This window comes from Aeromonas tecta, from assembly GCF_000820185.1.
GTDB classification, from domain to species: Bacteria; Pseudomonadota; Gammaproteobacteria; order Enterobacterales; family Aeromonadaceae; genus Aeromonas; species Aeromonas tecta.
Map to the genome: position 1 here is coordinate 281,453 of NZ_CDCA01000028.1, position 56,572 is coordinate 338,024.

54 protein-coding genes and 1 tRNA gene (2 of these 55 cut by a window edge) are annotated in these 56,572 nt (G+C 60.6%); 39 read left to right on the forward strand and 16 right to left on the reverse strand.

Annotated elements, in window-relative coordinates:
* On the forward strand, positions 1–728 hold the 3' portion of the coding sequence (locus tag BN1137_RS13055; protein ID WP_050719020.1) for a LysR family transcriptional regulator. Its footprint begins 154 nt before the window's first position; the window shows 728 of its 882 coding nt (coding positions 155–882); the start codon falls outside the window, past its left edge; the stop codon is at positions 726–728.
* Between the two features lie 23 nt (positions 729–751).
* Here the strand turns inward: BN1137_RS13055 and ygfZ are convergent, their stop codons facing one another.
* A complete protein-coding gene (gene ygfZ, locus BN1137_RS13060) occupies positions 752–1,663 on the reverse strand; it encodes a tRNA-modifying protein YgfZ (protein WP_050719021.1) in 912 nt (303 codons plus the stop codon).
* 113 nt (positions 1,664–1,776) lie between these two features.
* Here ygfZ and BN1137_RS13065 point away from each other — a divergent pair, with 113 nt between their 5' ends.
* Together BN1137_RS13065 and BN1137_RS13070 are read left to right on the forward strand one after the other, a co-directional pair.
* Entirely contained in the window at positions 1,777–2,046 is a 270-nt protein-coding gene (locus BN1137_RS13065; RefSeq protein ID WP_050719022.1) for an FAD assembly factor SdhE, read from the forward strand.
* A gap of 19 nt (positions 2,047–2,065) precedes the next feature.
* The gene (locus BN1137_RS13070) at positions 2,066–2,440 is read left to right on the forward strand and encodes a protein YgfX (RefSeq protein ID WP_157433747.1); all 375 of its coding nucleotides are present in this window, start codon (positions 2,066–2,068) and stop codon (positions 2,438–2,440) included.
* Between the two features lie 70 nt (positions 2,441–2,510).
* Here BN1137_RS13070 and nadB read toward each other — a convergent pair whose 3' ends face one another.
* A complete protein-coding gene (gene nadB / locus BN1137_RS13075) occupies positions 2,511–4,118 on the reverse strand; it encodes an L-aspartate oxidase (protein ID WP_050719024.1) in 1,608 nt (535 codons plus the stop codon).
* Positions 4,119–4,299: 181 nt separating this feature from the next.
* Between nadB and rpoE the strand changes: the two genes are divergently transcribed.
* The 10 genes from rpoE (at position 4,300) to pdxJ (ending at position 13,307) form a co-directional block, all read left to right on the forward strand.
* Complete coding sequence (gene rpoE, locus BN1137_RS13080; RefSeq protein WP_050719025.1) at positions 4,300–4,881, forward strand: RNA polymerase sigma factor RpoE; 582 nt, start codon at positions 4,300–4,302, stop codon at positions 4,879–4,881.
* 23 nt (positions 4,882–4,904) lie between these two features.
* Positions 4,905–5,492, forward strand: coding sequence for an RseA family anti-sigma factor (locus BN1137_RS13085; protein WP_050719026.1), 588 nt, complete (start codon positions 4,905–4,907; stop codon positions 5,490–5,492).
* 21 nt (positions 5,493–5,513) lie between these two features.
* Positions 5,514–6,494, forward strand: a complete 981-nt coding sequence (locus tag BN1137_RS13090; protein ID WP_050719027.1) for a MucB/RseB C-terminal domain-containing protein — start codon at positions 5,514–5,516, stop codon at positions 6,492–6,494.
* A 102-nt stretch (positions 6,495–6,596) separates the two neighbouring features.
* Entirely contained in the window at positions 6,597–7,058 is a 462-nt protein-coding gene (locus BN1137_RS13095; protein ID WP_050719028.1) for a SoxR reducing system RseC family protein, read from the forward strand.
* A gap of 183 nt (positions 7,059–7,241) precedes the next feature.
* On the forward strand, positions 7,242–9,035 hold the full coding sequence (gene lepA, locus BN1137_RS13100; RefSeq protein ID WP_050719029.1) for a translation elongation factor 4: 1,794 nt from the start codon (positions 7,242–7,244) through the stop codon (positions 9,033–9,035).
* A 3-nt stretch (positions 9,036–9,038) separates the two neighbouring features.
* A complete protein-coding gene (lepB, locus tag BN1137_RS13105) occupies positions 9,039–9,962 on the forward strand; it encodes a signal peptidase I (RefSeq protein WP_050719030.1) in 924 nt (307 codons plus the stop codon).
* A complete protein-coding gene (gene rnc, locus BN1137_RS13110) occupies positions 9,963–10,634 on the forward strand; it encodes a ribonuclease III (RefSeq protein ID WP_050719031.1) in 672 nt (223 codons plus the stop codon).
* Positions 10,631–11,536, forward strand: a complete 906-nt coding sequence (gene era / locus BN1137_RS13115; RefSeq protein ID WP_050719032.1) for a GTPase Era — start codon at positions 10,631–10,633, stop codon at positions 11,534–11,536. The genes rnc and era overlap by 4 nt, the downstream gene beginning before the upstream one ends.
* A 158-nt stretch (positions 11,537–11,694) precedes the next feature.
* Positions 11,695–12,405, forward strand: a complete 711-nt coding sequence (recO, locus tag BN1137_RS13120) for a DNA repair protein RecO (RefSeq protein ID WP_050719033.1) — start codon at positions 11,695–11,697, stop codon at positions 12,403–12,405.
* Positions 12,406–12,569: 164 nt separating this feature from the next.
* The gene (gene pdxJ, locus BN1137_RS13125) at positions 12,570–13,307 is read left to right on the forward strand and encodes a pyridoxine 5'-phosphate synthase (RefSeq protein ID WP_050719034.1); all 738 of its coding nucleotides are present in this window, start codon (positions 12,570–12,572) and stop codon (positions 13,305–13,307) included.
* Between the two features lie 184 nt (positions 13,308–13,491).
* On the opposite strand, the gene BN1137_RS13130 is transcribed toward pdxJ, so the two are convergent.
* The 3 genes from BN1137_RS13130 to barA all read right to left on the reverse strand — a co-directional run bounded on the left by BN1137_RS13130 (position 13,492) and on the right by barA (position 17,788).
* Positions 13,492–14,412 (reverse strand): N-acetylmuramoyl-L-alanine amidase, encoded by a 921-nt coding sequence (locus tag BN1137_RS13130; protein WP_050719035.1) that lies wholly within the window; start codon positions 14,410–14,412, stop codon positions 13,492–13,494.
* A 41-nt stretch (positions 14,413–14,453) separates the two neighbouring features.
* On the reverse strand, positions 14,454–14,939 hold the full coding sequence (locus BN1137_RS13135; RefSeq protein ID WP_050719036.1) for a YehS family protein: 486 nt from the start codon (positions 14,937–14,939) through the stop codon (positions 14,454–14,456).
* 137 nt (positions 14,940–15,076) lie between these two features.
* Positions 15,077–17,788 carry a two-component sensor histidine kinase BarA gene (barA, locus tag BN1137_RS13140; RefSeq protein ID WP_050719037.1) on the reverse strand — a complete coding sequence of 904 codons (2,712 nt, stop codon included), beginning with the start codon at positions 17,786–17,788 and terminating at the stop codon, positions 15,077–15,079.
* Between the two features lie 155 nt (positions 17,789–17,943).
* Here barA and rlmD point away from each other — a divergent pair, with 155 nt between their 5' ends.
* From rlmD to rpoS, 14 genes are all read left to right on the forward strand, one after another.
* Positions 17,944–19,266: a 23S rRNA (uracil(1939)-C(5))-methyltransferase RlmD gene (gene rlmD / locus BN1137_RS13145; RefSeq protein ID WP_050719038.1), complete on the forward strand. Its 1,323-nt coding sequence runs from the start codon at positions 17,944–17,946 to the stop codon at positions 19,264–19,266.
* 272 nt (positions 19,267–19,538) lie between these two features.
* Positions 19,539–21,749 carry a GTP diphosphokinase gene (gene relA / locus BN1137_RS13150; protein ID WP_050719039.1) on the forward strand — a complete coding sequence of 737 codons (2,211 nt, stop codon included), beginning with the start codon at positions 19,539–19,541 and terminating at the stop codon, positions 21,747–21,749.
* A 65-nt stretch (positions 21,750–21,814) separates the two neighbouring features.
* Entirely contained in the window at positions 21,815–22,612 is a 798-nt protein-coding gene (gene mazG, locus BN1137_RS13155) for a nucleoside triphosphate pyrophosphohydrolase (RefSeq protein WP_050719040.1), read from the forward strand.
* A gap of 141 nt (positions 22,613–22,753) precedes the next feature.
* Complete coding sequence (gene pyrG / locus BN1137_RS13160) at positions 22,754–24,391, forward strand: glutamine hydrolyzing CTP synthase (protein WP_050719041.1); 1,638 nt, start codon at positions 22,754–22,756, stop codon at positions 24,389–24,391.
* Between the two features lie 89 nt (positions 24,392–24,480).
* Positions 24,481–25,779 (forward strand): phosphopyruvate hydratase, encoded by a 1,299-nt coding sequence (gene eno, locus BN1137_RS13165; protein ID WP_050719042.1) that lies wholly within the window; start codon positions 24,481–24,483, stop codon positions 25,777–25,779.
* Positions 25,780–26,015: 236 nt separating this feature from the next.
* A complete protein-coding gene (gene ftsB / locus BN1137_RS13170) occupies positions 26,016–26,333 on the forward strand; it encodes a cell division protein FtsB (RefSeq protein WP_050719043.1) in 318 nt (105 codons plus the stop codon).
* A gap of 16 nt (positions 26,334–26,349) precedes the next feature.
* Positions 26,350–27,072: a 2-C-methyl-D-erythritol 4-phosphate cytidylyltransferase gene (gene ispD / locus BN1137_RS13175; RefSeq protein WP_157433757.1), complete on the forward strand. Its 723-nt coding sequence runs from the start codon at positions 26,350–26,352 to the stop codon at positions 27,070–27,072.
* Positions 27,069–27,545 carry a 2-C-methyl-D-erythritol 2,4-cyclodiphosphate synthase gene (gene ispF / locus BN1137_RS13180; RefSeq protein ID WP_050719045.1) on the forward strand — a complete coding sequence of 159 codons (477 nt, stop codon included), beginning with the start codon at positions 27,069–27,071 and terminating at the stop codon, positions 27,543–27,545. Before ispD ends, ispF begins: the two co-directional genes overlap by 4 nt.
* Positions 27,545–28,603, forward strand: coding sequence for a tRNA pseudouridine(13) synthase TruD (truD, locus tag BN1137_RS13185; protein ID WP_050719046.1), 1,059 nt, complete (start codon positions 27,545–27,547; stop codon positions 28,601–28,603). Before ispF ends, truD begins: the two co-directional genes overlap by 1 nt.
* Complete coding sequence (gene surE, locus BN1137_RS13190; RefSeq protein WP_050719047.1) at positions 28,584–29,345, forward strand: 5'/3'-nucleotidase SurE; 762 nt, start codon at positions 28,584–28,586, stop codon at positions 29,343–29,345. Before truD ends, surE begins: the two co-directional genes overlap by 20 nt.
* A 4-nt stretch (positions 29,346–29,349) precedes the next feature.
* A complete protein-coding gene (locus BN1137_RS13195) occupies positions 29,350–29,967 on the forward strand; it encodes a protein-L-isoaspartate(D-aspartate) O-methyltransferase (RefSeq protein WP_050719048.1) in 618 nt (205 codons plus the stop codon).
* A complete protein-coding gene (locus tag BN1137_RS13200; RefSeq protein WP_050719049.1) occupies positions 29,964–30,545 on the forward strand; it encodes a YqaA family protein in 582 nt (193 codons plus the stop codon). The genes BN1137_RS13195 and BN1137_RS13200 overlap by 4 nt, the downstream gene beginning before the upstream one ends.
* 9 nt (positions 30,546–30,554) lie before the next feature.
* Complete coding sequence (locus BN1137_RS13205; protein WP_050719050.1) at positions 30,555–31,610, forward strand: LysM peptidoglycan-binding domain-containing protein; 1,056 nt, start codon at positions 30,555–30,557, stop codon at positions 31,608–31,610.
* Between the two features lie 46 nt (positions 31,611–31,656).
* Positions 31,657–32,640, forward strand: a complete 984-nt coding sequence (gene rpoS / locus BN1137_RS13210) for an RNA polymerase sigma factor RpoS (protein ID WP_050719051.1) — start codon at positions 31,657–31,659, stop codon at positions 32,638–32,640.
* A gap of 68 nt (positions 32,641–32,708) precedes the next feature.
* On the opposite strand, the gene tsaD is transcribed toward rpoS, so the two are convergent.
* Entirely contained in the window at positions 32,709–33,722 is a 1,014-nt protein-coding gene (gene tsaD, locus BN1137_RS13215; RefSeq protein ID WP_050719052.1) for a tRNA (adenosine(37)-N6)-threonylcarbamoyltransferase complex transferase subunit TsaD, read from the reverse strand.
* A gap of 179 nt (positions 33,723–33,901) precedes the next feature.
* Between tsaD and rpsU the strand changes: the two genes are divergently transcribed.
* The 5 genes from rpsU (at position 33,902) to BN1137_RS13235 (ending at position 38,793) form a co-directional block, all read left to right on the forward strand.
* Entirely contained in the window at positions 33,902–34,117 is a 216-nt protein-coding gene (gene rpsU / locus BN1137_RS22025; RefSeq protein WP_005309452.1) for a 30S ribosomal protein S21, read from the forward strand.
* Between the two features lie 14 nt (positions 34,118–34,131).
* Positions 34,132–34,575, forward strand: coding sequence for a GatB/YqeY domain-containing protein (locus BN1137_RS13220; protein WP_050719053.1), 444 nt, complete (start codon positions 34,132–34,134; stop codon positions 34,573–34,575).
* 89 nt (positions 34,576–34,664) lie between these two features.
* Complete coding sequence (gene dnaG, locus BN1137_RS13225; RefSeq protein ID WP_050719054.1) at positions 34,665–36,452, forward strand: DNA primase; 1,788 nt, start codon at positions 34,665–34,667, stop codon at positions 36,450–36,452.
* Between the two features lie 183 nt (positions 36,453–36,635).
* The gene (gene rpoD, locus BN1137_RS13230) at positions 36,636–38,528 is read left to right on the forward strand and encodes an RNA polymerase sigma factor RpoD (RefSeq protein ID WP_332309851.1); all 1,893 of its coding nucleotides are present in this window, start codon (positions 36,636–36,638) and stop codon (positions 38,526–38,528) included.
* 188 nt (positions 38,529–38,716) lie between these two features.
* Positions 38,717–38,793, forward strand: a tRNA-Ile gene (locus BN1137_RS13235).
* A 49-nt stretch (positions 38,794–38,842) separates the two neighbouring features.
* On the opposite strand, the gene BN1137_RS13240 is transcribed toward BN1137_RS13235, so the two are convergent.
* The 6 genes from BN1137_RS13240 to purH all read right to left on the reverse strand — a co-directional run bounded on the left by BN1137_RS13240 (position 38,843) and on the right by purH (position 46,630).
* On the reverse strand, positions 38,843–39,313 hold the full coding sequence (locus BN1137_RS13240) for a tetratricopeptide repeat protein (RefSeq protein WP_050719056.1): 471 nt from the start codon (positions 39,311–39,313) through the stop codon (positions 38,843–38,845).
* A gap of 296 nt (positions 39,314–39,609) precedes the next feature.
* A complete protein-coding gene (locus BN1137_RS13245; protein WP_050719057.1) occupies positions 39,610–42,186 on the reverse strand; it encodes an alpha amylase C-terminal domain-containing protein in 2,577 nt (858 codons plus the stop codon).
* A 282-nt stretch (positions 42,187–42,468) separates the two neighbouring features.
* Positions 42,469–43,026: a cytochrome b/b6 domain-containing protein gene (locus tag BN1137_RS13250; RefSeq protein WP_050719058.1), complete on the reverse strand. Its 558-nt coding sequence runs from the start codon at positions 43,024–43,026 to the stop codon at positions 42,469–42,471.
* Positions 43,007–43,381 carry a cytochrome b562 gene (locus BN1137_RS13255; RefSeq protein ID WP_050719059.1) on the reverse strand — a complete coding sequence of 125 codons (375 nt, stop codon included), beginning with the start codon at positions 43,379–43,381 and terminating at the stop codon, positions 43,007–43,009. Before BN1137_RS13255 ends, BN1137_RS13250 begins: the two co-directional genes overlap by 20 nt.
* Positions 43,382–43,640: 259 nt before the next feature.
* Complete coding sequence (purD, locus tag BN1137_RS13260; RefSeq protein ID WP_050719060.1) at positions 43,641–44,930, reverse strand: phosphoribosylamine--glycine ligase; 1,290 nt, start codon at positions 44,928–44,930, stop codon at positions 43,641–43,643.
* A gap of 107 nt (positions 44,931–45,037) precedes the next feature.
* Positions 45,038–46,630, reverse strand: coding sequence for a bifunctional phosphoribosylaminoimidazolecarboxamide formyltransferase/IMP cyclohydrolase (gene purH, locus BN1137_RS13265; RefSeq protein ID WP_050719061.1), 1,593 nt, complete (start codon positions 46,628–46,630; stop codon positions 45,038–45,040).
* Between the two features lie 422 nt (positions 46,631–47,052).
* Between purH and zntR the strand changes: the two genes are divergently transcribed.
* From zntR to BN1137_RS13280, 3 genes are all read left to right on the forward strand, one after another.
* Positions 47,053–47,490, forward strand: a complete 438-nt coding sequence (zntR, locus tag BN1137_RS13270) for a Zn(2+)-responsive transcriptional regulator (RefSeq protein WP_050719062.1) — start codon at positions 47,053–47,055, stop codon at positions 47,488–47,490.
* A gap of 4 nt (positions 47,491–47,494) precedes the next feature.
* Positions 47,495–48,037 (forward strand): dihydrofolate reductase family protein, encoded by a 543-nt coding sequence (locus tag BN1137_RS13275; RefSeq protein WP_050719121.1) that lies wholly within the window; start codon positions 47,495–47,497, stop codon positions 48,035–48,037.
* Positions 48,038–48,156: 119 nt separating this feature from the next.
* On the forward strand, positions 48,157–48,372 hold the full coding sequence (locus tag BN1137_RS13280; RefSeq protein ID WP_050719063.1) for an alternative ribosome-rescue factor A: 216 nt from the start codon (positions 48,157–48,159) through the stop codon (positions 48,370–48,372).
* A 119-nt stretch (positions 48,373–48,491) separates the two neighbouring features.
* On the opposite strand, the gene hemW is transcribed toward BN1137_RS13280, so the two are convergent.
* Complete coding sequence (gene hemW / locus BN1137_RS13285) at positions 48,492–49,637, reverse strand: radical SAM family heme chaperone HemW (protein WP_050719064.1); 1,146 nt, start codon at positions 49,635–49,637, stop codon at positions 48,492–48,494.
* Between the two features lie 160 nt (positions 49,638–49,797).
* Positions 49,798–50,394 (reverse strand): XTP/dITP diphosphatase, encoded by a 597-nt coding sequence (locus BN1137_RS13290; RefSeq protein WP_050719065.1) that lies wholly within the window; start codon positions 50,392–50,394, stop codon positions 49,798–49,800.
* 235 nt (positions 50,395–50,629) lie between these two features.
* On the opposite strand from BN1137_RS13290, the gene BN1137_RS13295 reads away from it, so the two are divergent.
* The 3 genes from BN1137_RS13295 to BN1137_RS13305 all read left to right on the forward strand — a co-directional run bounded on the left by BN1137_RS13295 (position 50,630) and on the right by BN1137_RS13305 (position 53,575).
* On the forward strand, positions 50,630–51,796 hold the full coding sequence (locus BN1137_RS13295; protein ID WP_050719066.1) for a multidrug effflux MFS transporter: 1,167 nt from the start codon (positions 50,630–50,632) through the stop codon (positions 51,794–51,796).
* A 175-nt stretch (positions 51,797–51,971) separates the two neighbouring features.
* The gene (locus BN1137_RS13300) at positions 51,972–53,021 is read left to right on the forward strand and encodes an oxidoreductase (protein WP_050719067.1); all 1,050 of its coding nucleotides are present in this window, start codon (positions 51,972–51,974) and stop codon (positions 53,019–53,021) included.
* 308 nt (positions 53,022–53,329) lie between these two features.
* Positions 53,330–53,575, forward strand: a complete 246-nt coding sequence (locus BN1137_RS13305; protein ID WP_050719122.1) for a hypothetical protein — start codon at positions 53,330–53,332, stop codon at positions 53,573–53,575.
* A 105-nt stretch (positions 53,576–53,680) separates the two neighbouring features.
* On the opposite strand, the gene BN1137_RS13310 is transcribed toward BN1137_RS13305, so the two are convergent.
* Together BN1137_RS13310 and BN1137_RS13315 are read right to left on the reverse strand one after the other, a co-directional pair.
* Positions 53,681–54,136 (reverse strand): NfeD family protein, encoded by a 456-nt coding sequence (locus BN1137_RS13310; protein WP_050719068.1) that lies wholly within the window; start codon positions 54,134–54,136, stop codon positions 53,681–53,683.
* The gene (locus tag BN1137_RS13315; protein WP_050719069.1) at positions 54,133–55,056 is read right to left on the reverse strand and encodes an SPFH domain-containing protein; all 924 of its coding nucleotides are present in this window, start codon (positions 55,054–55,056) and stop codon (positions 54,133–54,135) included. Before BN1137_RS13315 ends, BN1137_RS13310 begins: the two co-directional genes overlap by 4 nt.
* Before the next feature lie 198 nt (positions 55,057–55,254).
* Between BN1137_RS13315 and cysG the strand changes: the two genes are divergently transcribed.
* Positions 55,255–56,572, forward strand: the 5' portion of a protein-coding gene (gene cysG / locus BN1137_RS13320) for a siroheme synthase CysG (RefSeq protein ID WP_050719070.1). 110 nt of this gene lie beyond the right edge of the window; only the first 1,318 of its 1,428 coding nucleotides appear in the window; its start codon is at positions 55,255–55,257; the stop codon falls past the right edge of the window.

The following is a 56,572-nucleotide window of genomic DNA, read 5'->3' on the forward strand; positions in this document are numbered from 1 at the left end:
GCAGCGGCCGCTACCCGGTGCTGACGGTGGCGGGGGCGCGGATCCAGCAGGAGGCCAGCGTGCTGCTGGCCCAGAGCGAGCGGCTGCAGGCCATCGCCGGCGAGCTGGCCAGCGGCATAGAGTCGCGGCTCACCCTGGCCATCGATGATGATTCCCATCTGCCCTGGCTCGGCGCCCTGCTGGAGGCGTTCGCCACCCGCTACCCGACGGTGGAGCTGGAGCTGCTGTTCCCCCTGATGGAAGACGTGACCGATCTGCTCAAGAGCGGACGGGCCCAGCTCGGCATCAGCTATCAGCAGGTGCAACCGGTGCGGGAACTGGTGGCCCGTTCACTGGGGGCCGTCAACATGCCGCTGGTGGTCTCGCCGGATCACCCCCTGGCACACAAGACGCCGCTGCGAGAAAGCGATCTGCAAGGCGCCCGACAGCTGATGGTGACGGGCCGCCGGGAGGGGACGGAGCGCAACCGCTTCCGGCTCTCGCCCCAGGTGTGGTGGGTCGAGGGGGATCTCGGCATTCTGGAGTTGGTGAAACTGGGGTTGGGCTGGGCGGCAGTGCCCGATTTCCTGCTGCATCGACCGCTGGCGCGGGGGGAAGTGGTGATGTTACAACCGGATTTCATCGCCCAGGCCGAGCTGGCGCTGGAGCTGCAGTGGCATCGCGCCCGCCCGCTCGGACAGGCGGGGCACTGGCTCAAGGAGGCACTGCTGGCGCGGGTGCCTCGTTAAATCAGATCTACCGAGAGGAAGGGTCAGTCGACCAGCGGGTAGGGCAGGGGTTGCAGGCGCAGGCTGGCGGCCTCGTCCTGCTTGAGACGAAACTCGGCGTCGGCCTCGGTGTCTTTGGGCAACACGGCGGTGAGCCACAGCTGCCCCTCCTGCTGCCAGGCGTTGAGCACCATGCCGCTACGGCGCCAGTTGTCACCGAGCCGGATCTCCAGGGCATCGCCGCTGGCAACCGGGCCGGTAGCGGTGCCCGCCAGCACGAACAGGGCGCGATTGTTGGCGCCGCGATACTTGGCGCGGGCCACGATCTCCTGGCCCATGTAGCAACCCTTGGTGAAGCTGATGCCCTCCAGCGCCTGCAGGTTCAGCATCTGGGGGATGTACTCGCCCTGATGCACGGCTTCCAGATGCGGGATGCCGGCCTTGATGTCCAGCCCCCACCAGAGTGACTCCTGCCCGGCGGGCAAGTCGAGCTCTAGCGGCTGCTCGTTCACCAGCAGCCAACGATCCGCTTCCACCTGCACCGCCATGCCGCCTTCGATAAGGGCCGTCCCTTGCACACCAAAGCGAGCAGCAATCCAGGCATCAGTGCCCTGACCCGCCACGCCGACCGCCTGCCCCGGATAGTTGTCGATCTCTACCTTGGCGAACACAGCAAACTTCTTGAGCTCGGGCAGCTGACGGACCAATACGGAAGGTTTGGTCAGCAGCAGCAGGCTGTCGGCCAGACAGAGCAGGCGAAAATCGCTCCACAGCTTGCCCTTGGGATCGCAGTGGCCGCCGAAGGTGCTCTGACCCGGTTGCAGAGCGTTGACGTCGCAGGTGACCTGGCCTTGCAGATATTTGGCACGATCGAGGCCGCACAAGCGGGTGATGGCGACGTCAGTCAGGGAGAAGAGGGTCGGCTCGGCAGGAAAAACAGGCGTTGGCAGGCTCACGATGGTATTCCAGAGACAGAAAGTATGTGACCTGCATGGTAAAGACGTAAGGAATGTTTGTCAGCCGGAAAATCCAGCTGCTACCATTCCCGGGTCTTTGTAAGGAGAGTTCCATGTTGAGCCCAATTGAAAAGTCCCGCCTGAAATGGGCCTGCCGCCGCGGCATGCTCGAGCTGGATGTGATCTTTATGCCTTTTCTTGAACATGAATTCGATGCTCTGGATGAGGAGCAGCAACAGACCTTCATCCGCCTGCTCGAAAGCGATGATCCGGATCTGTTCAAATGGTGCATGGGCCACGGCGTGCCGCAAGATCCTGCCTTCGCCGCCATGATCCCGCTGATCCTGGAGCGCAACCAGGCCCGTCACGACCAACTGCGCTGATCCCCCGATGCGGGTGTCCATGCCCGTCATTGTCTCCCGGCAGCAGCGCAGGCTGCTGTTTATCCTGTTTTTGTTACTGCTGTGGCCCACCGCCAGCCTGATCCAGGGCTGGCAGTGGGGGCTGTTCCTGCCGTGCTGGCTGACGGGGCTCTGGCTCACCTGGCGGCGTAGCCAGCGTGTCTTTGGTGAGCTGGTCTGGGACGGTGAATGGCTGGACTGGCAGGGGCAGCGTTATCGGCTGGGTTCGCGCAGCCGCATTCTGCCCTGCGTGCTCTGGTTGCGGCTGCAAGGGGAGGCGGGTGTTGAGACCCCGCTCTGGCTGTTCTCGGATGCGCTAGCCCCCGAACACTACCGTGCCCTGGCCCGCGCCATCCATCTTGCGCCGCTCCGATAAGGGACGTTTTCGGCCGCCAATAAACAGATAACCCCGCCGAAGCGGGGTTATCTGTTTACAGCAGGCAGGATTATTCCCGATCCGGGGTCAGTACCGTAGGTTTGGGGTCCGGCTGCATATCCGGGTAATCCAGGTTGTAATGCAGGCCACGGGACTCCTTGCGTTGCAGGGCGCAGTTGACGATGAGCTCGGCCACCTGCAGCAGATTGCGCAGCTCCAGCAGGTTGTTGGAGACCCGGAAGTTCGCGTAGTACTCCTGTACCTCCTGCTTGAGCAGATCGATACGGCGCTTGGCGCGGGCGAGGCGCTTGTTGGTACGCACTATGCCCACATAGTCCCACATCATCAGCCGCAGCTCGTGCCAGTTGTGTTGGATCACTACCTGCTCATCCGAATCGTCGACCTGGCTCTCGTCCCAGGCTGGCAGCTTGGGCGGCTCCACGCTCATGGGCAGCTTGGCCAGGATGTCGGCCCCTGCCTGATGGGCATAGACCACGCATTCGAGCAGAGAGTTGGAGGCCATGCGGTTGGCGCCGTGCAGGCCGGTGTAGGTCACCTCACCGATGGCGTACAGACCGGGAATATCGGTCTGGCCGTTGCCGTCGATCATCACGCCGCCGCAGGTGTAGTGGGCCGCCGGCACTATGGGCATGGCTTCCTTGGTGATGTCGATGCCGACCGCGAGGCAGCGTTCATGGATGGTGGGGAAGTGCTTGACGATGAAGTCCGCCGGCTTGTGGCTGATGTCGAGATACATGCAGTCGGCGCCGAGCCGCTTCATCTCATGGTCGATGGCGCGGGCGACGATGTCTCGCGGCGCCAGTTCTTCCCTGGGATCAAAATCCGACATGAAGCGGCTGCCGTCCGGGCGGCGCAGATAGGCGCCTTCCCCGCGCAGGGCTTCGGTCAGCAGGAAGTTGGGATCGTCGGGGTGGAACAGGCTGGTGGGGTGGAACTGGTTGAACTCCAGATTCGCCACCCGGCAACCGGCGCGCCAGGCCATGGCGATGCCATCCCCCGAGCTCACATCCGGGTTGGAGGTATATTGATACACCTTGGAAGCGCCGCCTGTGGCCAGCGCCACGAAGCGGGCACGGATCACCTCGACCTGTTCGACGTTGCGGTTCCAGACATAGGCACCGAGTACCTTGTTGCCCGGCAGGCCGAGCTTGCGGGTGGTGATGAGATCCACCGCGTTGAAGCGTTCCATCAATCGGATGTTGGGGTGGGCACGCACCTGATCGATCAGGGTGAGCTGTACCGCCTTGCCGGTGGCGTCAGCCGCGTGGAAGATGCGGCGATGGCTGTGGCCCCCTTCCCGGGTCAGGTGATAGTGGGACTCGCCTTCTGCATCTTCTTCCTGATCGAAGGGGACACCCTGTTGGATCAACCACTGGATGGAGTCGCGGGCGTTGCGGGCGGTGAACTCCACCACGGCAGAGTCACAGAGCCCTGCCCCGGCGTTGAGCGTGTCGCTCACATGGGATTCGATGCTGTCGGTCTCGTCGAACACGGCAGCGATGCCTCCTTGCGCATAGAAAGTGGCCCCCTCACTGATGGGCCCCTTGCTCAGAACCAGGACTTTGGCCTGATCTGCCAACCGCAACGCGAGGGACAGACCAGCGGCACCGCTGCCAATGATCAGTACGTCGCAAAGGTATTCAACACTTGCTTTCATAAGTATCATTGGCCTGGATTAAGAACTGGCCCCATGGTAGCCCAAGGGGGGTTGTGATGCAGCCCGCATCACATTTTTTTCAATGCAAGCGAACTTTCTCTGATTCCTCCTGTCTGAACTTGTGCGCTTAGAAAGGGCCGGAAAAGAAAAACGATAACCTGATGGGGGTTTTACGGCTCTGATGAGCGACCAGAATCTACTGGACGAACAGCTGGTTGAACGGGTCCAGCGTGGCGATAAAAATGCATTCAACCTGTTGGTAAAAAAATACCAGCATAAGGTGGTCAACTTGGTGGCCAGGTATGTCAACAATCCGGGCGATGTACCGGACGTGGCGCAGGAGGCTTTCATCAAGGCTTACCGTGCGTTGCCGACATTCCGTGGCGAGAGCGCGTTTTACACCTGGTTGTACCGGATCGCCGTCAATACGGCCAAAAATTACCTGACCTCACAGGGGCGCAGACCGCCCAGCAGTGATGTCGAAGCAGATGAGGCTGAATATTATGGTGGTGGTGAAGCCTTGCAAGAGGTGGCCACTCCGGAAAACCTGGCGCTGACCGACGAGATCAAGCGCACCGTGTTTACCGCCATAGAAGCCTTGCCTGAAGACTTGAGAACAGCGATCACCCTTCGTGAACTGGAAGGGCTGAGCTACGAAGAGATTGCGGAGATCATGGATTGCCCTGTGGGTACGGTGAGATCCCGCATCTTCCGGGCGAGGGAAGCAATCGACAAAAAGCTGCAACCTCTGATCGAGAATTAAACTGGGGAAAGACAGGCAAACTTATGGCAAATCAAGAGCAACTCTCAGCCCTGATGGATGGCGATTTGAGCGAAGTCGAGGTACTGAATGAGCTGGGAACGGATCCCGCTCTGCAAGATACCTGGGCTCGTTACCATCTTATTGGTGATGCCATGCGGGGCGACCTGCCGGTCAATCTGCAACTGGATCTGAGCGACAGCATCATGCTGGCGCTGGAAGACGAACCGACCATACTGGCGCCCAAGCCGGTGCAGCCAAGCGCGCCACAGGTGCACACCGCTGCCAAGGTCGTGCCCTTGCTGCGCCGGGTCAGCCAACAGGTAGGGCAGTACGCCATTGCCGCGTCGGTTGCCGCCGCTGTCATCTTCGGGGTACAGCAGTATCAGGGCCATGACGGCATGCCGACCAACCCGGTGCTCAATACCATACCGGTAGGTGGCAGTGCGACGCCGGTGAGCGTGCACTACCCGCAAGATGGCAACCGCGCCACCGCCCGTCAACAAGGGTTGAACGAGCAACAGATGCAAGAGCAGCGTGCGCGGATCAATGCCTTCCTGCGTGACCATCAGTTGCAACAACGTCTGCTGCAAGACAAGCAGATTCAGGAATAACGCATTTTTAGGGATCAGACCGTGCGCCAGTCCAGCCGTATCTTGCTGGCTTCTCTCCTGCTGATTTGTGCCAAGGCCTCGGCCGACGATATGTCGGCCGAGGCCTTGTTGCAGCAGATGCAGAGTGCCGTTTCGCATCAGAATTTCGAGTTATCCATGGTCAAGGCCCGTCAGGGGCGCCTCGAACCCATTCGCTTCAGCCACGGGGTGATCGATGGCAAGGAGGTGGCTCACCTGAGCTATCTCGATGGCAAGACGGTGGAGTACCTGCAACGTCAGAATGAATTCACCTTCTTCGAAAATACCCACGAGCCCTACACCCTCAAGGGTGCCCGCTTCCCCGGGGTCTGGTCGACGCTGGTGAAGATGCCGCTGCCACGGGTGCTGGAAAGCTATGATCCCGTGCTGGCCGGCCGTAGCCGGGTTGCCGGTCTGGTGGCGCAGGTTGTCCGACTGGTGCCGAAGGAAACGGACAAATACGGCTTCGTGCTCTGGATTGACGAACAGAGCCATCTGCTGCTGCGGGTCGACATGGTGGACCGGGAGGGGAATCTGGTCGAGCAGGTACTGGGGGTGGATCTGGACCGGCAGTCGGCGCCGGCCCCCTGGCTGGTGGCGCTGGTCAACAGCAAGCTACCCGAGGCACTGGAGCTGGAGGATGCCTATCCGGCCCCCCAGCAGACCCTGAGCTGGCATTTGACCTGGCTGCCGGGCGGCTTCAAGGTATTGTCGCAGGACCGGCATCAGCTGGTCAGCACCAGCCAGCCGGTGGATTACATGATGCTCTCCGATGGGCTGGTGGATCTCTCGGTCTACGTGGCCAGGGTGGATCCCAAACAGGCAGTGCGCCAGCAGCTGATCCGCCAGGGCGCCACCTCGCTGGTGAGCTATGTCAACGAAGTCGGGGTGGAGATCACCGTGGTCGGGGAAGTGCCGGCCGAGACCGCCAAACGCATCGCCGAGTCGGTGCAGCCGCTGACGCGTAACGCGGCGGTGCAATAAAGCTTCCCCCGAGATGCATCTATTGCGCTTGCCGCGGCGGGACGGGCGTGTTCAGATTGGATAAATCCATAGCTGTTAGTCTGGAGTCGTCAGGTGAGTGAAATGAGTGAAGAGCTGGCGACCGTGGTGGCCATCGATGGGCAATATGCCTGGGTGGAGTGCGAACGGCGCTCCGCCTGCAGCGGTTGCCATCAGCAGTCCAACTGCGGTACCGGCACCGTCGCCAAGGCATTCCCCATCAAGTCGCAGCGGTTGCGGGTGGCGCTTTCCGGTGAGGTGAGCGTCGGCCAGCAGATCCGGCTTGGTATTCCGCAGGCGAGTCTCCTGCGAGGCGCGGCGCTGGTCTATGTGTTGCCGCTGTTCTGCCTGCTGCTCGGTGCCTTGCTCGGTCAGCTCTGGCTGGCACCACTGCTGTCGGCGGGCGAGGGTGTGACCATCCTCAGCTGTCTGCTGGGTGGCGGCATCGGTTTTTTACTGGTTCGTTACTTTTCTGCCCGGCTTGAGCAAGGGGAATATGGTCCCCGCATGCTCGGCGTGGTACTCAGTACCCGTCACCTCTCCTGACTGGCGAGTCGCAATCCCTGGCTCTTTCATGCTCGCAACCGTGTCCAGAGCCCGCGAGTTCTCTGGAGTGGCAAGGCTCTATTTCTGGCCCCCGTCGACTAAAGATTGGCCGTCGACCGGGTTATCCAGTAAAATCCTGCCCTCATATCCGACCCTAACTTAATTTTGAGTGATTCTTGCTCGATGAAACACATTCGTAACTTTTCGATTATTGCGCACATCGACCACGGTAAATCGACCCTGTCGGACCGTCTGATCCAGACTTGTGGCGGCCTGTCCGACCGTGAGATGCAGGCTCAGGTGCTTGACTCCATGGATCTGGAGCGCGAGCGCGGCATTACCATCAAAGCACAGAGTGTGACCCTGAACTACCAGGCACAAGACGGTAACACCTATCAGCTGAACTTTATCGACACCCCGGGCCACGTGGATTTCTCCTACGAGGTCTCCCGCTCATTGGCGGCCTGTGAAGGGGCTTTGCTGGTGGTGGATGCCGGTCAGGGGGTTGAGGCACAGACTCTGGCCAACTGCTACACCGCCATGGAGATGGAGCTGGAAGTGGTGCCGATCCTGAACAAGATCGACCTGCCGGCCGCCGAACCCGAGCGGGTTGCGGAAGAGATCGAAGACATCGTCGGCATCGATGCCATGGAAGCGGTGCGCTGCTCCGCCAAGACCGGCCTGGGTGTCGATCTGGTGCTCGAAGAGATCGTGGCCCGCATCCCAGCACCGGAAGGGGATCCTGATGCCCCGCTGCAGGCGCTGATCATCGACTCCTGGTTCGACTCCTACCTCGGCGTCGTCTCCCTGGTGCGGATCAAGAACGGTTCGCTCAAGAAGAATGACAAGATCAAGGTGATGAGCACCGGCCAGGTGTGGGGTGTCGATCGCATCGGTATCTTCACACCAAAGCAAGTGGATACCATGGGCCTGGGCTGTGGCGAGGTAGGTTGGGTCGTCTGCGGCATCAAGGACATCCACGGCGCGCCCGTGGGCGATACCCTGACCCAGGCCAAGAACGGTGCCGACAAGGCGCTGACGGGCTTCAAGAAGGTCAAGCCGCAGGTGTATGCGGGCCTGTTCCCCATCTCCAGCGATGACTACGAGTCGTTCCGTGATGCGCTGGACAAGCTGTCCCTCAACGATGCCTCCCTGTTCTTCGAACCGGAGAGCTCCACTGCGCTTGGCTTCGGCTTCCGTTGTGGCTTCCTCGGCATGCTGCACATGGAGATCATCCAGGAGCGTCTGGAGCGGGAATACGATCTGGACCTCATCACCACGGCGCCGACCGTGGTGTACGAGATCGAGCTCAACGACGGCTCGACCATCCGCATCGACAGCCCGTCTGCCATGCCTGCGGTCAACAACATCAAGGAGATGCGCGAGCCCATCGCCGAGTGCAACATCTTGCTGCCGCAAGAGTACATGGGCAACGTCATCACGCTCTGTATCGAGAAGCGTGGCGTGCAGACCAACATGGTCTATCACGGCAAGCAGGTGGCGCTGACCTACGAAATTCCGATGGCGGAAGTGGTGCTCGATTTCTTCGACCGCCTGAAATCCACCAGTCGTGGTTACGCCTCGCTGGATTACGGCTTCAAGCGCTTCGAGACCTCCGACATGGTGCGCCTCGACATCATGATCAACGGTGAGCGGGTTGATGCCCTTGCCATCATCACCCACAAGGAGAACGCCCAGTATCGCGGTCGCCAGGTGGTGGAGAAGATGCGTGAGCTGATCCCGCGCCAGATGTTCGATATCGCCATTCAGGCGTCTATCGGCAACCAGATCATCGCGCGCAGCACCGTCAAGGCCCTGCGCAAAGACGTGACCGCCAAGTGTTACGGTGGTGACGTGAGCCGGAAGAAGAAGCTGCTGAACAAGCAGAAAGAAGGCAAGAAGCGGATGAAGTCTGTCGGCCGTGTCGACGTGCCGCAAGAGGCCTTCCTCGCTATCCTCCACGTAGGCAAGGACTAATCGATGGCAAGCACCTTTTCCCTGATCCTGGCGATTGTCACCCTGCTGACCGGCATCATCTGGACTGTCGACAAGCTGGTCTGGTCCAAGCAACGGGCGGCCAAGGTGGCGGCTGCCCGTGCCAATGCCGGCCCGAATGTCGATGAGAGAACGCTGGCCAAGGTGGCCCCCATGCCGGTCTGGATTGAACAGACTGGCGGGGTCTTCCCGGTCATTGCACTGGTGCTGATCCTGCGTTCCTTCATCTTCGAACCGTTCCAGATCCCGTCTGGCTCCATGATGCCCACCTTGCTGGTGGGCGACTTTATCCTGGTGGAGAAGTTCGCCTACGGCCTGCGTGATCCCGTGACCAACACCAAGTTCCTCGAGACCGGCGAGCCGGCTCGCGGCGATGTGGTGGTGTTCAAGTATCCGCTGGATACCCGGGTGGACTACATCAAGCGAGTGGTCGGCATGCCGGGGGATCGGGTCATCTATCGCAACAAGGAGCTGATGATCAGACCCAAGTGCGAAGAGCAGGAAGGGAAAACGTGCCCGGGCTTCAAGAAGCTCGACGTCAAGTTTGAACAAAGGGGCGAATTTAGCCAGATGGGGATCCCGCTGGATCGTTATACCGAACAGCTCGGCCCCGTCTCTCACGAAACCCTGCGCAACCCCCTGATGCCCGATCTGGTCGACCGTTATTACCGTCAGCCAGGCACTTACCCCGACGAGTGGGTGGTGCCGGAAGGCCACTATTTCGTGATGGGTGACAACCGCGACAACAGTACCGACAGCCGGTTCTGGGGCTTCGTGCCCGAGCAGAACCTGGTGGGTAAAGCGGTCGCCATCTGGATCAGTTTCGAATTCGAGCGTGAGGAAGGTTCCCTGTTGCCAAGCTGGGTACCGACCGGTGTGCGCTTCAACCGCATTGGCGGAATCAAGTAAATGAATATCAAAATGAACAGACTGCAGTCCCGTCTCGGGCATGTCTTTCAAGATCAAGAACGATTGACTCGGGCGCTGACTCACCGCAGCGCCGGTTCCCGTCACAACGAGCGACTGGAATTTCTGGGTGACTCCATCCTGAGTCTGGTGATTGCCGATGAGCTGTTCCACCGCTTCCCGCAAGCGGCGGAAGGGGATCTCAGCCGGATGCGTGCCACCCTGGTGCGTGAAAAAACCCTGGCCGAACTCGGCCGGGAATTTGACCTCGGTGATCACCTGATCCTGGGGCCGGGTGAGCTCAAGAGCGGCGGTTTTCGCCGTGAGTCCATCCTGGCCGACACGGTCGAGGCGGTGATCGGCGCAGTCTATCTGGATACCAATCTGGAGACGGTGCGGACCTTGCTGCTCAACTGGTACGCCAGCCGCCTGGAAGAGATAAAGCCGGGCATCGAGCAGAAGGATCCCAAGACCCGGCTGCAGGAAATTTTGCAGGGAAGCCGTAAATCCCTGCCGACCTACACAGTGACCAACGTCAAGGGCGAAGCCCACAATCAGGAATTCACCGTCCAGTGTGACGTGGATGGCCTGGCAGGTCCGCTGGTCGGGGTCGGCACCAGCCGCCGCAAGGCCGAACAGGCTGCGGCGCAGCAAGCATTGGAAAGACTGTCATGACAGATACAGATACCACCTATTGCGGCTTTGTCGCCATCGTGGGCCGCCCCAACGTGGGCAAGTCCACCCTGCTCAACAAGCTGCTTGGCCAGAAGGTCAGCATCACCTCGAAGAAACCCCAGACCACCCGTCACCGGATCCTGGGGATCGACACCGAGGACAACTACCAGACCATCTTTGTGGATACCCCGGGTCTGCACATCGAAGAGAAGCGGGCCATCAACCGGCTGATGAACCGCGCCGCCACCAGTTCGCTGGGGGACGTGGCCATGGTGGTATTCATGGTCGACGGGACTCACTGGACCAAGGATGACGAGATGGTGCTCGGCAAGTTGCGCCATCTGCCCTGTCCCGTGGTGCTGGCGGTCAACAAGGTCGATAACGTCAAGGACAAGGAAGATCTGCTGCCCCACCTGGAGTGGCTCGGCCAGCAGATGAAGTTTGCCCACATCCTGCCCATCAGTGCCGAGAAGGGCACCAACGTGGAGAAGATCCGCGAGTGGGCCAAGGATCTGCTGCCGGAAAACGATCACTTCTTCCCGGAAGATTACGTGACCGATCGCTCATCCCGCTTCATGGCCTCCGAGATCATCCGCGAGAAGCTGATGCGCTTCACCGGTGAGGAGCTGCCTTACTCGGTGACGGTCGAGATCGAACGCTTCAAGGTGGAAGAGAACGGTCTGTACCACATCCATGGCCTGATCCTGGTGGAACGCGAAGGCCAGAAGAAGATGGTCATCGGCAACAAGGGTGAGAAGATCAAGACCATAGGCACAGAGGCACGCCTCGACATGGAGCGGTTGTTCCAGAACAAGGTGCACCTTGAGCTGTGGGTCAAGGTCAAGTCTGGCTGGGCCGATGACGAGCGCGCCCTGCGTAGTCTCGGTTATGGCGATGACTAAGAACCTGTGCACGCGCTTACTGCGAGACCGTGATCAAGGCTCATGTGCTGCTCGGAATCCTCACGTATATCTATACGCTCCGGTTCCTGCGCTGCTCTTTACCTTGCTGACGGCCTCTCGTGACAGCGCGTGGATAGGTTCTAAGGGGTGATGGAGGATTGCTGAGTCCGGCTTTCGTCATCCACAGTCGGCCCTATCGGGAGACCAGTCAGCTGGTCGAGGTATTCACCCAGGATAGTGGCCGCTTTACCCTGGTGGCTCGCGGTTCTCGCGGGCCACGCTCCCCTCTGAAGGGGCTGCTGCAACCCTTCTCCCTGCTCACTCTGAGCTGGCGTGGCAAGGGGGATCTCAAGAACCTCGCCCAGGTCGAATGCCCGGATCACTCATTGCGCCTTGGCGGCGATCGGCTGTTCTATGGCCTCTATCTCAACGAGCTGGTCTACTACCTGCTCGAAGCCCATACCCCCTTCCCCGAGGTGTTTGACGCCTATGCCCGTGCCCTGATGGCGCTGGCGGATGGCGAGACCCCAGAACTGCCCCTGCGCCGCTTCGAGTTCCTGCTGTTGCAGGCGCTCGGCTATGCGGTGGATTTCGAATATGCCGCCGACGATGAATCCCCAATCCGGCCCGAGCTGCTCTATGGCTTCGAGCGCGAACTCGGCTTTGTCGCTTGCGAGCGGGCGCCGGATCCCCGTACCCTGTTCCTCGGCGCGCACCTGCTGGCCTTTGCCGAGGGGCGTTTCGACACGCCTCCCTTGCTGCAGGCGGCCAAGCGATTCAGCCGGCTGGCGCTGCAACCCTATCTCGGCAAGCGGCAATTAAAGAGCCGGGAGCTGTTTCTGAAACGCAGAGGCAGTGTTTCAGGCTAATTTAGATTATTTTTTTGGTCACTTATGTATTTAAAGTTATCAATTTAAGAATATAAAACTGCCATCCGCATGCACATATCGGCAGGTGGCGGCCCATGGACAGCGGAGGCTGGCATCGCCGCCAGCCTCACAGTGAACAGATGACCTGTATCAAGGAGTAAGCAATGAGCGAGATCTATCTGGGCGTGAACATCGACCACATCGCCACCCTGCGCAATGCCCGCGGCACCCAGTACCCGGATCCGGTACAGGCCGCCTTCGTGGCCGAACAGGCCGGTGCCGATGGCATCACCGTTCACCTGCGAGAAGATCGCCGCCATATCACCGACCGTGACGTCGAGATCCTGCGTCAGACCATCCAGACCAGGATGAACCTGGAGATGGCGGTGACCGAGGAGATGATCGGCATCGCCTGTCGCATCCAGCCGCAGTTCGTCTGCCTGGTGCCGGAGAAGCGCACCGAGGTGACCACCGAGGGCGGGCTGGACGTGGCGGGCCAGCTGGATAAAATCACCGATGCGGTGACTCGCCTCGCCGCCGTCGGCGCCCAGGTATCGCTGTTTATCGATGCGGATCCGCTGCAGATCGACGCCGCCGCCGCGAGTGGCACGCCCTTCATCGAGATCCACACCGGTCGCTACGCCGATGCCACCACGGATGCGGAGCGCAACGCCGAGTTCAAGCGCATCGCCGCCGGCGCCTCCTATGCCGCTGGCAAAGGGTTGAAGGTGAACGCCGGTCACGGCCTGCACTATCACAACGTCAAGGCCATCGCCGCCATCCCCGAGCTGTATGAGCTCAACATCGGCCACGCCATCATAGGTCGCGCGGCCTTCGACGGTCTGGCCAAGGCGGTCAGCGACATGCGTCTGCTGATGCAGGAAGCCCGTCAGGGGATCTGATCCTGCATCGACCATGCACGATAGCAAACAACAAGGGACGCCACGGCGTCCCTTGTTGTTTTCGGGCGATCAGGTCAGGAAGGGCCATTGAAGGGGCTGGCAAGTCACGGGCCAGCAATGTCATCAGAAACCTTTGCTGGGGACCTGTATCCGGTTCACCGTTGATAGTGGCGGGAAAGGCGATTCAAGGAGCCGGGAAGTAACGCTCTAGCAAGGCTGTCAGGATAGCCTGACACTCGGCATCCGGCTCGCCGTTAACCAGGCTAGGGCGGAAGTGGAGCTGGAAGGCGCGCAGCACGGCGTGGCTCTGCTCATCCCAGTCACCGCTTGGGGTGATACCGTAGCCGTAGCGGGCGAGCCCTTGCTGCCACTGCAGGGCGTCCCAGGCGGGGGCCGCCTGCTGGCGCAGGGCCGCAACCCTGGTCTCATCCGGCCAGGCGCCGACCCCATAGTCCAGGGCCAGCTCACGCCAGGGGAAGAGCGGGCCCGGGTCTTGCTTGCGCTCGGGGGCGACGTCGCTGTGACCCAGCACCTGGGTCGGCGGTATCTGGTAGCGCTGCACCAGATCGCGCGCCAGGGCGCCGACGGCGGCAATCTGGGCAGGGGTATAGGGCTGCCAGTGGCGCAACTGGGCGGGGAGGGCCGCTTCTTTCTCGTCGTATCCCAGGTTGACTATCTCGATGCCGAGCGAGCTGGCGTTGAGCCCGGCATATTGATGCCAGCGGCTGCGGCCCGCATGCCAGGCGCGCTGGCTGTCCGGCACCAGCTGATAGACGGGCAGTGGCTGCTGGTCGGTATCGCGGGGGACAAGATAGTGGGCGCTCACCTTGTGCTGTGGCTCGGTCAACAGGCGCAGGGAGTGGGCGTTATCCTCGTCGGTGTAGTGCAGGATCAAAAACGCGATGCGCTCATTCTGATTGGCGCTGACATGCTGGCTATCGAGGCGGTAGGGTGGCGCGGGCTGGCAGGCGCCAAGCAGCAGGGGCAGGCAGAGCAACAGCAGGTATTGGCGAGTCGCGCGGTATGCCGCGAGGCGGGAGCAAAATGACGGCCAGCGCTGCCCACCGGCCGGAGGGGCTGACGGAGGGCAGAGGCGCTGGCCCATGATTCAGGCGCGCGCGGTGGCGGTGAGGCCGGCGCGCGGGATCATGCTTCGGGGCGGTATTTGGCGGTGAGGCCGATCAGGAAGTTGCGCAGGATCTGATCCCCGCAATCCTGGTAGTGCTTGTGATCCTTGGAGCGGAACAGGGCACTCAGCTCGGACTTGGACAGGTTGAAGTTGGCCAGCTTCAGGGTGCTGAGCATGTCCTCTTCCTTGTAATCCAGACCGATGCGCAGCTTGCGCAGGATCAGGTTGTTGTTGATCCGGTTCGGAACAACCTGGGCCGGCGCGCCTTCTTTCACACCGCGGCGGGCGATGATGAAGCCGTCGAGGAACTGGCTGAGGGCGGCATCGGGACAGGCGGCAAAGCCCGCTTCTTGCTCTTCCCCTTCCTCGGCGCCTTTCAGCAACCAGCTGTGCAGCTGGGCGTGATCGACGGTCAGGTTGCCCTTGGCAAACATGTCGACCATCTGGTCGTTGCTGATGGTGAGGGCGTAGCGCAGACGGCGCAGAATATCGTTATTCGTCATGTTGACTCCTGTAGAAACGGCGCAACTTTACCATTTACCGGACTTTTCGTCAGAAAAAGCGGGCCGACCCGCTCGGGCCATGAGCCCGGATCCCCTGGGCCCCTCCCTGCTGACGCACTATTTTGCCTCAAACAGCCTCAGCCCAGATAGCGGGGCGCCTCCTGGCGCACCTGCGCCAGCGCGTCTTGCAGCTCCAGCAGCTCGGGCTCCAGTTCGCTGGCCGCCACCCCGTCGCGCAGCTGCTGCTCCAGCTGGGAGAGCAGACGTTGCAGGCCGGGGACCCCTGAGTAAGCGCAGCCGCCGTTGAGGCGGTGCAACTGGGCCAGCAGCTCGGCATCGTCCGCCTGGCCTGCCAGCGCCGCCTCCAGCACCGGCTCCACCTCGTCGAAACTGGCCAGCAGCATGCTCAGCATCTCTTGGGCCAGATCCGTCTTGCCAGCGGCCTGGCGCACCGCCAGTGGCCAGTCTATCTGCTGATCCCCGTGATGCTGATGGCGGCGATGAGCGAAGTCGGTAATCAACTGGGCCAGCATGCTCTCGTCGATGGGCTTGGCCAGATAGTCGTCCATGCCCTGGCGGATCAGCCGCTCCCGCTCGCCGGGGATGGCGTGGGCGGTGACCGCGACTATGGGGGTCTCGGTATTGAGCGAGTGGCTGCGAATCGCCTGGGTGGCGCTGATGCCATCCATGATGGGCATCTGGATATCCATGAAGATGATGTCAAACGGCTGGCTCTGGGCCAGGTTGACCGCCTCCTTGCCGTTCTTGCACACCACCACCTGACTCACCATCTCCTTGAGCATGGCGGCGATGAGTTTGAGGTTGGCGGCGTTGTCATCCACCGCCAGCACCTTGACCTCCTGCACCCGGCGCTGGGGCGCGGCGGGCAGCCGCGTGCTCTTGGCGGCTTCGGGGGAGAGCAGGGCATGCAGCAGCTTGCGATGGTTGATGGGCTTGGAGAGGCAGTGCTGGGCGCCGTGGGCCAGCATGGCATCGTAGAGGGCCGGTTCGTGGCTGCTGAGCAGCACTATGGTGTTCTGCTGACCGCTCAGGCCATCGAGACGGGCGATCACCTGCTGGGGGCTGTGCAGGGTGCTGCTGCCGATGATCACCATGTCCTGGCTGCTCATCTCGGGCCACTCGGCCGCAACGGTCAGCGGCTGCACATCCAGCTGCCATTCGGCCAGCAAGGAGTGCAGGGAGGCGTAGGCGAAGGGATCCGGCTCCAGCAGCCAGACCCGTTTGCCCCGGATGCGATCCAGTGGCAGCCGTTCGGACTGGGGCAGGGGGGAGATGTCCAGATCCAGGTTGAAGGAGAAGACGGAGCCCTTGCCGAGCTCGGATTCGAACCGGATCTGGCCGCCCATCTGCTGCACCAGCTTCTGGGTGATGACCAGGCCAAGTCCGGTGCCGCCATAGCGGCGCGAGATGGAGGAGTCGGCCTGGTTGAAGGCCTGGAACAGCTGACGTTGCTGTTCCTCCGAGATGCCGATGCCGGTGTCGCGGATCCGCACGTTGAGGCGCACCTTGTTGCCGTTGGCACTGCCGGTCTGCTGGATGTGCACATCCACGTTGCCGCGTTCGGTGAACTTGATGGCGTTGCCGGCGAGGTTGGTCAGCACCTGTTGCAGCCGCATGGGATCGCCGGTGAGATGATCCGGCACCTCGGCATCCACCTGCAACGACAGCTCCAGCTGCTTGTCGTGGGCGCTAGGCCCCAGCAGGTGCATGGTCTCGTTCAGGGTGTCGCGCAGGCTGAACGGGATGTATTCCAGCTGCAGCTTGCCCGCTTCGAGTTTCGAAAAATCGAGGATGTCGTTGATGATGCCGAGCAGGTTGCGCGCCGATTTTTCGATGGTCTGCATGTAGTCGGTCTGGCTCGGGGTCAGCGCGGTCTTGAGCAGTTGGCGGGTGAAGCCGATGACGCCATTGAGCGGGGTGCGCAGCTCGTGGGACATGTTGGCAAGGAACTCGGATTTGACCCGCGCCGCCTCCTGCGCCCGTTTTTTTGCCATGTCGAGCTCGACGTTCTGGATCTCGATCTGCTCCAGGGTCTCGCGCAGGTCAGAGGTGGCCTGATCGATGTTCTGCTGCATCTCTTCATGGTATTCAGACAGCGCCTTGGCCATGGCGTTGATGCCGTTTTTCAGCATATCCAGCTCGCCGGTGAGCTGGCCGCTGACCCGGGTATCGAGCCGCCCCTCCCTGATCCGGTGCACCGCTTGCACCATATCGGTGATGGGCTGGGTCACGCTCTTGACCAGTCTGAAGCCAAACAGGGTACTGACAGCCAGACCGATGAGCACCATGATCACCGCGAAGAAGGCGTCGCGATATTGCAGCACTATGGCCCTGTCGGTGGCGAGCTGCATGGAGATGTAGCCGATCACCGGTGGCTCCAGATCGCTCGGCAGCGGGAAGCCATCCAGGCTGGTCTCGGCCTGGATCGGGGTGCGCAAGATGATGTCGTCGCCGTTGAAGGAGACGCTGGTCAGCTCGGGAATGGCAGTGCCATCGGGCAGGCGTAGTTGGCCGAAGTCACGATGGTAGTTGGAGGTGACAAACAGCTGGTTGTCCTGGGTGAAGACGGCGATGGACTTGATGAAGGGCGAATTCTTGCGGTGGGTCAGCCCTATCAGCCGCTTGAGGGATTCGCGACTGTGCTGGGTCATACCGTATTCGCTGGCGATGGCCAGGGGCTCGATGATGTTGATGCCCTGGTCTATCAGGTTGTTTTCTAGCTGGTGATAGCGGTGGAAGGTAAAATAACCGGCTATCAGCCCGCCGATGATCAGGGTGGGCAAGATGGTGAAGGCCAGCACCCTGGCTCTGAGACCATATCTGGTCATGCTAATAAACCACCGACGATAAGGGTTGGCATTAAGGTGAAGGTCATTGCAGAGCGGCCCTCAGACCGTATTTGGTCATACTATTATTCTTGTGGGACAATGGCCTGCTGCAGATTCCACAATCATGACATAGCCACCTATAGGCACCAAGTTTTATGGCCCAGTTTTTCAAGCCCCAAAAGAAATCCACCCAGCCCCAACGTATTGAATTTACGATAGACAGTCTGGACCACCACTGTGTCGGGATCGGCCGCCATCAGGGCAAGGCCATCTTCGTCGAAGGGGCCTTGCCCGGTGAACAGGTCAAGGCGCGCATCATCGATGACAAGAAGCAGTATGCCCACGCGGCCCTGCAGCAGATTGTCAGCCCCGCCAGCAACCGCATCGCCCCCTTCTGCGCCCATTATCGCGAGTGCGGTGGTTGCAGCGCCCAGCACCTGAGTGAGGCGGATCAGCAGGCGGCCAAAGAGGCCGGACTGGTCAACCTGTTCGAGCGCATTGGCCAGATCAAGGCGCCGGCACTGGAGCCCGTGTTGACCGGGGAGGCGCGTAGCTACCGCCGGGTCTGCCGTCTGGCCATCAAATTTGACAAGAATGGTCGCTGCACCCGGGTCGGTTTTCGCCGTCGCCAGTCCAATGATCTGGTGGAGATCACCGGCTGTCCGGTCTTGACCGCCTCGCTGTCGGCCCTCATCACCCCGCTACGCGAATGCCTCAATCGCCTCAAGAGCCAGCGCGAGCTGGGTCATGCCGAACTCATTCAGGCCGAGCAGGGGATCCTGTTGCTGCTGCGCCATACCGGCCGTCCCAATGAAGCGGATCGGGCCCTGTTGCTGGCGTTTGCCGAGGCGCAAGGCATCGATCTCTATCTGCAGGCCGCCGACGAGCAGATTGAGCCGCTGCGCCAACAATTCCAGCCTGCCTACTCACTGGATGGCCTGTCTCTTGCATTCGCCCCCGGGGATTTCATTCAGGTCAATGGCCCCATCAACCAGAGCATGGTGGCCCAGGCGCTGGAGTGGCTCGGGGCAACCAAGACGGACAAGGTGCTGGATCTGTTCTGCGGCATCGGTAACTTTACCCTGCCGCTGGCCCGTCAGGCCCGTGAAGTAGTGGGGGTCGAAGGGGATCTGGCCATGGTGACCCGCGCCGAGGAGAACGCCCGTCGCAATGGCATCGACAACGCCCGTTTCTACAAGGCGGACTTGAGCGGTGACATCGTCGGCATGTCCTGGGCACGTGAAGGCTTCGATCTGGTGTTGCTGGATCCAGCCCGGCCCGGCGCACTGGAAGTGATGAGCCACGTGGCGGCACTGTCGCCCAAGCGGGTGGTCTATGTTTCCTGTAACCCGGTGACCCTGGCGCGCGACAGCCAGGTGCTGGTGAAAGAGGGCTACCGACTGACCCGACTGGGGATGCTGGATATGTTCCCCCACACCGGCCACCTGGAGTCCATGGCGCTGTTTGAGCGTAAATAAATGCGCGCTCCGACCTCGCCAACGGGTGCCTCCTGGAGGTCGGAGTTGTGCCTTCATCTCGGTGTTTTGGATGCCAGAGCGCTGTTTGAGAGGAAATGATTGGGGTAATCTACCCCCCTCGATAATGGGCACGCCTTGTTGGAGATTCATGCCACCTTGCAGGGGGGCATGCCTTGAAAAGTCTCTTCGTTATCCCCATTTGAGGCAGTTGTCAGTAGATGAGGGACCCGTTGGCATTGGCTGGCGGCTCCACACTTTAAAGGATTGATACCATGGTTGCGGTGCGCGATATTCATTTGAAAGACAACTTCACTCTGGAAGAGTGGGTTAGCTCTCTCACCCTGAGTGAGAGTGACAAGAATCAACTGCGAACCGTTTACCAGTATTGTCTGACGCTCGGTGACGAGGCGCTGACCAACCGTCTGTTGGTGCGTGGCGTCGAGATGGTCGGTATCTTGCTGATGCTCAGCATGGATCTCGCCACTCTCAAGGCCGCCATCATCTATCCCTTCGTCGAAGCTGGCCTTATCAATCAGGAGCGGATGGACGAAGACTTCGGCCCCAAGATAGCCAAGCTGGTGGAAGGGGTGCTGGAGATGGAAGCCATCCGCTCCTTGCAGACCATGCACCGCAGCGAAACCTCGCCGGAGCAGGTCGACAATGTGCGGCGCATGTTGCTCGCCATGGTCGAAGATGTGCGCGCCGTCGTCATCAAGCTGGCGGAGCGGATCGCCTGCCTGCGAGAGGCGAAGAAGGCGGATGAAGAGACCCGGGTGCTGATGGCCCAGGAGATCACCAACATCTATGCGCCGCTCGCCAACCGGCTCGGCATCGGTCAGCTCAAATGGGAGCTGGAAGATCTCGCCTTCCGTTACCTGCACCCGGACACCTACAAGCAGATCGCCAAGCAGCTCGACGAGAAACGCCTCGATCGGGAGCGCTACATCCGTGAGTTCGTGCAGTCCCTGCGCGACGCGCTGGCCGAGGCCGGGGTCGAGGCCGAAGTCTATGGCCGCCCCAAACACATCTACAGCATCTGGCGCAAGATGCAGAAAAAACACCTTGAATTCAACGAGTTGTTCGATGTGCGTGCGGTAAGGGTGGTAACTAAAAGGCTGCAGGATTGCTATGCGGCGCTGGGTATAGTTCACACCCACTTCCACCATATTCCCCGCGAATTCGACGACTATGTCGCCAACCCCAAGCCCAACGGCTATCAATCCATCCACACCGTGGTGGTGGGGGCGGAAGGCAAGACCATCGAGATCCAGATCCGTACCGACCAGATGCACCAGGATGCCGAACTCGGCGTCGCCGCGCACTGGCGCTACAAGGAAGGGGCTCAGGCCGCCGCCAAGACCAGCACCTTCGAAGACAAGATCGAGTGGCTGCGCAAGCTCCTCGCCTGGCAGGAGGATCTGTCAGAAAGTGGCTCCCTGTTGGACGATCTGCGCAGTCAGGTGTTCGAAGACAGAGTCTATGTCTTCACGCCCAAGGGAGATGTGATCGATCTGCCTGCCGGCGCCACGCCGCTCGACTTCGCCTATCACGTGCACAGCATGATCGGCCACCGCTGCATCGGCACCAAGGTCGATGGCCGCATCGTGCCCTTCACCTATACGCTGCAGACCGGCGATCAGGTGGATGTGATCACCCAGAAGGAGCCGAACCCGAGCCGCGACTGGATGAACCCCAACGCCGGCTTCTTGCGCTCCAGCCGGGCGCGGGCCAAGGTGGCGACCTGGTTTAGAAAGCTGGATCGGGACAAGAACATCGCCGCCGGCAAGGAGTTGCTGGAAAAAGAGCTCGACCGTCACAACCTGACCCTCTCCAAGGTGGACAAGGTGGTGCTCGAGCGCTTCCATGCCGAGGAGCTGGACGACCTGCTGGCCGGCATCGGCAGCGGCGACATTCGCATCAACCAGCTGCTCAACTATCTAGACACTCGTTACAACAAGCCGACGGCCGAGGAAGAGGATCGCCGCCTGCTGGAGAAGCTGGAGCAGAAGGCCAATATCCCGTTCAGGCCCAAGCCCAAGGATCACATAGTGGTGGAAGGGGTCGGCAATCTGATGACCCACATCGCCCGTTGCTGTCAGCCCATCCCGGGAGATGGCATCCAGGGCTTTATCACCATGGGCCGCGGCGTCTCCATCCACCGGGAGGATTGCGAACAGCTCAAAGAGCTGTCGCGCCGCAACCCGGAGCGGCTGATCGAAGCGGTGTGGGGGGAGAACTACTCCGGTGGCTACGGCCTCACCATCCGTATCCTCTCCAACGACAGATCCGGCCTGCTGCGCGACATCACCACAGTGCTCGCCAACGAGAAGATCAACGTGATGGGGGTGCGTTCGCGCTCCAACGTGCGCGAGCAGACCGCCGAGATCGACATGGAGCTGGAGATCTACAACATCAACGCCTTCAACCGGGCGCTGGCCAAGCTCAGTCAGCTCAACGATGTGATCAGCGCCAAGCGCCTCTGATATCAACCGACCGGCCCCAGTGGCCGGTTGTTCTTTATGCCCCTTTTGATGAAGTGAACCGCCCTATGTCCCAACGTTACGATCTACCCCAACTGCTCGATATCATGGCGCAATTGCGCTCCCCACAAGGGGGTTGCCCCTGGGATCTGAAGCAGGATTTCCAGAGCATAGTGCCCCACACCCTGGAGGAGGCCTACGAGGTCGCCGATGCCATCGAAACCCAGGATTGGGAAGGATTAAAGGGTGAACTCGGCGATCTGCTGTTTCAGGTGGTGTTCTACGCCCAGCTTGGCAAGGAACAGGGGCTGTTTGATTTCGCCGATATCGTCGATACCGTGAGCGAGAAGCTCATCCGCCGTCATCCCCATGTGTTCGCCGAGGCAGAGCTTGGCGACGAGCAGGCGGTCAAGGTGAACTGGGAGGCCGAAAAAGCCAAGGAGCGGGCGGCGCTCGATAAAGAGAGCGTGCTGGATGACATCCCGCTGGCACTGCCGGCCCTGACTCGGGCCGCCAAGATCCAGAAGCGCTGCGCCACCGTCGGCTTTGACTGGAAGACCCTTGGCCCCGTGGTGGACAAGATCCACGAAGAGATTGAAGAGGTGATGGAAGAGGCGCTGATGGTCGACGTGGACGAGGCGCGGGTGAGCGATGAGCTCGGCGATCTGCTGTTTGCCACCGTCAATCTGGTGCGCCATCTTGGCAAGGATCCGGAGCAGGTATTGCGAGCTGCCAACGCCAAGTTCGAACGTCGTTTTCGTCAGGTTGAGCAGTTTATTGCCGCAGAAGGGCTGAAAATGACCGATTGCTCCCTCGAGAAGCTCGATGCGGCTTGGGACAAGGCCAAGGAAACCGAACAAAGTTGATTTGGCGCAAGACGAGGGGGCGGGGAGCCTGATAGATTTTTGTTCATTGTTTGGGAGAGGGGGTTTTGGTATACTGTTTCCCCGTCCTGCTTCATCCCCGAAGCACCCCTTAAAATTCCCTAAACTTCTTTCAGGTTCAGCATGACGACAAAATATATTTTTGTAACTGGTGGCGTTGTTTCATCCCTCGGCAAAGGCATTGCCGCAGCTTCTCTGGCAGCCATTCTGGAAGCCCGTGGTCTGGATGTGACCATCATGAAACTGGACCCCTATATCAACGTGGATCCGGGCACCATGAGCCCGACCCAGCATGGTGAAGTGTTCGTAACCGAGGACGGGGCCGAGACCGATCTGGATCTGGGTCACTACGAGCGTTTCATCCGCACCAAGATGACCCGTCGCAACAACTTCACCACCGGCCGCATCTATGCCGATGTACTGCGCAAAGAGCGTCGTGGTGACTATCTGGGCGCCACCATCCAGGTGATCCCGCACATCACCAACGCCATCAAGGAGCGGGTGATTGCCGGTGCCGAAGGCCACCAGGTCGCCATCGTCGAAGTGGGCGGTACCGTGGGCGACATCGAGTCCCTGCCGTTCCTCGAAGCCATTCGTCAGCTGGCCGCCGAAGTGAGCCGCGACAATGCCATGTTCATGCACCTGACCCTGGTGCCATACCTGGCCGCCGCTGGCGAGGTGAAGACCAAGCCGACCCAGCACTCCGTCAAAGAGCTGCTCTCCATCGGGATCCAGCCAGACGTGCTGATCTGCCGCTCCGATCGCGCCATTCCGGCCGTTGAGCGCGCCAAGATTGCCCTGTTCTGCAACGTGCCCGAGCGCGCCGTCATCTCCATGAAAGACGTCGACTCCATCTACAAGATCCCGGCGCTACTGAAATCCCAGAATCTGGATGACTACTTCATCGCCCGTTTCGGCCTGAAGTGCAACGAGGCCGACTTGTCCGAGTGGGAACAGGTTGTCTATGAAGAGGCCAACCCGACCGCAGAAGTGACCATCGGTATGGTCGGCAAGTATGTGTCCCTGCCGGATGCCTACAAGTCCGTCAACGAGGCGCTCAAGCACGGTGGTCTGAAAACCCGTCTGTCGGTCAACATCAAGTTCATCGACTCCCAGGATATCGAGACCCGTGGCGCCGAGCTGCTGGAAGGTCTGGATGCGATCCTGGTGCCCGGTGGCTTCGGTGAGCGTGGCGTGGAAGGCAAGATCCTGGCTGCCCAGTATGCCCGTGAGAACAAGATCCCTTACCTGGGTATCTGCCTCGGCATGCAGGTTGCCATGATCGAGTTCGCTCGCAACGTGGCGGGCATGACCGGCGCTCACTCCTCCGAATTCAAGAAAGATTGCGCCTACCCGGTCGTTGGCCTCATCACCGAATGGGTCGATGAAGAAGGCAACGTCGAGACTCGCACCGAGAAATCCGATCTGGGTGGCACCATGCGTCTGGGCTCCCAGCTCTGCCACCTGGTAGAAGGTTCCAAGGTCCGTCAGATGTACGGCACCCCGACCATTTATGAGCGTCACCGTCACCGTTATGAGGTGAACAACAAGCTGCTGCCGCAAATTGAAGCGGCTGGCTTGAAGGTAACCGGTCTCTCCGCCGACAAGAAATTGGTGGAAATTATCGAGATTCCGGATCACCCTTGGTTTGTAGCGGCGCAGTTCCACCCGGAGTTCACCTCGACTCCTCGCGATGGACACGCCCTGTTTGCCGGTTTTGTGAAGGCTGCCGGTGAGTATCAGAAGCGTAATCTGAAATAATTGAAAATAAATGCGGTTGAGGCTCTGTGCCACAGCCGCTTTTTTTGGCATATTTTTGTTGTTTTTTTACGAAACCTGAGGAAATACACATGTCCAAGATCGTTAAAGTGATCGGTCGCGAAATCATCGACTCCCGTGGTAACCCGACCGTTGAGGCCGAAGTTCATCTGGAAGGTGGTTTTGTTGGTATGGCAGCCGCGCCGTCTGGCGCGTCCACCGGTTCCCGCGAAGCGCTGGAACTGCGTGACGGCGACAAGAGCCGTTTCCTGGGTAAAGGCGTACTGAAAGCCATTGCCGCCGTCAACGGCCCGATCGCCCAAGCGCTGCTGGGTAAAGATGCCAAGGATCAAGCCACTCTGGACCAGATCATGATCGATCTGGACGGTACCGAGAACAAATCCAAGTTTGGCGCCAACGCCATCCTGGCTGTGTCTCTGGCTGCTGCCAAGGCTGCTGCTGCCTCCAAGGGTATGCCGCTGTACGCTCACATCGCCGAGCTGAACGGTACCCCGGGTGTTTACTCCATGCCGCTGCCGATGATGAACATCATCAATGGTGGTGAGCACGCCGACAACAACGTCGACATCCAGGAGTTCATGATCCAGCCGGTTGGCGCCAAGACCCTGAAAGAAGCCATCCGCATGGGTGCCGAAGTCTTCCACAACCTGGCCAAGGTTCTGAAGTCCAAGGGTTACGCCACCGCCGTTGGTGACGAAGGTGGTTTCGCTCCTAACCTGAAATCCAACGCCGAAGCGCTGGAAGTGATCGCCGAAGCCGTTGCTGCTGCCGGTTACAAGCTGGGTACCGATATCACCCTGGCCATGGACTGCGCTGCCTCCGAGTTCTACGACGCCGAGAAGAATGAGTACAACCTGAAGGGCGAAGGTCGTATCTTCACCTCCAACGAGTTCTCTGACTACCTGGCCGACCTGACCACCAAGTTCCCGATCGTCTCCATCGAAGATGGCCTGGACGAATCTGACTGGGATGGCTTCGCCTACCAGACCAAAGAACTGGGTAGCAAGATCCAGATCGTGGGTGACGACCTGTTCGTAACCAACACCAAGATCCTGAAGCGCGGCATCGACAACGGCATCGCCAACTCCATCCTGATCAAGTTCAACCAGATCGGTTCCCTGACCGAAACTCTGGCTGCCATCAAGATGGCCAAAGACGCTGGCTACACCGCCGTCATCTCCCACCGCTCCGGTGAGACCGAAGACGCGACCATCGCCGACCTGGCCGTGGGTACCGCTGCTGGCCAGATCAAGACCGGTTCCATGAGCCGTTCTGACCGTGTTGCCAAGTACAACCAGCTGATCCGTATCGAAGAAGCCCTGGGTGCCAAGGCTCCGTTCCGCGGCCTGAAAGAAGTGAAAGGTCAGTAATTTCTCCCTGCACTTCAGCGTTAAGCTGCTAAAAGCCCCGTCAGATTGGCGGGGCTTTTTTACATCTATTCCACTCGTGTATCCAGGCGCTCACCACCCCGGTGGCGGTGTCTTCTCGCTGTCGCTTCATGGGGCTGCCGGTATTTTTTATTCCCGCCTACCCGTCTGACTCACCGGCTTCCTTTTGTCTTGCCTGCGAATATGGGAAACTAGGCCGCTTGAAGGAGACTCAGTGCATGCGGCTACTCACTCTTATCCTGCTCTTCCTGTTGGGAGGGCTGCAATATGACTTCTGGCTGGGCAAGAATGGCCTCTCCGATTATCGGGAACTCTCCGATGCCATTCACCGCCAGGAGCAGGACAATCTGGTTCTCAAGGACCGCAACAACCTGATTTATCGCGAGATTGACGATTTGACCTCGGGCCTCGAGGCCATCGAGGAGCTGTCTCGCAACGATCTCGGCTACATCAAGCAGGGTGAGACCTTCTACCGGATCATTCCCAAGGAGAAAGATCAGGTGACTGAGCCGGACGGTGCCCCCTACGATGATTGATCTACCAACTGGGTTGATGACCGCCGGCTTGACCGCGATCGTGCCGGCCGCGGGTATCGGCAGCCGGATGGGCGCCGAGGTCCCGAAACAATATCTGCAGGTAGCAGATAAAACTATCATCGAGCATTCCATTGGTGTTTTGTTGTGCCACCCCAAGGTGGTGCAGGTGATAGTGGCGCTGGCTCCCCATGATGACTGGTTCGAACGACTGCCGGTGGCGGCCGACCCCAGGGTCTTGCGGGTAGAGGGGGGCGCCGAGCGCGCCTACTCGGTACTCAACGCCCTGCAGGTGGCCTGCGCCGACTGGGTGCTGGTGCACGATGCCGCCCGTCCCTGCCTCTGCCTGGGCGATCTGGATGCACTGATCGCCACCGCCATGAGCTGCGATGGCGCCATCCTCGGTAGCCGGGTGCGCGACACCATGAAGCGTACCGATGCCGCAGGCAACATCCTGGCGACCGTCGAGCGTGAACAACTCTGGCATGCCCTGACCCCGCAGATGTTCCCCACCGCCCCCTTGAAGCGGGCGCTGGAGGAGGGGCTGGCACTGGGCGCCCTCATCACCGATGAGGCCTCCGCCATGGAGCGGGCCGGTTTCAGGGTGCGAATGGTCGAGGGGCGCGCCGACAATATCAAGGTGACCCGGCCGGAGGATCTCTCCCTGGCGGGGCTGTTTTTACAGCAACAGAATGCGCGCCAGCAGGCGCAACCCGATTCATCGTTCAAGGAGCCATCATGATCCGCATTGGGCATGGTTTTGATGTACACAAGTTTGGCGGGGTCGGCCCCTGCATGCTGGGCGGCGTCGCTGTGCCCTACGAGCAGGGTCTGTTGGCTCACTCCGACGGTGATGTGGTGCTGCACGCGGTGAGCGACGCCCTGCTCGGCGCCATCGGCGCCGGTGATATCGGCCGCCACTTCCCCGATACCGCTGCCGAGTTCAAGGGCATCGACAGCCGGATCCTGCTGCGTGACGTGTTTGCGAGAGTGCAGCGGACGGGTTATGCCATCGGCAACCTGGACGTGACCATCATCGCCCAGGCTCCCAAGATGGCCCCCCATATCGAGGCCATGTGCGCCGTGCTGGCGGCCGATCTGCAATGTGATTTGAATCGGGTGAACGTCAAGGCGACCACCACTGAACAGCTTGGTTTTACGGGGCGCAAGGAAGGGATCGCCACCGAAGCCGTCGTCTTACTGGTGAAACAATAATGTTGGAACAGCTTAGCTATCTGCATGGGGCGCCAACCGCCCGTGGCATCCTCAAGGCCGAGGCCAGTGACTTCGTGGTCAATGAAGATCTCGGTTTCGAACCTTGTGGCGAGGGCGAACACATCTTCGTGCGGGTACGCAAGACCGGCGAGAACACCGCCTGGGTGGCGGGTCTGCTGGCCGATGCGGCCGGGGTCAATCGCAATGCGGTGACCTGGGCCGGCCTCAAGGATCGCCATGCGGTGACCGAGCAGTGGTTCGGCATTCACCTGCCGGGCAAGGCCGAACCCGATCTGTCGGTCATCCAGAGTGACAGCATCCAGATCCTGCAGGCCAAGCGTCACAACCGCAAGCTGCGGGTCGGTTACCTCAAGGGCAACCATTTCACCCTGCGCCTCACCGGGCTGGAACAGGGCGACGATCTGGTCGCCCGCCTGCAGGCCATCGCCACGCAAGGGGTGCCGAACTACTATGGCGAGCAGCGTTTCGGCCGTGGTGGCAACAACCTGGAAGCGGCCAAGGCGATGTTCGCCGGCAAGCGGATCAACGATCGCAACAAGCGCTCCTTGTACCTCTCTGCCGCGCGCAGCATGCTGTTCAATGCCATCGTCAGTGCCCGCATCGAGCAGGGGCTGGCTCATCAGCTGCTGGCCGGTGATTGTGTGATGCTCAAGGGTAGCCACTCCATCTTCAGCGAGGAGACCCTGACCCCCGAGCTGGAGGCGCGTCTCGCCTCCGGTGACGTGCAGCTGACCGCCCCCCAATGGGGCCGTGGCCGCTTGGCCAGTCAGGGCGCCGCCGCCGAGTTTGAGCAAGCCGCATTGGCTCCTTATCGTGAGTGGTGTGAGGGGCTGGAGAAGGCCGGGCTGGATCAGGACCGCCGCCCGCTGCTGCTCAAGCCCGAAGCGATGAGCTGGACGCTGGACAACGAGGCGCTGACCCTGTCGTTCTTCCTGCCCGCCGGCGCCTTTGCCACCAGCGTAGTGCGCGAATTAATGCAGGCCGAAGAGGCCGATCACGGTTTCAGGAACTCAACCGATGCGAATTCTGGTCAGTAATGACGATGGAGTACACGCCGAGGGCATTCGTGCCCTCAGCAAGGCGCTGACAGCCTGTGGCGAAGTCATTGTGGTGGCGCCGGATCGCAACCGCAGTGGCGCGAGTCACTCTCTGACGCTGGAAATGCCGTTGCGGGTCACCCGTCTCAGCGATGCCGGCTTTCATGGCATCAAGAGCTATGCGGTCAAGGGCACGCCGACGGACTGCGTGCACCTGGCGGTCAACGAGCTGGTACGCCCGGAACCCGACATGGTGGTGGCCGGTATCAACCACGGCGCCAACCTGGGGGATGACGTCATCTACTCGGGCACGGTCGCGGCCGCGACCGAGGGACGCCACCTCGGCTTCCCGTCGCTCGCCATCTCGCTGGTGGGCAAGACCCACTTCACCACGGCGGCTCACTATGCCGCCTTGCTGGTACGAGGCCTGATGCAGCACCCACTGCCTGCCGACCAGATCCTCAACGTGAACGTACCCGACTTGCCCCTTGAGCAGATTAAGGGCATCAGGGTGACCCGGCTTGGCAATCGTCATCGCGCCGAGTCGGTGATCCGCGCCGAGGACCCTCGTGGTCAGACTATCTACTGGATTGGCCCTCCCGGCAGCCAGCAGGATGCGGGGGAGGGCACGGATTTTGCGGCCATCGAACAGGGCTACGTCTCCATTACCCCATTGACCATCGACATGACTGCCTACAGCAGTCTGGCGGGTCTGGGAGCCTGGTTAGATCTGCAGGGATGAAGGTGTGATCGTACAGCGCCTTTTGAACCAGCTGATTAGTCAGGACATTCGTGATTTCCGCGTGCTTGCGGCGATTGCGAAAGTGCCACGCCAGCTGTTTGTGGACGAAGCCATGGCGCACAAGGCCTGGGACAACACCGCCTTGCCCATCGGCCACGGCCAGACCATCTCGCAGCCTTACATGGTGGCGCGGATGACCGAGCTGCTGATCCAGAATAATCCGGCCCATGTGCTGGAGATCGGCACTGGTTCCGGTTATCAGACCGCGGTGCTGGCCCATCTGGTGGAGCATGTCTACACGGTGGAGCGGATCAAGTCGCTGCAGTTCCTGGCCAGGCGCCGACTGCGTCAGCTCGACTTGCATAACGTCTCTGCTAAGCATGGCAACGGCTGGCTGGGCTGGCCCAACAAGGGACCCTTCGATGCCATTTTGGTGACGGCGGCGGCCAGCGAGATCCCCAAGGCGCTGACCGATCAGCTGGCCGAGGGCGGCCGTCTGGTGCTGCCGGTGGGTGACAGCCAGCAGACCCTGCAGCTCATCGAGCGCTCTGGCTCCCAACTGACCAGCCGGATCCTGGAGCCGGTGCGTTTTGTTCCTCTGATCGACGGAGATGTTGAGTGAAGCTGTTTTCCCGCCTCTATTCACTGGTGATGCAATGGGCTCGCCATAAATACGCCCCTTATTATCTGGCGATCACCGCCTTCATCGAATCGGTGTTCTGGCCTATTCCGGTGGATGTGATGCTGGCCCCCATGGCGCTGGGCAAACCCCAGCGCGCCTGGCACTACGCCGGTGTGGCGACCCTGTTCTCGGTGCTGGGAGCCGTCTTTGGCTATCTGCTGGGTTACACCCTCTGGGATCCCGTGGTGCAACCGCTGGTGGTGTCGGTCGGTTATGAAGACAAGATAGTGCTGGCCGAGCAGTGGTTTGAACAATGGGGCATCTGGGTTATTTTCATTGCCAGTTTCACGCCGATCCCCTACAAGGTGTTTACCGTCACGGCGGGCTTGCTCCACATGGCACTGTTGCCCTTCATCCTGACCTCGTTGATCGGTCGTGGCATGCGCTTCTTCCTGGTCGCAGGCTTGATGCGCTGGGGCGGCGAAAAGATGGAGCGCCGGCTGATGCACTATGTGGATGTGCTGGGCTGGCTCTGTATTGGTTTGGCCATTGCGGCCTATTTCTGGTTTAGTCGTTAAGGATCCACTATGCGTTCGCGTGTTTGGCAAGGAAGTAGTGTCGTCGTGTTGTCATGGCTGCTGCTTGCCTGTTCTTCCAGCAAGACTGCTGCTCCTGTACAGAGTCTGGGCAACGATCCCGTTGCCTCGACCATTCCGGCTCGTCAAGGCATGACCAAACCGGTCATTGCGGGTGGTGGTTACACTGTGGTGAAAGGGGATACCCTCTACTCCATCGCCTTCCGATCGGGCATGGATGTCGCATCCTTGGTCAGCCTCAATGGCATATCCCCCCCCTATAACATCTATCCGGGCCAACAGCTTCGGCTGGATGGCTCGTCGTCTGGCGTCGTAGCCAGTACGAGTAGCACCGTGAGTCGCGGCAGTGGCACCTATGAGGTGCGCCGTGGTGACACCCTGAGCAGCATCGGTCGCCAGTTCAATGTATCGAACCAGACGCTGGCCCAGCGTAACAATCTACAGGCACCTTATGGTCTGCATGTCGGCCAGGTACTCAGTGTGCCGTCGTCAGGCGCGACGGGCGGTGGTCAGGTAGTGGCGGCGACGGCGATTGCGAGCAACTCGGGTCCCAAGCCTATGGCCACCGCACCAGCAGGTACGACCACCCCATTCATCGCACAAAAAAGCATTGCTCCGGCATCTTCAACAGCATACGCTCAGGTCAAAGAACAAAAAAGCAGCAACTCCCAGTCGAAACTCTCATGGCACTGGCCGACACAAGGCCGGATCGTCGAAGGCTTCTCCGTTGCAGAACAAGGCAACAAGGGCATCGACATCTCGGGGCAGAAGGGGCAACCCATCTACGCCGCGAGTGGCGGCAAGGTGGTCTATGCGGGTAGCGCACTGCGGGGTTATGGCAAGCTGATTATTCTCAAGCACGACGATGACTATCTCTCGGCCTATGCCCATAACGACGAGTTACGGGTGAAGGAAGGGGACTCCGTCAAAGGAGGCACGGTTATCGCGAATATGGGTAGCACGGACGCACCGGATGTGCGCTTGCACTTCGAAATCCGGTACAGAGGCAAGTCGATAAATCCGATGAGCTATTTGCCAAAGCGTTAACCCAGAGAGCTAGGTCTTACTCTGGTTCAGGTCAGGGAGACATATCATGAGCCAAGAACAACTGGTTATGCAGGATGCAGAGTTAGAGTTCGACGAAGAGCTGGAGTCTCAAGAGGAAGAAGAGGTTCAGGAGGTTGCCGCCGAGGCTGAGGAGACTATCTCCGACGAGCTCATGGTGCCCGAACTGAACAAGGTGATGGATGCCACCCAGCTCTATCTGGGGGAGATTGGATTCTCCCCCTTGCTCACGGCCGAAGAGGAAGTCTACTACGCCCGTCGTGCCTTGCGCGGTGATAAAGCGGCCCGCAAGCGCATGATCGAATCCAACCTGCGGCTGGTGGTCAAGATAGCCCGGCGCTACAACAACCGCGGCCTGGTGCTGCTGGATCTCATCGAAGAGGGCAACCTCGGTCTTATCCGCGCGGTCGAAAAATTCGACCCCGAGCGCGGCTTCCGTTTCTCCACCTATGCCACCTGGTGGATCCGCCAGACCATAGAGCGGGCCATCATGAACCAGACCCGCACCATTCGCCTGCCCATCCACGTGGTGAAGGAACTCAACGTCTACCTGCGTACCGCCCGCGAGCTCTCTCATCGCCTCGATCATGAGCCGACTGCAGAGGACATCGCCTTCGCGCTGGATCGCTCGGTCGATGACGTGAACCGCATGCTCAAGCTCAACGAGAAGATCACCTCGGTGGATACCCCCATCGGCGGCGATCGGGACAAGGCGCTGCTGGACGTGCTCTCCGATGAGCGTGGCATGGGGCCCGAGCTGGAGTCCCAGGACGATGATATGCGTGCCAGCATAGTGCACTGGCTGGAGGAGCTGAATCCCAAGCAGCGTGAGGTGCTGGCCCGTCGTTTTGGCTTGCTCGGCTACGAGCCTGCCACCCTAGAAGACGTGGGCGCCGAGATTGGGCTGACCCGGGAGCGGGTACGTCAGATCCAAGTCGAGGGACTGCGTCGCCTGCGGGAGATCCTGATGGGGCAAGGGCTATCTATAGAGGCATTGTTCCGTACCAACTAGACAATGCAGTCAGAAACAACAAAAAGGGGCCATAGGCCCCTTTTTTATACTGTGATGGATCCTGTGGATCACACCGGATCCAGGGTGTCCAACGGCCAACGTGGCACCGCCTTGATGATCAGCGGTTCAAACACGCCAGCCTTGAGGCGCTGCATGCCTGCGTAGGCGATCATGGCACCGTTGTCGGTGCAATATTCGGTGCGCGGATAGAAGACTTCCCCCTTGAGGCTCTCCATCAACTCGGCCAGCTGGGCTCGCAGGTGACGGTTGGCGCTGACGCCACCGGCCACGACCAGGCGCTTGAGGCCGGTCTCCTTCAAGGCGCGGCGGCACTTGATGGCCAGGGTGTCGACCACGGCGTCTTCGAAGGCGCGGGCGATGTCGGCGCGGGTCTGCTCATCGCTGTCATTGGCCGCAATGGTGTTGGCGGCAAAGGTCTTGAGGCCGGAGAAGCTCATGTCGAGGCCGGGTCTGTCGGTCATGGGACGCGGGAAGACGAAGCGTCCCGTGGTGCCCTTCTCCGCAAGGCGCGAGAGCAGGGGGCCGCCTGGATAGTCCAGCCCCATCAGCTTGGCGGTCTTGTCGAAGGCCTCACCGGCGGCATCATCGATGGATTCCCCCAGTAGCTGGTAGCTGCCGATGCCATCGACCCGCACCAGCATGGAGTGTCCACCGGAGACCAGCAGCGCCACGAAGGGAAATTCGGGGGCCCGCTCTTCCAGCATGGGGGCCAGCAGATGACCCTCCATGTGGTGCACGGCGATGGCGGGTTTGTTCCAGGCCATGGCCAGCGATCGGCCTATGGTCGCACCGACCAGAATGGCGCCAACCAGACCCGGCCCAGCGGTGTAGGCGATGCCGTCGATGTCATCTTTACCCAGTCCCGCCTCTTGCAATGCGGCCTGGATCAAGGGGATCGTCTTGCGGACATGATCCCGGCTGGCAAGCTCGGGGACGACGCCGCCGTAGTCCGCATGCAGCTTGACCTGGCTGTATAACTGATGGGAAAGGATCCCTTTTTGATCATCGAAGATCGCGATCCCGGTTTCGTCACAGGATGTCTCTATGCCCAATACACGCATTGCTAAAAAATTTCACTGCTAAAATGAGACGGCTATGGTAACCTTCGCGGGTTTTTTAAACCAGAGCGATCTCTACGGGTTTACTTTCATTCCCTGTCCAGAGTATAATTTCGCACCATTTTAAGACATGCTGATCGACTGATGGTCAGCTAACAATATATCACTGAGGTGAAAGGCACATGCCAGTAATCAAAGTCCGTGAAAATGAGCCGTTTGACGTTGCTCTGCGTCGCTTCAAGCGTTCTTGCGAAAAGGCCGGTATCCTGTCTGAAGTTCGTAGCCGTGAGTTCTACGAGAAGCCGACTACCATCCGTAAGCGCGCCAAAGCGTCTGCCGTTAAGCGTCACGCCAAGAAGCTGTCCCGCGAAAACGCACGTCGTATCCGCCTGTACTAATCGGGGATAATGCCGTGTCTCTGAAGGATCAACTCAAGGATCAACAAAAACTCGCCATGCTTGCCAGAGATAAGGCTCGCTTGGGGACGATCCGTTTGTTGATGGCAGAAATCAAGCAACGTGAAGTTGATTCCCGTATCGAGCTCAATGATGAGGATATCCTCGCTGTCGTGACCAAGATGGTCAAACAGCGCCGCGATTCCATCAGCCAATTTGAAGCTGCCGGTCGTCAGGATCTTGCCGACAAAGAGTCTGCCGAGATCTTGGTGCTGCAGGAATTCCTGCCGCAACAGCTGACCGCAGACGAAATTGCCGCGTTGATCGAGCAAGCCATCACTGAAAGTGGTGCTGCCGTCATGGCTGATATGGGCAAGGTCATGGCTGTCTTGAAGCCGAAAATTCAGGGGCGTGCCGATGTCGGCGCCGTCAGTGCTCAGGTGAAAACCCGCTTGGCGTAACAGGCATTTCTCTTGTTAGTCGAAAGAAGCCGTGCTTCCCTGTGAATGCGCGGCTTTTTTATTTTTCAGGGTAATGAAACAGGACGGTTATGGCAGGCAGGATCCCACAATCCTTTATCGATGATCTGCTCGTACGCACCGATATCGTCGAGTTGATCGACTCGCGAGTGCGGCTGAAAAAGGCCGGTAAGAACTATCAGGCTTGCTGTCCTTTTCATAACGAAAAAAGCCCCTCTTTCACCGTCAGCCAGGAGAAGCAGTTTTATCACTGTTTCGGTTGTGGCGCCCACGGCAACGCCATCGGCTTTGTCATGGAGTACGACGGACTCGAATTTCCCGATGCCATCGAAGAGCTTGCCAGCATGCAGGGCATGCAGGTGCCTCGTGAGCAGACGCTGGGCGGCTCAGCCAGCTCTCAGCCCGCCGTCAGCAAGGATCTCTATGAGCTGATGAACCAGATAGCCCGCTTCTATGAGAGCACGCTCAAGAGCGCCCCTCAGGCGGTGGAATATCTGAAAGGGCGTGGTCTGACCGGAGAAGTGGTCAAGCGCTTCAATATCGGCTATGCCCCGAGTGACTGGGACCAGGTCAGGCGCCGCTTTGGCACCAGTCGGGATCATGAGCAGTTGCTCATCTCCGGCGGCATGCTGATCCCTCGCGACAGCGGTCCCGGCAGCTACGATCGCTTCCGTGATCGCATCATGTTCCCGATCCGTGACAAGCGGGGCCGGGTCATCGGCTTCGGTGGCCGGGTGCTAGGCGATGGCACACCGAAATACCTCAACTCGCCGGAAACCCCAATCTTCCACAAGGGGCGGGAGCTGTTCGGCCTCTACGAGGTGAAACAGGCGCACAAGGATCCTCGTCGGATCCTGGTGGTGGAGGGCTACATGGACGTGGTGGCGCTCGGGCAGTACGACATCGACTATGCCGTGGCCGCACTGGGGACGGCGACGACCAGCGACCATATCCATACCCTGTTTCGCACTACGGCCGAGGTGGTTTGCTGCTACGACGGCGACAAGGCGGGTCGCGAGGCGGCCTGGCGGGCATTGGATAACGCGCTCTCCCATCTGCAGGATGGGCGCGAACTCAAGTTCGTGTTTCTGCCAGACGGTGAGGATCCGGACTCCCTGGTGCGCCAGATTGGCAAGGAGGGGTTCGAAGCCTTGCTGGACGAGGCTCAGCCCTTCGCCGACTTTATGTTCGAGCGTCTGGGACGGGATGCGGCGCTCTCCGGTGAGGCTGGCAAGTTCGAGGTTGCCAACAAAGCTGCCGAACTGATCCGTCGGGTACCGGAAGGTTTCACCCGCGAAGGGCTGATTACCCGCCTCTCCAGCATGATGCGTTGGGGGGAGAACAAGCAGCGCATCGCCGAGTTGTTTGCCCGCAACAGCCAGCCCAAGGGGGAGCTGAACAAACCCAAGGCGGTCAAGTTGACGCCGCTGCGCCGTGCGCTGGCACTGATGATCCAGTACCCGGCGGTGACCGCCGAGCTACCGGCCATGCCGGAGCTTGCCGGGCTGCGGATGCAGGGCATCCAGTTCCTGCTGCAACTGCATCAGCAGATCCTGTCTCAACCAGGCATTACCACCGGCATCCTGCTGGAGCACTGGCGTGGTACCAAAGAGGGGGAGATCCTGGCCCAGCTGGCGATGCACGATCTGTTTGAAGAGATCAGACTCGACCAAGAGCCGGATATTCTGGGTGAACTGCAGGATACCTTCGTCGGTTTCATCAACCAGTTTTTGAAGCAACGGATCGAAGAGTTGCAGGCCAAGGTGGCTCAGGAAGGGCTAAGCTCTGAGGAGACGCGGGAGCTGATGATGTTGATCAGAGAGGTGCAGATTGAGAAAAGAAATGAGAGTGGGGCTTGATATTTGAGTGTTTAGTCTCAATATAAATACCGTTGCCCGAATCGACGGGATGAAAAGCAAATATTGTATAACCGCCTGGCCCCGACAATACAGCGGGCAGGGGTTTCTCATGACCGACGCCGCAACCAGACATAGCATGTCTGGCGGTTTTCTATTAGAATTGGCTATTTGCGCAGCAGCGCACTGTACGCGCAACCTAGCAACACCAACCGGATGAGTTCTATGGAGCAAACCCCGCAGTCTCAGCTTAAACTCCTCGTTGCCAAAGGTAAAGAACAGGGCTACCTGACCTATGCCGAGGTGAACGATCACCTCCCGCAAGACATCGTCGACTCTGACCAGATCGAAGACATCATCCAGATGATCAACGATATGGGTATCCAGGTAGTGGAAAACGCCCCGGATGCCGATGATCTGATCATGGCCGAAGGTGGTACCGCCGATGAGGACGCTGCCGAAGCAGCGGCCCAGGCTCTGGCATCTGTTGAATCTGAGATTGGTCGCACGACCGATCCCGTCCGCATGTACATGCGGGAAATGGGTACCGTCGAACTGCTGACCCGTGAAGGCGAAATCGACATCGCCAAGCGGATCGAAGACGGTATCAACCAGGTACAAAGCTCCGTTGCCGAGTACCCTGAAGCCATCACTTACCTGCTCGAACAGTACGACAAGTACGAAGCCGAGCAGCTGCGTCTGTCTGACATCATCTCCGGCTTTATCGATCCGAACGAAGCGGATGACGTGGCACCGACTGCTACCCATATCGGCTCTGAGCTCAGCGAAGACGATCTGGCTGACGAAGACGAAGAAGACGAAGACGAAGACGGGGATGGCGACGACGCCGAAGACGAAGGGGACGGTGGTCCGGATCCTGAAGTCGCTCGTGAGAAGTTCGGCGAACTGCGTGCCCAGTACGAAGTCACCCGTCTCTCCATTCAGAAGAATGGCCGTGCCCACGACGATACCCAGGCCGCTATTGCCCAGCTGGCCGATGTGTTCCGTCAATTCCGCCTGATGCCCAAGCAGTTCGATCGCCTGGTCAACAACATGCGCGAAATGATGGAGCGGGTCCGCGTGCAGGAACGCATCATCATGAAACTCTGCGTTGAGCAGGCCAAGATGCCGAAGAAAACCTTCGTCGCGGCCTTCACCAACAACGAGTGCGAAACTGCCTGGTTTGAATACCAGAAGCAGGCCGGCAAGGCGTGGTCTCCTCGTCTGCTGGAGATGGACGAAGACGTGCTGCGTGCCATCGGCAAGTTGCAGCAGATTGAAGAGGAAACCGGCCTCTCCATCGCCCAGATCAAGGACATCAACCGTCGCATGAGCATCGGTGAGGCCAAGGCCCGCCGTGCAAAGAAAGAGATGGTCGAAGCGAACTTGCGTCTGGTTATCTCCATCGCCAAGAAATACACCAACCGTGGTCTGCAATTCCTAGATCTGATCCAGGAGGGCAACATCGGTCTGATGAAGGCGGTGGACAAGTTTGAATACCGTCGTGGCTACAAGTTCTCGACCTATGCCACCTGGTGGATCCGTCAGGCCATTACCCGCTCCATCGCGGATCAGGCCCGTACCATCCGTATCCCGGTGCACATGATCGAAACCATCAACAAGCTCAACCGTATCTCCCGTCAGATGCTGCAGGAGATGGGTCGTGAACCGAACCCGGAAGAGCTGGCGATGCGCATGGGCATGCCGGAAGACAAGATCCGCAAGGTATTGAAGATCGCCAAAGAGCCCATCTCCATGGAGACGCCAATCGGTGATGATGAAGATTCCCACTTGGGCGACTTCATCGAAGATACCACCCTGGCCCTGCCGGCGGATGCGGCGACCAGTGAGAGCCTGCGCAACGCGACCCGCGAAGTGCTGGCTGGCCTGACTGCCCGTGAAGCCAAGGTGCTGCGGATGCGTTTCGGTATCGACATGAACACTGACCACACCCTCGAGGAAGTGGGCAAGCAGTTCGACGTGACCCGTGAGCGTATTCGTCAGATCGAAGCCAAGGCCTTGCGCAAACTGCGCCACCCGAGCCGCTCGGAAGTACTGCGCAGCTTCCTGGACGAATAGTCCTGAAAGCAGCCAGTAAGCCTTGTCAAAAAGCCCCGCGATGCGGGGCTTTGTTTTATCCGGGTTGTTGGCAGCGCGGGGATCACAGATATTGGCGGAGGCTGTACAAAATCTCGGCAAGTGGTTGATCTGCCTATGGACGAGGTATCTCCCATCCCCTATAATCCACGCCGCAAAAGCAAGATTCTGGCCCCTTAGCTCAGTTGGTTAGAGCAGTCGACTCATAATCGATTGGTCGCCTGTTCAAGTCAGGCAGGGGCCACCAAATTCAGACAAAGCCGCTCATCATGAGCGGCTTTGTCGTTTCTGGCGTTTCACCAGCGCCTGTCCAGATCCTCGGCATAGAGCGCCATGGCGCGACGGTATGTGATGAGGGATGGATCCGCGGTGGTCGCGGCCAACACCGTCAGCAGGCTCTCCATCCCCTCCTTGTGCTGCCCCAGGTTGTAACAGGTCATGGCACGAAACACCTTGAATTCATTGGCATCGGGGAAGCGGGCCTGTGCCTGGTCGAAGGCGGCCAGCGCCTCGGCATACTGGCCGGTGCTGCGATAGGAGCTGCCCAGACCGAGCCAGGCGCCACGCAGCGAGGTTTCGCTCAATCCCAGTGCGATCGCCTTCTGGTAGAGGGGGATGGCCTGAGTCTCGCGCCCCAAATTGTCGTGCAATCCGGCCACTTCGTAATGCAGCTCGGCATGCTGTGGATGCTCCACGAGCTGCAGCAGACCGTGCTGACGAGCCTCTTCAATCCTGCCCTCGGCCTTGAGGGCTTCCAGTTGTTTCATATGCGCTCCTGTATGGATGTGTCGACTCAGTATGCCTGTGAGCCGAGCGGCTGCAAACGGGGAAAGAGGCGCGGTCGTCTGCTTTCAGAGGACTGAGGTTCGCTGCACACCAGCGTTGCGAATGTGACGAAGCATCTAGATCTGCGTCGTCTCCTGCGCCGACCCACAGGCCATAGCCCCCTGACTGGACTTGGGCGCCGGGGGATCCATCTCATGAAAAAGGCCTCCTGCCCGGGTGGGGAGGAGGCCATGCTGGCGAGCGTGCCAACCAAGGGCGCCTGGCGCCCCTTTGGGGCTTACTGGGCGCTCAGGTTGTAGGCCAGGGTCTGGTCATTGAAGCGCACCAGATAGGCGCCGACCAGGGCGGTGGTGATGTCGGCGCCGGTCAGCTCGGCCACCCCGTCCTTGTTGCTGTCACCGTAGTTCTGGGTCCAGTCGCCCTTGACGTCGAACTTGAAGCGCTGGGCACCGCTGGCATCCCCTGCTCCGGTGAAGGTGATGCTGGCCTGCCAAAGGTGATCGGCCACCAGGGTCATGGGGGTGGCGCCCCAGTTGTTGGGCGTGCCGCGCAGGCTCAGGCTGGGGAAGGTCTTCGCGTAGCCGACGCTGACCGGGGTCAGGCTGTAGGCCAGAGTCTGATCGTTGAAGCGCACCCGATACTGGCCGATGACGGCGGTGAGGATGTCATTGCCGGCGAGCTCGGCCACCCCATCCTTGTTGTTGTCACCGTAGTTCTGGCTCCAGTCCCCTTTGACGTCGAACTTGAAGCGCTGATTGGCCTGACCGTCGAAGCTGACGAGCGCCTCCCACTGGTTGTCGGCCACCAGCGTCATGGCCAGCGAACCCCAGCTGTTGGGGGTGCCACGCAGGTGCAGGGTGGGCAGCACGCTGGAATAGCTGCCGTTGCTGTCGGTGACGTTCACGGTGGCGCTGGCACTGGCGCTCAGTCCCTCGGCGTCGGTGACGGTCACGGTGACGGTGTGGCTGCCCAGGGTATCGAACAGCACTGTCTCCGTCTTGCCGCTGCCACCGGTGGACCAGCTGTAGCTCGTCACGCCGACGTCATCGCTGGAGGCGGAGGCGTCGAACACTAGACTCTCCCCCAGCTTGGCGTTGATGGACTTGGGCGAGATGGCTGCGACGGGCGCCTGGTTGCTGCTCAGTGCCGTCAGGCTGTAGCTGAGGTCGCTCTCCTTGAGGGCGATGCGATACTGACCGGCGCCGCTGAACAGTATGTCCTTGCTGCTGCCCTTGTCGGCGATGCCATCCCCTTCGGTATCACCGTAGCTCTCGGTCCAGTTGCCAAAGACGTCGAACTTGAAGCGCTGGGCCCCGGTCGCGTCACCGGCGCCACTGAAGGTGATGGTGGCGGACCAGACGCGGTTGGCATCGACCTGCATAGGTGTATTGCCCCAGGCATTGTGGGTGCCGCGGATGTTCAGGCTGCTGAACTTGTTGCCCGGCAGGGTAGTGCCGCCACAGGGGCTGGTCTTGGTGCAACCGGCCAGGATGGCGGCGGCCTTCATGCCCGCCAGGTTCAGGCTGGCCTTGCCACTGGCATCGACCTGGATGTAGGCGCCGCTACAATAGTCACTGCCAGCCAGGATGTTGCAGTATTCCCCTGCGGGTAGACCGGTCGGGACCGAGGCCACCAGGCTGGTGCTCTCGTTGTTGATGGCGACGAAGCCCTTGTTGCCCCGGCTGAAGGCGACCTGGTTGTTGCCGTTGTCCCACCAGTTGCTGACCGCCGTGCCCTCGGTGCGGTTGTTGAACAGGGCCATGTTCATGATGGTCGGGCGGCGCTGCTCGCAGTTCCACTGGCTGTCGGAGCAGGGCGTGCTGGCCGGCGCGCCTTTATCGGTTTCGTACTTGCCCATGTCGGCGAAGCGGTAACCGGACATCACCTGTTTCCAGCCATAGGGCCAAGCCAGCATGAAGACGTTGGCCAGCTCATAGCGGGCGCCGTTCATGAAGGTGAGCATGCCGCCGCCACCGTGGCCGCGCTCGCGGTCGTGGTTCACCACGAAGATGAAGGACTTGTCGGAGGGGAGCAGGCCCCAGCTCTCGCCGAAGGTCTTGAGGTTCTTGATCTGGCCGTTGAAGTTGGCGGCCAAGTCGGTGCCGAACTTGAAGTCGGTGACTCTGTCGATATAGGTGTAGCGATTGGGCTGGATCTCGGCGGATTCACCGCCGGCGCCGATCACCTCCAGATAGGCCTTGGGGCTGCCCGCCTTGTCGAGGATTGCCTTTACCTCGCTCGGGGCCATGTGCTTGGCCGCATCGATACGAAAACCGGCGACGCCCCAACCGAGCAGGGTCTTCATGTAGCTGGCTATCTGATCCTGCACGTAGGCGGAGCCGGTGTTGAGATCCGGCATGCCGTAGAGGGCGCCATTCCAGACGTTGTTGCTGTCGCCGTAGTTGGTGATGTCGCCGCTGTGGTGGAAGTCGTTGTAGCCGAACTGGGGATACTGGAACTGGCCCGAGTTGTAGCTGCCACCGCCGGTGGCACTGCCGGAGCCTGAGGCGAGCTGGTTGAAGACGGCGTCGGCGTAAACCTTGACCCCGGCGGCGTTACAGCGGGCGATCATGCTCCTGAGCTCCGCCTCGCTGCCGCCGAAGCTGTTGAAATTCTTGAAGCTGACGGGTTGGTAGACGGTCCACCAGTACTCGCTACCCTGCTTGTGTTCGGCCGGCGGGGTGATCTGGACACCGCCAAAGCCTTTGGGACCGAGCACGGTCTCGCACTCGTTGGCGACGTCGTTGAACTTCCATTGGAACAGATGGACCATGACCCCTTCGGCGCTGGCAGTCTGGCTGAATGCGCCGAGTGCCGCGGAGAGCAGGGCGGTTCGAAACAGTGTGTTGTGCATGACGATTTTCCCTTCGATGTTGTTATTGGTTCTCACTGTCTGTATGTCGAACGGACGACGAACAACCTCGTTCGGTCAGTAGCATTGATGAAATCGAGGTGGTTGAAAATCGAACAGCGGGATTTAGTTAAGAACTGTGAATGAAAATGTTTTCATATAAGGCCGTCTAATCGGCTGATGGGCGTCAACGTCATGCAGGGGGAGGTCAGTGGAGGAACAAAAGAGGGGAGAGGCAAGGGTCGGGCGTTAAAGTGGACGGGCACCCGCGGGTGCCCGTGCGCATCAGGGCTGTGTCTCTTGCCGGGGAGCAGGGGTCCCGGCCGGACGCCGCAGCGGCAACATGCGCGCCGCCAGATTGCTGCGCTGGCGCCAGGAGGTGAGGACGATGGCGCACAGGTGCAGGGCTATCATGGCCTGCAGCGCCCAGGTGCACCACTGGTGCCAGTCATCGGCGCCGAGTTCGAACCCGAGCTCGGTGTTCTGGAACCAGCCACTGCCGGCGGTGGCGAGGATGACCAGCCAGAGTGCCCAGACCGCCAGCTTGCCGCTGCCGTGATGGCCGGGGGCGGCGGGCGCGCGCTCACGCAGGGCCTGGCTCTGCTGGGCGAATTCGCCGCGCTTGGGGATGAGGGCGCTCAGGCGGGCATGGCCTTTGGCGAAGGAGAGGCCCCAGCCCAGCCGGACGCTTATCAGAATGATGGCCAGATAGCCGAGCCGCTCGTGCCAGGTTTCCCCTGCCTCGTTGAACCAGAGGTTGGCGACGCAAGCGGCCGCCACACCCCAGTGGGTGAGGCGGACCAGGTTATCCCAGCGAAAAGGATCAGCCTTTCTGCTTGGCATAGGTGTGGTACTCCTTCTTCAGGTCATTGACCTTGGCCAGGTGGGCGCGGGCCTTCTCCTGATCACCGGCCTGCAGGGCGGCCAGGCTGGCATCCAGCTCACCTTGTACCTCGTTCATGCCTTCCAGGAACTTCTCCTTCTTGGCGTCCGGCATCTTCTTCTCTTTGGCGACATCGAGCTGGGCCTTCATCTCCTTGATGTGCTTCTCCATGGTGGCGGTATCGTCAGCCTTGAGGGCCTGCTTGTAGTTGAAGCCGATCTTCTTCATCGGTTGCTCCAGTTCACCGGCCATGGCGGGCAGGGTCAGCAGGCCGAACATCAGAGGCAGCAGCAGGGGGCGCACGGTTTTCAACATGGGATTTCCTTATGGGACGACGACATTGTGGGTTCTTATGGCACTCATATGAGTGCGGTTAATTTAGCATGATGCCATGAAAGTCGGTCAATTGTATGGATAAACTGCGACCAATTGTGACTAAGTGTGCGCATTGTGCTGACGAGATGTAGCCAGCCAGTGAGGAAGACCTGCGGGGCCTCAGGCCTGAAACTGCCGTCACGGGCAGCAAAAAGGGCCCGCAGGCCCTGATGGTTAATTCGCTGGTAACAAGTCTGACTTACTGCGCCTGTTCACGCTCTATGGCGCGCCAGCCGATGTCATTGCGATAGAAGACCCCATCCCACTGGATGCGGGCCGCCAGCAGGTAGGCGCGGCGCTGCGCCTCGGCGACCGTGTGGCCGAGGGCGGTGGCGCACAGCACCCGGCCACCGGCGGTGACGACCGTATCCCCTTCGAGGCGGGAGCCGGCATGGAACACCTTCTCGCCGCTCGCCTCTTCCACCGGCAGCCCGCTGATGGCCTTGCCCTGGACATAGTCACCGGGGTAGCCGGCGGCGGCCAGTACCACGCCGATGGCGACGCGGGGATCATAGATGGCTTCCACCTGATCCAGCTTGCCGGCGCAGGCAGCCAGGCACAGCTCCACCAGATCGGAGCGCATGCGCAGCATGATGGGCTGGGTCTCGGGATCGCCGAAGCGGCAGTTGAACTCGATCACCTTGGGGTTGCCCTGGCCATCGATCATCAGACCGGCGTAGAGGAAACCGGTGTAGACGTTGCCCTCGGCGGCCATGCCCCGCACGGTGGGCATGATCACCTGTTCCATCACGCGTCGGTGTACCGCATCGGTCACCACGGGGGCCGGGGAGTAGGCGCCCATGCCGCCGGTGTTGAGGCCGGTGTCGCCATCGCCAACCCGCTTGTGATCCTGGCTGGTGGCCATGGGCAGCACGTGCTCGCCGTCCACCATGACGATGAAGCTCGCCTCTTCCCCGTCCAGAAACTCCTCGATCACCACCCGGGCGCCGGCATCACCGAACGCATTGCCGGACAGCATGTCCCGTACCGCGTCCTCTGCTTCAGCCAGAGTCATGGCGACGATGACGCCCTTGCCGGCGGCCAAACCATCGGCCTTGATGACGATGGGAGCGCCCTTCTCGCGCAGGTAGGCGAGCGCAGGCTCCACCTCGGTGAAGTTCTGATAGTCGGCGGTCGGGATGGCGTGACGGGCCAGGAAGTCCTTGGCGAACGCCTTGGAGCCTTCCAGTTGAGCCGCTTTGGCCGTCGGGCCGAAGACGGCGAGCCCCTCGGCGCGAAACGCATCGACCACCCCTTTCACCAGCGGCGCTTCCGGCCCGACGATGGTGAGGCCAATCTGCTGCTGCTTGGCAAACGCCAGCAGGGCCGGGATGTCGGTGGGCTCGATGGCGACGTTCTCGATGCTGCCTTCGTGGGCCGTGCCGGCATTGCCGGGGGCGACGAACACCCGGGTCACCATGGGGGACTGTTTGGCCTTCCAGGCCAGGGCATGTTCACGGCCACCATTACCAATGATCAGTACTTTCATCGTCTCGCTCGCTTCTATTCGTGATAACCAGCTGCATGTGCAGGTGAAAACCAGTCAGTTGACCTAGTCCGTTGCAAAGAGGGCCACCCTGGGGTGGCCCTGACGCATCAGTGACGGAAGTGGCGCATGTTGGTGAACAGCATGCACATGCCGTGCTCGTCGGCAGCGTCGATCACTTCCTGATCGCGCATCGAGCCACCTGGCTGGATGACGCAGGCGATGCCGGCGGCGGCGGCGGCATCGATGCCGTCGCGGAACGGGAAGAAGGCGTCGGAAGCCATGACGGAGCCCGCCACTACCAGCCCTTCATCCTCGGCTTTGATGCCGGCGATTTTGGCGGAGTAGACCCGGCTCATCTGGCCGGCGCCGACGCCTATGGTCTGGCCCGCCTTGGCGTAAACGATGGCGTTGGACTTGACGAACTTGGCGACCTTCCAGCAGAACAGCAGATCTTTCAGTTCTGCCTCGGTCGGCTGGCGCTTGCTAACGACCTTCAGGTCCCCCAGCGTCACCATGCCCAGATCGCGTTCCTGCACCAGCAGGCCGCCGTTGACGCGTTTCAGATCAAACCCTTGCGCCGGCGCCGTCCACTGACCGCATTCCAGCAGACGCACGTTCTGTTTGGCGGCCACGACGTCGCGGGCTTCCTGGCTCACCGAGGGGGCGATGATCACTTCCACGAACTGGCGTTCGACGATGGCTTTCGCGGTGGCGCCGTCCAGTTCACGGTTGAAGGCGATGATGCCACCGAAGGCGGAGGTGGGGTCGGTCTGCCAGGCGCGCTCGTAGGCCGCCAGCAGGTCGTCACCGATGGCCACGCCGCAGGGGTTGGCGTGCTTGACGATGACGCAGGCCGGTTCATCGAACTCTTTCACGCATTCCAGCGCCGCGTCGGTGTCGGCGATGTTGTTGTAGGAGAGCGCCTTGCCCTGCAGCTGGACGGCGCTTGCCACCGAACCGGTTGCGGCATGCTCTTCGGCATAGAAGGCGGCAGCCTGATGGCTGTTCTCGCCATAGCGCATGTCCTGCTTCTTGATGAACTGGCTGTTGAAGGTGCGTGGGAAGCGGGACTCGGCGTCGCCTTCCTTGTTGTCGCCGTAGCTCGGTACCAGGGTGCCGAAGTAGTTGGCGATCATGCCGTCGTAGGCGGCGGTGTGCTCGAAGGCGGCGATGGCCAGATCGAAGCGGGTGGTGAGGGTCAGGCTGTTACCGTTGCCGTCCATCTCGGCGATCACTCGGCCGTAATCGGCTGCCTTGACGACGATAGTCACGTCTTTGTGGTTCTTGGCGGCGGAGCGCACCATGGTCGGGCCACCGATGTCGATGTTTTCGACCGCATCTTCCAGGGTGCAGCCTGGCTTGGCGACGGTGGCAGCGAAGGGATAGAGATTGACGACAACCATGTCGATGGGGGAGATAGCGTGCTGGGCCATGATGGCGTCATCCCGATCGCGGCGGCCGAGAATGCCACCGTGCACCTTGGGATGCAGGGTCTTGACGCGACCATCCATCATCTCGGGGAATCCGGTGTAGTCGGAGACCTCGGTCACCGGCAGACCCGCCTCGGCGAGCAACTTGGCGGTGCCACCGGTGGAGAGCAGGGCCACGCCACGTTCAACGAGGGCTTCGGCAAATTCCAGGATGCCGGTCTTGTCAGACACACTCAGCAGTGCACGGCGAATGGGTCGAGCTTGTTCCATCACACTATCGTCCTCAGCATAACGGGGACCGTTCCATGGGAGGCGAGGCTCAACACAGAGAGTCCCCAAATAAATGGAAGTGGGGGATTTCGCAAATCACTCTCACCCAACAGCCCGGGGCTTGGCAAAAGTATTTTAGGAAATGCCCGCTTGATGCGACGCTCTCTTGTGGGCGCGTATTCTACACAAAAAATGTGAGCCGTGGTGGATTTTTTAAGGAGGCAAAGCCTTATCTGGTGCGGTGTTAAACGTTTTCTGGTGATTTTTTGTGAAACGTTTGTCTTTTCAGCATTTTGACGGGAAATCACCATGCCTGCCGCTTTTATCTACTGCTTTCCTGCCTTTGGCTGGCAATCGACAGGCAAAGGGGCGATAGTGAGAACCGGTTTTTATTGAGTACCAACTCCAGTGGGAGAGTGGACATGTATCGGATTGGAGAACTGGCCAAGGCGTGCGGGGTCAAGGCGGACACCCTGCGTTTTTACGAGAAGAACGGCCTTATCTCGCCCGGCCTTCGCAACGAGTCTGGTTACCGCCTCTATGGCGAGCAGGACAGACGGCGGCTGGAATTTATCATCCGTGCCAAGTCGGTGGGGTTCTCCCTTGCCGATATCGGTGAGCTGCTGGATCTCGATACCAACAAGGCCAGGGTGACCTGCCAGGAGGTGAAGGCGGTGGCCGATGCCAAGCTGGCGCAGGTGGAGCAGAAGATCCACGAACTGACCCGTTTTCGCGAGAACCTGCGTGAGCTCTCCAACATCTGTTGCGGTGGCCCGCGCTCGGCCGAGCACTGCGCCATCCTCGAGACTCTGGAGTCGGGGGCGCCGGCCCAGCATGAGCATCACGACCATGAGCACTGATCCCATGAACGCGGCGCAGCAGCGCCCCCGGATCAGTGCCTTTCTGGCGCTCTCCCTCGATGGCTTTATCGCCGGGGAAGACGGGGCTCTGGAGTGGCTGACGCCCTATGACGGCGACTCTCAGGACGAAACCGGTTACAGCGCCCTGATGGCAAGCGCGGATGCGCTGCTGATGGGCCGCAACAGCTACGAGACGGTACTCGCCTTCCCGGAGTGGCCCTACGGCGACAAACCGGTGGTGGTGTTGACCCACAGGCCGGCCGAGCCTAGTGCCAAGGTCTCCTTCAGGCAAGGAGAGCTTGGGCAGGTGCTGACAGATCTGTGGCAGGAGGGGGCACGTCATCTCTATCTGGATGGTGGCGAGGTGGTACGGCAAGGTTTGCAGGCCGGGCTGGTGGATGAGCTGACCCTGTTCTGGGTGCCCGTGGTGCTGGACAAGGGCGTCTCGCTGTTTGGGGGCGAGCCGCTGCCTGGGCGGCTCATCCCAGTCTCCAGCACTGTGCTGGCAAGCGGTCTGGTGAGGGTGAGCTACCGGCCGGCGCCCTGATCCAGGGCAACCCGCTGCCGAGCGCTTGCACTCGGCAGCGCGGAGGCGCACAATCTGCGCGTTTTTATTTACTCTGGCGTATTTTTAGCCAGTTCCAACGACATAAGCAGGAGCCAAATATGGCCAAGAGGAAGCGGGTCGATATCATCGACCAGGCCCATGATCATGGGCGGGGCATCATTCAGGACAATCATCTGAAGGCGCTGGTCACCTCAACCCTGTTTCAGGCCAGGGTCGAGCCGAGCAAGAAGGGCAAGGGCAGTTACCAGCGCAAGGCCAAGCATGGCCAGCGGTGGGAGCCCGGCCAACAGCAGATGATGAGCGTCTGCTGCTGAGCGGGTTTCTACCCCGTTGAACAGAAACAATCAGGGCGCCCATGGGCGCCCTGATTGTTTCTGGCAAGCTGGCGTGGCTGAACTGCTCACGGCGTCGCAGCAAGACGGTGAACCAGTGCTTACTCGTCCATAAAGAGCTCGAGCAAGACGTTGAGGTAGCGATGACCGAGGGAGGTCAGCTGCCAGCTGTCGCCGAGATCCTCGATCAGCTCCTTGGTCTGGGCGATGGTCAGCATGGTCTCCACCCGCTCAAGCTCAAGGCCGGTGTAGGCCTCGAACTCCGCCTTGGGTGCCGGTTCAAACAATCTGAACCGGTTCATAAAGTATTCGAGGGGCAGATCGTCCTCGGTCACCGTCCACTGGTTATCCAGGTAGGGGCGGGCGGGATCCAGGTAGCCTTTCGGGTGTTTCACCTTGGCACTGCGCAGGATCTGCTGGTTGGCGAGATCAGTGACCTTGCCGTGGGCGCCGCAGCCGATCCCCAGATAGTCGCCGAAGCGCCAGTAGTTGAGGTTGTGGCGGCACTGATAGCCTGGCTTGGCGTAGGCCGAGATCTCGTACTGCTGGTAACCCTGGGCGGTGAGCATGGCGTGGCCCTGCTCGTAGATGTCCCACAGGGTGTCATCTTCCGGTAGCTTGGGCGGCTTGGAGGCGAAGGCAGTGTTCGGCTCTATGGTTAGCTGATACCAGGACAGGTGCGGCGGTGCGCAGTCGATGGCCTGTTGCAGGTCATAGAGGGCGTCTTCCAGGCTCTGATCCGGCAGGCCGTGCATCAGATCCAGGTTGAAGGTGGGAAGGGCTATGGCGTGAGCCAGCTCGGCCGCCTTGCGCGCCTCCTCTGGCCCGTGGATGCGGCCGAGGCGGGTCAGTTTTTCCTGCTGGAAGCTCTGCACCCCGATGGAGATGCGGTTGATGCCCGCGCGCTGGAAGCCGGCGAACTTGTCCGCCTCCACCGTGCCCGGATTCGCCTCCATGGTGATCTCGCAGTCAGCAGTGAGCGCGATGCGGGCCCTGACCCCGTCCAGCAAGGTCTGCATGGCCTCGACGCTCAGCAGGCTGGGGGTGCCTCCGCCGATGAAGATGGAGGAGAGTGGACGCCCCTGTGCCCACTTAAGATCGAGATCCAGATCCTCCAGCAGGGCCGCCACATATTCGAGGTGTGGCAACTCCCCCTTCTGGGCGTGGGAGTTGAAGTCGCAGTAGGGGCACTTCTGGACGCACCAGGGCACATGGATATAGAGGGAGAGGGGCGGCAGTTGCAGCATGGGGCTTCCAGTAATCAAAGCGGGGGGCGATTGGGCTGACCCCGTTGTAAATGACAATGCGTATTCGTTGGTCAGCGGTGCACTAAGCACAATGGGGGCTGACGGCCCCCATTGTAGATGAAATGCGCTCCGGAGTATTCCGGCGATCGGCTGTGCAGGCTCAGTGCGCCGCGGCCAATGCGGCTTTCAGCTTGGCCAGCGCCTGACCACGGTGACTGAGCTGGTTCTTCAGCTCGCTCGGCATCTGGGCGGAGGTGCAGTCGTGATCGGGTACGAAGAACACAGGATCATAGCCAAAGCCGTGTTGGCCGCGCGGTTCATCGAGGATGGTCCCCTCCCAGCTGGCCTGGCAGATGATGGGGGTGGGGTCATCGGCGTGGCGCATGTAAACCAGCACACACCAGAAACGGGCGCTCTTGAGGTAGTCGGGCGCGCCCTTGAGCTCTTCAAGCAGCTTGTCGATGTTCTCCTTGTCGCTGGCGCCCACACCGGCGAAGCGGGCGGAGTAGACGCCGGGGCGGCCGTGCAGCAGGTCCACTTCCAGACCCGAGTCGTCGGCGACGGCGGGCAGGCCGGTGATGCGGGCGGCGTGGCGGGCCTTGATGATGGCATTCTCGACGAAGGTGGTGCCGGTCTCTTCGGCATCGGAGACCGCGAACTCGCTCTGCGGGATCACCTGGATCTTCATATCGGCCAGCATGGCGGCCAATTCCTTCACCTTTTTCTGGTTACCTGTTGCCAGGACAAGCTTGCTCATCACGCACCTCCGCAAAAATAATCTGCGCATTCTATGCGGGGTGAGCGTTTAGTCAAAGCGCCAATTAGTCGCTACAGGGGCCACACCTGGCCACCACTGAACTGGCAGGAGGAGTGGATAAAATACATCTTTCCACAGAGGAATAACCCAAGTGATTAAATACCATTTCAATTCATTACTCTGAGTCAGTAGACTCGCGCACCAATTGATTTCCCACTACGGCTTGAGGTGACTGATGCCATTGATTCTTCTGCTTGTACTCCTGGTGCTGTTCAGTCCGCTGGCCATCGACATCTATTTGCCTGCCATCCCGCAGATGGCCGAGCGGCTCGGCGCCGAGGTCACCCTGATGCAAGGCACCATCACCTGGTTCCTGTTCAGCATGGGGCTGGGCCAACTGCTGGTAGGGCCGCTCGCCGACCGTTACGGCCGCAAACCCATCGCCCTCGGTGGCGTGCTGCTCTACGGCCTGAGTGCGCTGGCCGCCGGTTTTGCCGCAAGTCTCGGTGAGCTGATGCTGGCGCGAGTGCTGCAAGGCTTCGGCGCTTGTGCCACCTCGGTCGCCGCCTTCTCGGTGGTGCGTGACAGCTATGGCCCCAAGAAGAGTGGCCAGATGATCTCCTACCTCAATGGTGCCATCTGCTTCATTCCCGCCCTGGCACCCCTGCTCGGCGGCTGGCTCACCGCCAAGGCAGGCTGGTCGGCGAACTTCTGGTTTATGGCCGGTTATGCAGTCATCGTCGGCAGCTGGCTGCTGTGGCGTATGCCGGAGACCCGTCCGGAAGAGACCAGCAGCAGCGGCCCGCTCATCAGCTGGTCCCGCTACAGCCCTGTGCTGCGCTCCCCCAGCTTCCTGTTCAACGCCAGCCTCTGCATGTTGGCGATGGCGGTGATCCTGGCCTATGTCACCGCCGCGCCGGTGCAGCTGATGGTGAAGCTGGGTCTCGACATGAACGGCTTTAGCTACTGGTTCACCGCCAACGCGGCCCTGAACATCCTGGCCTGCTTCCTGGCGCCGCGCTTCATCGCCAAGGTAGGCCCGAGACGCACCCTGCGTATCGGCCTGCTGGTGATCTCCTTGTCTGCCATCGCGCTGACCCTGGTGCAACACATCGACCACCCGCTTGCCATGATGGGCCCGGTGTTCTTCTCCAGCATCGGCTTCGCCATGGTACTGGGAGCGGCGGCCGGCATGGCGCTGGCACCCTTCGGTCATTGTGCTGGCACTGCTGCGGCACTGCTCGGGTTGTTCCAGATGAGTGGTTCAGGCGCCCTGGTGGGGATCACCGGTTGGCTGATGCCAGATCCCCTCAGCCAGCTGGCGCTGCACATGTGGCTGCTGTTGCCGCCACTGTTGCTGTTGCTGACCCGGCGTGGTCGCAGCCTCTGCCTGCAGCCTTGATGATGGGGGCTCGGTTCCCCCGGATTTGATGGATAACGCGGCTGTACTGGCAATAAATCCTGTGCTCTGATGGGCACAAGCGGGGGCTTCGGCCCCCTTGTTTTTTGGGCGAGAGCTCAGCAGACGCTTATCATAATGGACAGAGTTTTATGGACAGAGTTCAGCGGAGAATCCCATGAGTCACACAATCAACGCCGCCCTGGTGGGCTATGGCTTTGCAGGCCAAACCTTTCATGCCCCCTTCCTGACCAGCACGCCGGGCCTCGCCTTGCGCTGGGTGGTGAGCCGGGATGCAGCCAAGGTACAGGCCGAGTTGCCCGGTTGCCAGGTCGGCACCCTGGCGCAGGTACTGGCCGACGAGAGCGTCGATCTGGTGGTGATCGCCACTCCGAACGATACCCATGCTCCCATCGCCCGTCAGGCGTTGCTGGCTGGCAAGCACGTGGTGATCGACAAGCCGTTCGCGCTGGATCTGGCAGAAGCCGAAGCCTTGGTAGAGCTTGCCGAGAAGCAGCAACGGCTGCTCAGCATCTTCCACAACCGACGCTGGGACGGGGACTTCCTCACCGTGCGGCGCCTGCTGGCCGAAGGCGCGCTGGGCCAGATCGCTCAGTTCGAATCCCATTTCGACCGCTATCGTCCCGAGGTGCGCCAGCGCTGGCGGGAAGCGGGCGGCCCGGGTTCGGGTCTCTGGTTCGATCTCGGCCCCCACATCCTCGACCAGTCGCTGCAACTGTTCGGTCAACCGGACTGGATCCAGGCCGATCTCGCCGAGCAGCGTCCCGGCGCCCTGAGCGATGACTACTTCCACGTGGTGCTGGGCTACGGCCAGCTTCGGGTGATCCTGCACGGCAGCTGTCTGGTGTCGGCCACCATGCCCCGCTTCGTCATTCACGGCAGCACGGGTTCCTTCATCAAGTTCGGCATGGACGTGCAGGAGGAGCAGCTCAAGGCCGGCCTGCGTCCGCCTGTGGCGAACTGGGGCCAGGATCCCGAGCCTGGCATGATCAGCCGCATTCAGGATGGTCAAGTGCAGCAACAGGCCGTTGCCGGTGAGGCGGGTGACTACGGCGCTTACTACCGCGGGGTCTGCGCCGCCATCAGAGGGGAGGGCAGCAACCCAGTGCCGGCACCGGAAGCGTTGGCGGTGATGGCGTTGCTGGATCTGGCCAGAGAGAGCCACGTTCAGGGGCGGCGGCTGGCTTGTCAGAAGTTGTCTGACTGAAGCGGGTTCTGCGGGTCTATACCGGTGGGTTGAAATGGAAACTAATGACTAACAATTGTCATAAAAACGGCGTTTTGTTATGCAAAAGTGCATTTTTTATGGTGCATTGTATTAACATTCGTCGTTGCAGTAGTTCTTTTCATCCAGCCCACGAGAAAATATCATTGTGATACGCGTTTTCATTGGCTGTGTATGGCGTTATATTTCGCGCGTCTCTTGGCTCCCGTTCTGATGGATTTTCCACGGGGACAAGACGCACAGTGATGGCCCTGACGGCCGTCTCTCCATCTTTATTTGAGGATATGTACATGAACAAAGTACTGGTAGCCGGTATCCTGGGTCTGATGTTGACCGCTTGTGGTCAGAAAGAAGAAGCCGCCGCTCCGGCCGCTACTCCGGCCGCCGACGTTGCTGCAACCGTTGAGAAGGCTGCTTCCGATGCTTCCGCAACCGTAGAGAAGGCTGCTTCTGAAGCTTCTGCTACCGTTGAGAAAGCTGCCGAAGACGTGGCCACCAAGGTCGACGCTGCAGTGAGCGATGCCAAGGCCAACTAAGCCTGCACCTCATCTGAAAACGGGCCCGACGCTAGCGTCGGGCCCGTTTTTTTATGGCCATATTGTGAGATTCACACATGGCCCGCATACCTTGATTGGGTCAGATCAGGCCAACGGCTCCACCAGCAGGATGTGGGAGTCGGAGCCTACCACCTTGACCCGGCTGCCTGCCGGCAAGGAGTGGGAGCAGCGCACCGTCCAGACGGTGTCGTCCAGATGGACCCGGCTCATGCCCTGGCGCACCTCGTCCAGCAGGGTCAACTCCCGCCCCAGATAGCTCTGCATCCGCTCGTTGATGGGCGCGGCGGCATCCTGCCCCGAGCGATCGCGCTGATGCTGCCAGCGCCACCAAGCCCAGGTGGTGAGCAGAGATTGCGCCGCAAACAGCAGCAACTGTGCCTGCCAGCCGAAGGGCCACAGCAGCAGCAGCAGTCCCACTTCCAGTGCGGCTATACCGGTCCAGAGTAGAAACCCCACCGACCCCAGCACTTCGATGGCCAGCAGCACGCAGCCCAGGCCCATCCAGTGCCAGTGGGTCAGCCCCTCCAGCAGGGCAGTCATGACTTGCTACTCTTACCATCCTTGTTGAACAGCTCGGCCATGCCCGCGACCGAGCCTATCAGGCTACCCGCCTCCAGCGGCATCATGATGATCTTGCTGTTGGGACCTTCACCGATGCGGGCCAGGGCCTCGGTGTATTTCTGCGCCACGAAGTAGTTGATGGCCTGCATATCCCCTTCCGCGATGGCTCTGGAGACCATATGGGTCGCCTTGGCTTCCGCCTCGGCGGCACGCTCCCGCGCCTCGGCGGCGAGGAAGGCGGCCTGACGCTCACCTTCGGCTTTCAGGATCTGGGACTGCTTCTCCCCTTCGGCCTTCAGGATCCGGGACTGGCGCACCCCTTCGGCCTCCAGTACTTCCGCGCGTTTTTGCCGCTCGGCCTTCATCTGGGCGTTCATGGCGTCGATCAGCGCCATCGGCGGGCGCACATCCTTGATCTCGATCCGGGTCACCTTGATGCCCCAGGGGGCGGTGGCGGCATCCATGGTGCGCAGCAGTTTCTCGTTGATGGTGTCGCGCTGGGAGAGCATTTCGTCCAGCTCCATGGCGCCGAGCACGGTCCGCATGTTGGTCATGGTCAGGTTGCGGATGGCGCTGGTGAGATCGTTGACCTCGTAGCCAGCTTTGCGCGCGTCGACTACCTGCACGAAGCTGATGGCGTCGATGGTGACGTTGGCGTTGTCGCGGGAGATCACCTCTTGGGCCGGGATGTCCAGCACCTGCTCCATCATGATGATCTTGTGGCCGACCCTGTCCACATAGGGAATGAGCAGGTTGAGGCCGGGGGAGAGGGTGCGGGTGTAGCGGCCGAAGCGCTCTACCGTCCAGTTATAACCCTGCGGCACTATCTTGATGCCGGCACTCAGGGTGGCGAGCACCAGGAATACGAAGATCCCCAATACAATCAATGACTCATTCATTATTAAGCTCCTTATGAAACACTTTCACTAGCCTAGGGTCTGGTGCGCGGCACCACAAGGACATTCGTTCGGCTTTGCCACGACATGGCTTTGCTAATTACCAAAACGCATTAAAGAGCATTTTTTATTATTTTGAAGGAATAAGGAGCCTGCCTATAGTCGCCCCAGTTGTAGTCGTGTGCCGAGGAGTGGGCCCTGATGGATTATTTACCTATGTTCGCCAAGTTGGAAGGCCGCTCGGTACTGCTGGTAGGCGGGGGCGAGGTTGCCCTGCGCAAGGCGCGTCTGCTGTTGGCCGCCGGTGCCAGGCTGACCCTCATCTCCCCTGAGCTTGAAGCGGGCTTCCACGAATTCAGCGGCCGTTTCACCCACCTGGCGGAGCGTTTCACTCCTGCCCATCTGACTGGCCAAATTCTGGTGGTGGCCGCCACCGACGATCTCGAGGTTAATGCTCTGGTCTACCAGAGTGCCAACCGGCTCGGGCTCTTCGTCAATGTGGTGGACGATCCGGTACGCTCCAGCTTTATCTTCCCTTCGATCATCGATCGCAGTCCCATCATGGTCGCCGTCTCCAGCGGTGGCAAGGCGCCGGTACTGGTGCGGCTGTTGCGTGAGCGGCTCGAGAGCCTGCTGCCCCGTCATCTGGGCGGTCTGGCAGAACTGTCCGGTCGGATACGCGGCAGGGCCAAGCAAGTGCTGGCATCCATTTCCGATCGCCGCCGTTTCTGGGAGCGAGCCTTTGCCTCCAATACCCTCGGTAGCCTCGTCGAGAAGCAGGATTGGCAAGGGGCCGAACACTGGCTCAATGAGGATCTCGACAAGGCGCAGAGCGAGGTCGGTGAAGTGGTACTGGTGGGTGCGGGGCCAGGCGATCCGGGCCTCTTGACCCTCAAGGCGCTGCAACAGATCCAGCAGGCGGAAGTGGTGCTTTACGATCAACTGGTCTCCCCCGAGATCCTGGATCTGGTGCGACGCGACGCCACCCTGGTATCGGTTGGCAAGAAGGCCGGCGCCCATAGCGTGCCACAGGAAGAGACTAACCGACTGCTGGTGGAATACGCCAAGGCCGGCAACCGGGTGGTGCGCCTCAAGGGCGGCGATCCCTTCATGTTCGGTCGTGGTGGCGAGGAGTTGGAAGTGCTGGCCGCCGAGGGTATTCCCTTCTCGGTGGTGCCGGGTATCACGGCCGCCGCCGGTGCCACCGCCTACGCCGGCATTCCACTCACCCACCGTGATTATGCCCAGAGCGCCGTCTTCATCACCGGCCATTGTCAGGGGGATGGCAAGGAGCCGGACTGGCAGCAGCTCGCCGTGACCCGCCAGACTCTGGTGATTTACATGGGGCTGATGCGCTCCGAGCACATTCAACAGCAACTGGTGAGCCATGGCCGAAGCCGAGCCACTCCCATAGCCATCATCGAGCGCGGCACCCAGCCCTGTCAGCGCGTGCTGACTGGGACGCTGAACGAACTCGCCACGCTGGCCAGCCAGGTCGAGAGCCCGTCGCTGATCGTCA

Excerpts from the sequence above, each read along its gene's own strand:
- BN1137_RS13065 (WP_050719022.1), top strand. The coding sequence starts at position 1,777 with ATGTTGAGCCCAATTGAAAAGTCCCGCCTGAAATGGGCCTGCCGCCGC.
- BN1137_RS13070 (WP_157433747.1), top strand. The coding sequence starts at position 2,066 with ATGCCCGTCATTGTCTCCCGGCAGCAGCGCAGGCTGCTGTTTATCCTG.
- nadB (WP_050719024.1), bottom strand. The coding sequence starts at position 4,118 with ATGAAAGCAAGTGTTGAATACCTTTGCGACGTACTGATCATTGGCAGC.
- rpoE (WP_050719025.1), top strand. The coding sequence starts at position 4,300 with ATGAGCGACCAGAATCTACTGGACGAACAGCTGGTTGAACGGGTCCAG.
- BN1137_RS13085 (WP_050719026.1), top strand. The coding sequence starts at position 4,905 with ATGGCAAATCAAGAGCAACTCTCAGCCCTGATGGATGGCGATTTGAGC.
- BN1137_RS13095 (WP_050719028.1), top strand. The coding sequence starts at position 6,597 with ATGAGTGAAGAGCTGGCGACCGTGGTGGCCATCGATGGGCAATATGCC.
- lepA (WP_050719029.1), top strand. The coding sequence starts at position 7,242 with ATGAAACACATTCGTAACTTTTCGATTATTGCGCACATCGACCACGGT.
- lepB (WP_050719030.1), top strand. The coding sequence starts at position 9,039 with ATGGCAAGCACCTTTTCCCTGATCCTGGCGATTGTCACCCTGCTGACC.
- rnc (WP_050719031.1), top strand. The coding sequence starts at position 9,963 with ATGAATATCAAAATGAACAGACTGCAGTCCCGTCTCGGGCATGTCTTT.
- era (WP_050719032.1), top strand. The coding sequence starts at position 10,631 with ATGACAGATACAGATACCACCTATTGCGGCTTTGTCGCCATCGTGGGC.
- pdxJ (WP_050719034.1), top strand. The coding sequence starts at position 12,570 with ATGAGCGAGATCTATCTGGGCGTGAACATCGACCACATCGCCACCCTG.
- BN1137_RS13130 (WP_050719035.1), bottom strand. The coding sequence starts at position 14,412 with ATGGGCCAGCGCCTCTGCCCTCCGTCAGCCCCTCCGGCCGGTGGGCAG.
- BN1137_RS13135 (WP_050719036.1), bottom strand. The coding sequence starts at position 14,939 with ATGACGAATAACGATATTCTGCGCCGTCTGCGCTACGCCCTCACCATC.
- barA (WP_050719037.1), bottom strand. The coding sequence starts at position 17,788 with ATGACCAGATATGGTCTCAGAGCCAGGGTGCTGGCCTTCACCATCTTG.
- rlmD (WP_050719038.1), top strand. The coding sequence starts at position 17,944 with ATGGCCCAGTTTTTCAAGCCCCAAAAGAAATCCACCCAGCCCCAACGT.
- relA (WP_050719039.1), top strand. The coding sequence starts at position 19,539 with ATGGTTGCGGTGCGCGATATTCATTTGAAAGACAACTTCACTCTGGAA.
- mazG (WP_050719040.1), top strand. The coding sequence starts at position 21,815 with ATGTCCCAACGTTACGATCTACCCCAACTGCTCGATATCATGGCGCAA.
- pyrG (WP_050719041.1), top strand. The coding sequence starts at position 22,754 with ATGACGACAAAATATATTTTTGTAACTGGTGGCGTTGTTTCATCCCTC.
- eno (WP_050719042.1), top strand. The coding sequence starts at position 24,481 with ATGTCCAAGATCGTTAAAGTGATCGGTCGCGAAATCATCGACTCCCGT.
- ftsB (WP_050719043.1), top strand. The coding sequence starts at position 26,016 with ATGCGGCTACTCACTCTTATCCTGCTCTTCCTGTTGGGAGGGCTGCAA.
- ispD (WP_157433757.1), top strand. The coding sequence starts at position 26,350 with ATGACCGCCGGCTTGACCGCGATCGTGCCGGCCGCGGGTATCGGCAGC.
- ispF (WP_050719045.1), top strand. The coding sequence starts at position 27,069 with ATGATCCGCATTGGGCATGGTTTTGATGTACACAAGTTTGGCGGGGTC.
- truD (WP_050719046.1), top strand. The coding sequence starts at position 27,545 with ATGTTGGAACAGCTTAGCTATCTGCATGGGGCGCCAACCGCCCGTGGC.
- surE (WP_050719047.1), top strand. The coding sequence starts at position 28,584 with ATGCGAATTCTGGTCAGTAATGACGATGGAGTACACGCCGAGGGCATT.
- BN1137_RS13205 (WP_050719050.1), top strand. The coding sequence starts at position 30,555 with ATGCGTTCGCGTGTTTGGCAAGGAAGTAGTGTCGTCGTGTTGTCATGG.
- rpoS (WP_050719051.1), top strand. The coding sequence starts at position 31,657 with ATGAGCCAAGAACAACTGGTTATGCAGGATGCAGAGTTAGAGTTCGAC.
- tsaD (WP_050719052.1), bottom strand. The coding sequence starts at position 33,722 with ATGCGTGTATTGGGCATAGAGACATCCTGTGACGAAACCGGGATCGCG.
- rpsU (WP_005309452.1), top strand. The coding sequence starts at position 33,902 with ATGCCAGTAATCAAAGTCCGTGAAAATGAGCCGTTTGACGTTGCTCTG.
- dnaG (WP_050719054.1), top strand. The coding sequence starts at position 34,665 with ATGGCAGGCAGGATCCCACAATCCTTTATCGATGATCTGCTCGTACGC.
- BN1137_RS13240 (WP_050719056.1), bottom strand. The coding sequence starts at position 39,313 with ATGAAACAACTGGAAGCCCTCAAGGCCGAGGGCAGGATTGAAGAGGCT.
- BN1137_RS13245 (WP_050719057.1), bottom strand. The coding sequence starts at position 42,186 with ATGCACAACACACTGTTTCGAACCGCCCTGCTCTCCGCGGCACTCGGC.
- BN1137_RS13250 (WP_050719058.1), bottom strand. The coding sequence starts at position 43,026 with ATGCCAAGCAGAAAGGCTGATCCTTTTCGCTGGGATAACCTGGTCCGC.
- BN1137_RS13255 (WP_050719059.1), bottom strand. The coding sequence starts at position 43,381 with ATGTTGAAAACCGTGCGCCCCCTGCTGCTGCCTCTGATGTTCGGCCTG.
- purD (WP_050719060.1), bottom strand. The coding sequence starts at position 44,930 with ATGAAAGTACTGATCATTGGTAATGGTGGCCGTGAACATGCCCTGGCC.
- purH (WP_050719061.1), bottom strand. The coding sequence starts at position 46,630 with ATGGAACAAGCTCGACCCATTCGCCGTGCACTGCTGAGTGTGTCTGAC.
- zntR (WP_050719062.1), top strand. The coding sequence starts at position 47,053 with ATGTATCGGATTGGAGAACTGGCCAAGGCGTGCGGGGTCAAGGCGGAC.
- BN1137_RS13275 (WP_050719121.1), top strand. The coding sequence starts at position 47,495 with ATGAACGCGGCGCAGCAGCGCCCCCGGATCAGTGCCTTTCTGGCGCTC.
- BN1137_RS13280 (WP_050719063.1), top strand. The coding sequence starts at position 48,157 with ATGGCCAAGAGGAAGCGGGTCGATATCATCGACCAGGCCCATGATCAT.
- hemW (WP_050719064.1), bottom strand. The coding sequence starts at position 49,637 with ATGCTGCAACTGCCGCCCCTCTCCCTCTATATCCATGTGCCCTGGTGC.
- BN1137_RS13290 (WP_050719065.1), bottom strand. The coding sequence starts at position 50,394 with ATGAGCAAGCTTGTCCTGGCAACAGGTAACCAGAAAAAGGTGAAGGAA.
- BN1137_RS13295 (WP_050719066.1), top strand. The coding sequence starts at position 50,630 with ATGCCATTGATTCTTCTGCTTGTACTCCTGGTGCTGTTCAGTCCGCTG.
- BN1137_RS13300 (WP_050719067.1), top strand. The coding sequence starts at position 51,972 with ATGAGTCACACAATCAACGCCGCCCTGGTGGGCTATGGCTTTGCAGGC.
- BN1137_RS13305 (WP_050719122.1), top strand. The coding sequence starts at position 53,330 with ATGAACAAAGTACTGGTAGCCGGTATCCTGGGTCTGATGTTGACCGCT.
- BN1137_RS13310 (WP_050719068.1), bottom strand. The coding sequence starts at position 54,136 with ATGACTGCCCTGCTGGAGGGGCTGACCCACTGGCACTGGATGGGCCTG.
- BN1137_RS13315 (WP_050719069.1), bottom strand. The coding sequence starts at position 55,056 with ATGAATGAGTCATTGATTGTATTGGGGATCTTCGTATTCCTGGTGCTC.